This window comes from Desulfitibacter sp. BRH_c19, assembly GCA_001515945.1.
GTDB lineage: Bacteria > Bacillota > DSM-16504 > Desulfitibacterales > Desulfitibacteraceae > Desulfitibacter.
In genome coordinates this window covers 57,672-115,342 of the sequence record LOER01000004.1, presented here as the reverse complement: position 1 = coordinate 115,342, position 57,671 = coordinate 57,672, and the positions used below count along the sequence as shown (strand labels likewise).

58 protein-coding genes (2 of these 58 cut by a window edge) are annotated in these 57,671 nt (G+C 37.3%); 10 read left to right on the top strand and 48 right to left on the bottom strand.

The window, feature by feature from the left end; all coding sequences use genetic code 11:
- The 5 genes from APF76_09200 to APF76_09180 form a co-directional block, all read right to left on the bottom strand.
- Positions 1-1,798: the 5' portion of a glutamine--fructose-6-phosphate aminotransferase gene (locus APF76_09200; protein KUO53407.1), read on the bottom strand. Its footprint begins 38 nt before the window's first position; 1,798 of the gene's 1,836 nt are visible here — the first part of the coding sequence; its start codon is at positions 1,796-1,798; its stop codon lies beyond the left edge, outside the window.
- A 201-nt stretch (positions 1,799-1,999) separates the two neighbouring features.
- The gene (locus tag APF76_09195) at positions 2,000-3,349 is read right to left on the bottom strand and encodes a phosphoglucosamine mutase (GenBank protein KUO53406.1); all 1,350 of its coding nucleotides are present in this window, start codon (positions 3,347-3,349) and stop codon (positions 2,000-2,002) included.
- A gap of 2 nt (positions 3,350-3,351) precedes the next feature.
- A complete protein-coding gene (locus APF76_09190; GenBank protein ID KUO53405.1) occupies positions 3,352-5,004 on the bottom strand; it encodes a hypothetical protein in 1,653 nt (550 codons plus the stop codon).
- Positions 4,994-5,917, bottom strand: coding sequence for a hypothetical protein (locus APF76_09185; protein ID KUO53404.1), 924 nt, complete (start codon positions 5,915-5,917; stop codon positions 4,994-4,996). Before APF76_09185 ends, APF76_09190 begins: the two co-directional genes overlap by 11 nt.
- Before the next feature lie 19 nt (positions 5,918-5,936).
- Complete coding sequence (locus tag APF76_09180; protein ID KUO53403.1) at positions 5,937-6,767, bottom strand: hypothetical protein; 831 nt, start codon at positions 6,765-6,767, stop codon at positions 5,937-5,939.
- 150 nt (positions 6,768-6,917) lie between these two features.
- Between APF76_09180 and APF76_09175 the strand changes: the two genes are divergently transcribed.
- Positions 6,918-7,652, top strand: coding sequence for a hypothetical protein (locus tag APF76_09175; protein KUO53402.1), 735 nt, complete (start codon positions 6,918-6,920; stop codon positions 7,650-7,652).
- Positions 7,645-8,307 carry a hypothetical protein gene (locus tag APF76_09170; protein ID KUO53401.1) on the top strand — a complete coding sequence of 221 codons (663 nt, stop codon included), beginning with the start codon at positions 7,645-7,647 and terminating at the stop codon, positions 8,305-8,307. Before APF76_09175 ends, APF76_09170 begins: the two co-directional genes overlap by 8 nt.
- Here the strand turns inward: APF76_09170 and APF76_09165 are convergent.
- The 15 genes from APF76_09165 to APF76_09095 form a co-directional block, all read right to left on the bottom strand.
- Complete coding sequence (locus APF76_09165) at positions 8,279-9,502, bottom strand: hypothetical protein (GenBank protein ID KUO53400.1); 1,224 nt, start codon at positions 9,500-9,502, stop codon at positions 8,279-8,281. The genes APF76_09170 and APF76_09165 overlap by 29 nt on opposite strands.
- Before the next feature lie 3 nt (positions 9,503-9,505).
- Positions 9,506-11,086 (bottom strand): transferase, encoded by a 1,581-nt coding sequence (locus APF76_09160; protein KUO53399.1) that lies wholly within the window; start codon positions 11,084-11,086, stop codon positions 9,506-9,508.
- A gap of 5 nt (positions 11,087-11,091) precedes the next feature.
- On the bottom strand, positions 11,092-12,162 hold the full coding sequence (locus tag APF76_09155; protein KUO53398.1) for a 3-isopropylmalate dehydrogenase: 1,071 nt from the start codon (positions 12,160-12,162) through the stop codon (positions 11,092-11,094).
- Positions 12,159-12,656, bottom strand: a complete 498-nt coding sequence (gene leuD, locus APF76_09150) for a 3-isopropylmalate dehydratase (GenBank protein ID KUO53397.1) — start codon at positions 12,654-12,656, stop codon at positions 12,159-12,161. Before leuD ends, APF76_09155 begins: the two co-directional genes overlap by 4 nt.
- Positions 12,657-13,919: a 3-isopropylmalate dehydratase large subunit gene (locus APF76_09145; GenBank protein KUO53396.1), complete on the bottom strand. Its 1,263-nt coding sequence runs from the start codon at positions 13,917-13,919 to the stop codon at positions 12,657-12,659.
- A gap of 200 nt (positions 13,920-14,119) precedes the next feature.
- On the bottom strand, positions 14,120-15,643 hold the full coding sequence (locus APF76_09140; protein KUO53395.1) for a 2-isopropylmalate synthase: 1,524 nt from the start codon (positions 15,641-15,643) through the stop codon (positions 14,120-14,122).
- Between the two features lie 30 nt (positions 15,644-15,673).
- A complete protein-coding gene (locus APF76_09135; protein KUO53394.1) occupies positions 15,674-17,335 on the bottom strand; it encodes a hypothetical protein in 1,662 nt (553 codons plus the stop codon).
- A gap of 26 nt (positions 17,336-17,361) precedes the next feature.
- Positions 17,362-17,859: an acetolactate synthase small subunit gene (locus APF76_09130; GenBank protein ID KUO53393.1), complete on the bottom strand. Its 498-nt coding sequence runs from the start codon at positions 17,857-17,859 to the stop codon at positions 17,362-17,364.
- A gap of 7 nt (positions 17,860-17,866) precedes the next feature.
- Entirely contained in the window at positions 17,867-19,495 is a 1,629-nt protein-coding gene (locus tag APF76_09125) for an acetolactate synthase catalytic subunit (protein KUO53446.1), read from the bottom strand.
- A 249-nt stretch (positions 19,496-19,744) separates the two neighbouring features.
- Entirely contained in the window at positions 19,745-21,403 is a 1,659-nt protein-coding gene (locus APF76_09120; GenBank protein KUO53392.1) for a dihydroxy-acid dehydratase, read from the bottom strand.
- Positions 21,404-21,405: 2 nt separating this feature from the next.
- Positions 21,406-22,293 carry a branched-chain amino acid aminotransferase gene (locus tag APF76_09115; GenBank protein KUO53391.1) on the bottom strand — a complete coding sequence of 296 codons (888 nt, stop codon included), beginning with the start codon at positions 22,291-22,293 and terminating at the stop codon, positions 21,406-21,408.
- Positions 22,294-23,045: 752 nt separating this feature from the next.
- Positions 23,046-23,675: a hypothetical protein gene (locus APF76_09110; GenBank protein ID KUO53390.1), complete on the bottom strand. Its 630-nt coding sequence runs from the start codon at positions 23,673-23,675 to the stop codon at positions 23,046-23,048.
- Between the two features lie 75 nt (positions 23,676-23,750).
- On the bottom strand, positions 23,751-24,356 hold the full coding sequence (locus APF76_09105) for a hypothetical protein (protein ID KUO53389.1): 606 nt from the start codon (positions 24,354-24,356) through the stop codon (positions 23,751-23,753).
- Positions 24,350-24,565 carry an FmdB family transcriptional regulator gene (locus tag APF76_09100; protein ID KUO53388.1) on the bottom strand — a complete coding sequence of 72 codons (216 nt, stop codon included), beginning with the start codon at positions 24,563-24,565 and terminating at the stop codon, positions 24,350-24,352. The genes APF76_09105 and APF76_09100 overlap by 7 nt, the downstream gene beginning before the upstream one ends.
- 25 nt (positions 24,566-24,590) lie before the next feature.
- Complete coding sequence (locus APF76_09095) at positions 24,591-25,724, bottom strand: hypothetical protein (GenBank protein ID KUO53387.1); 1,134 nt, start codon at positions 25,722-25,724, stop codon at positions 24,591-24,593.
- Between the two features lie 348 nt (positions 25,725-26,072).
- On the opposite strand from APF76_09095, the gene APF76_09090 reads away from it, so the two are divergent.
- A complete protein-coding gene (locus APF76_09090) occupies positions 26,073-26,459 on the top strand; it encodes a chromosome condensation protein CrcB (GenBank protein ID KUO53386.1) in 387 nt (128 codons plus the stop codon).
- Between the two features lie 50 nt (positions 26,460-26,509).
- Positions 26,510-26,935: a chromosome condensation protein CrcB gene (locus tag APF76_09085; protein KUO53385.1), complete on the top strand. Its 426-nt coding sequence runs from the start codon at positions 26,510-26,512 to the stop codon at positions 26,933-26,935.
- 131 nt (positions 26,936-27,066) lie between these two features.
- On the opposite strand, the gene APF76_09080 is transcribed toward APF76_09085, so the two are convergent.
- From APF76_09080 to APF76_09050, 7 genes are all read right to left on the bottom strand, one after another.
- The gene (locus APF76_09080) at positions 27,067-27,288 is read right to left on the bottom strand and encodes a hypothetical protein (GenBank protein ID KUO53384.1); all 222 of its coding nucleotides are present in this window, start codon (positions 27,286-27,288) and stop codon (positions 27,067-27,069) included.
- Between the two features lie 120 nt (positions 27,289-27,408).
- A complete protein-coding gene (locus APF76_09075) occupies positions 27,409-27,996 on the bottom strand; it encodes a hypothetical protein (protein KUO53383.1) in 588 nt (195 codons plus the stop codon).
- A complete protein-coding gene (locus APF76_09070; protein ID KUO53382.1) occupies positions 27,993-29,375 on the bottom strand; it encodes a hypothetical protein in 1,383 nt (460 codons plus the stop codon). The genes APF76_09075 and APF76_09070 overlap by 4 nt, the downstream gene beginning before the upstream one ends.
- A gap of 14 nt (positions 29,376-29,389) precedes the next feature.
- Positions 29,390-30,289: a hypothetical protein gene (locus APF76_09065; protein ID KUO53381.1), complete on the bottom strand. Its 900-nt coding sequence runs from the start codon at positions 30,287-30,289 to the stop codon at positions 29,390-29,392.
- A 433-nt stretch (positions 30,290-30,722) separates the two neighbouring features.
- A complete protein-coding gene (locus APF76_09060) occupies positions 30,723-31,130 on the bottom strand; it encodes a hypothetical protein (GenBank protein ID KUO53380.1) in 408 nt (135 codons plus the stop codon).
- A 104-nt stretch (positions 31,131-31,234) separates the two neighbouring features.
- Entirely contained in the window at positions 31,235-31,663 is a 429-nt protein-coding gene (locus APF76_09055) for a hypothetical protein (protein KUO53379.1), read from the bottom strand.
- The gene (locus APF76_09050; protein KUO53378.1) at positions 31,648-32,025 is read right to left on the bottom strand and encodes a hypothetical protein; all 378 of its coding nucleotides are present in this window, start codon (positions 32,023-32,025) and stop codon (positions 31,648-31,650) included. The genes APF76_09055 and APF76_09050 overlap by 16 nt, the downstream gene beginning before the upstream one ends.
- A 193-nt stretch (positions 32,026-32,218) precedes the next feature.
- On the opposite strand from APF76_09050, the gene APF76_09045 reads away from it, so the two are divergent.
- From APF76_09045 to APF76_09035, 3 genes are all read left to right on the top strand, one after another.
- Positions 32,219-32,968, top strand: a complete 750-nt coding sequence (locus APF76_09045; protein ID KUO53377.1) for a hypothetical protein — start codon at positions 32,219-32,221, stop codon at positions 32,966-32,968.
- Positions 32,969-33,038: 70 nt separating this feature from the next.
- Positions 33,039-33,737 (top strand): hypothetical protein, encoded by a 699-nt coding sequence (locus APF76_09040; protein ID KUO53376.1) that lies wholly within the window; start codon positions 33,039-33,041, stop codon positions 33,735-33,737.
- A gap of 69 nt (positions 33,738-33,806) precedes the next feature.
- Positions 33,807-34,187, top strand: a complete 381-nt coding sequence (locus APF76_09035; protein KUO53375.1) for a hypothetical protein — start codon at positions 33,807-33,809, stop codon at positions 34,185-34,187.
- 92 nt (positions 34,188-34,279) lie between these two features.
- On the opposite strand, the gene APF76_09030 is transcribed toward APF76_09035, so the two are convergent.
- The 8 genes from APF76_09030 to APF76_08995 form a co-directional block, all read right to left on the bottom strand.
- Entirely contained in the window at positions 34,280-35,302 is a 1,023-nt protein-coding gene (locus APF76_09030; GenBank protein KUO53374.1) for a hypothetical protein, read from the bottom strand.
- A 30-nt stretch (positions 35,303-35,332) separates the two neighbouring features.
- Positions 35,333-35,863, bottom strand: a complete 531-nt coding sequence (locus tag APF76_09025) for an isochorismatase (GenBank protein ID KUO53373.1) — start codon at positions 35,861-35,863, stop codon at positions 35,333-35,335.
- Positions 35,864-35,989: 126 nt separating this feature from the next.
- Positions 35,990-36,427, bottom strand: a complete 438-nt coding sequence (locus APF76_09020; protein ID KUO53372.1) for a hypothetical protein — start codon at positions 36,425-36,427, stop codon at positions 35,990-35,992.
- Positions 36,417-37,955 carry a C4-dicarboxylate ABC transporter permease gene (locus APF76_09015; GenBank protein KUO53371.1) on the bottom strand — a complete coding sequence of 513 codons (1,539 nt, stop codon included), beginning with the start codon at positions 37,953-37,955 and terminating at the stop codon, positions 36,417-36,419. Before APF76_09015 ends, APF76_09020 begins: the two co-directional genes overlap by 11 nt.
- A gap of 73 nt (positions 37,956-38,028) precedes the next feature.
- A complete protein-coding gene (locus APF76_09010) occupies positions 38,029-39,066 on the bottom strand; it encodes a hypothetical protein (GenBank protein KUO53370.1) in 1,038 nt (345 codons plus the stop codon).
- 91 nt (positions 39,067-39,157) lie between these two features.
- The gene (locus tag APF76_09005; GenBank protein ID KUO53369.1) at positions 39,158-39,889 is read right to left on the bottom strand and encodes a hypothetical protein; all 732 of its coding nucleotides are present in this window, start codon (positions 39,887-39,889) and stop codon (positions 39,158-39,160) included.
- Between the two features lie 23 nt (positions 39,890-39,912).
- Positions 39,913-41,085, bottom strand: a complete 1,173-nt coding sequence (locus APF76_09000) for a hypothetical protein (protein ID KUO53368.1) — start codon at positions 41,083-41,085, stop codon at positions 39,913-39,915.
- The gene (locus APF76_08995) at positions 41,085-41,408 is read right to left on the bottom strand and encodes a hypothetical protein (GenBank protein KUO53367.1); all 324 of its coding nucleotides are present in this window, start codon (positions 41,406-41,408) and stop codon (positions 41,085-41,087) included. Before APF76_08995 ends, APF76_09000 begins: the two co-directional genes overlap by 1 nt.
- A gap of 481 nt (positions 41,409-41,889) precedes the next feature.
- On the opposite strand from APF76_08995, the gene APF76_08990 reads away from it, so the two are divergent.
- The 3 genes from APF76_08990 to APF76_08980 are packed head-to-tail and all read left to right on the top strand — an operon-like array spanning position 41,890 to position 45,600.
- A complete protein-coding gene (locus APF76_08990) occupies positions 41,890-43,392 on the top strand; it encodes a hypothetical protein (protein KUO53366.1) in 1,503 nt (500 codons plus the stop codon).
- Positions 43,389-44,495, top strand: coding sequence for a hypothetical protein (locus APF76_08985; GenBank protein KUO53365.1), 1,107 nt, complete (start codon positions 43,389-43,391; stop codon positions 44,493-44,495). Before APF76_08990 ends, APF76_08985 begins: the two co-directional genes overlap by 4 nt.
- Positions 44,485-45,600 (top strand): hypothetical protein, encoded by a 1,116-nt coding sequence (locus tag APF76_08980; protein KUO53364.1) that lies wholly within the window; start codon positions 44,485-44,487, stop codon positions 45,598-45,600. Before APF76_08985 ends, APF76_08980 begins: the two co-directional genes overlap by 11 nt.
- A gap of 6 nt (positions 45,601-45,606) precedes the next feature.
- On the opposite strand, the gene APF76_08975 is transcribed toward APF76_08980, so the two are convergent.
- The 13 genes from APF76_08975 to APF76_08915 form a co-directional block, all read right to left on the bottom strand.
- A complete protein-coding gene (locus APF76_08975; protein ID KUO53363.1) occupies positions 45,607-46,764 on the bottom strand; it encodes a carbohydrate hydrolase in 1,158 nt (385 codons plus the stop codon).
- Between the two features lie 13 nt (positions 46,765-46,777).
- A complete protein-coding gene (locus tag APF76_08970; protein KUO53362.1) occupies positions 46,778-47,959 on the bottom strand; it encodes a hypothetical protein in 1,182 nt (393 codons plus the stop codon).
- A gap of 17 nt (positions 47,960-47,976) precedes the next feature.
- On the bottom strand, positions 47,977-48,915 hold the full coding sequence (locus APF76_08965; GenBank protein ID KUO53361.1) for a hypothetical protein: 939 nt from the start codon (positions 48,913-48,915) through the stop codon (positions 47,977-47,979).
- Position 48,916: 1 nt separating this feature from the next.
- Positions 48,917-49,183 carry a hypothetical protein gene (locus tag APF76_08960; GenBank protein KUO53360.1) on the bottom strand — a complete coding sequence of 89 codons (267 nt, stop codon included), beginning with the start codon at positions 49,181-49,183 and terminating at the stop codon, positions 48,917-48,919.
- Positions 49,176-51,011 (bottom strand): hypothetical protein, encoded by a 1,836-nt coding sequence (locus tag APF76_08955; protein ID KUO53359.1) that lies wholly within the window; start codon positions 51,009-51,011, stop codon positions 49,176-49,178. The genes APF76_08960 and APF76_08955 overlap by 8 nt, the downstream gene beginning before the upstream one ends.
- A 9-nt stretch (positions 51,012-51,020) precedes the next feature.
- Positions 51,021-51,401: a hypothetical protein gene (locus APF76_08950; GenBank protein ID KUO53358.1), complete on the bottom strand. Its 381-nt coding sequence runs from the start codon at positions 51,399-51,401 to the stop codon at positions 51,021-51,023.
- Positions 51,402-51,449: 48 nt separating this feature from the next.
- On the bottom strand, positions 51,450-52,235 hold the full coding sequence (locus tag APF76_08945; protein KUO53357.1) for a hypothetical protein: 786 nt from the start codon (positions 52,233-52,235) through the stop codon (positions 51,450-51,452).
- A 78-nt stretch (positions 52,236-52,313) separates the two neighbouring features.
- Positions 52,314-53,381: a hypothetical protein gene (locus tag APF76_08940; protein KUO53356.1), complete on the bottom strand. Its 1,068-nt coding sequence runs from the start codon at positions 53,379-53,381 to the stop codon at positions 52,314-52,316.
- The gene (locus APF76_08935; protein KUO53355.1) at positions 53,371-54,153 is read right to left on the bottom strand and encodes an aldolase; all 783 of its coding nucleotides are present in this window, start codon (positions 54,151-54,153) and stop codon (positions 53,371-53,373) included. The genes APF76_08940 and APF76_08935 overlap by 11 nt, the downstream gene beginning before the upstream one ends.
- Positions 54,154-54,170: 17 nt before the next feature.
- Positions 54,171-55,844, bottom strand: a complete 1,674-nt coding sequence (locus APF76_08930; GenBank protein KUO53354.1) for a dihydroxy-acid dehydratase — start codon at positions 55,842-55,844, stop codon at positions 54,171-54,173.
- Positions 55,845-55,877: 33 nt separating this feature from the next.
- Positions 55,878-56,900 carry a 2-dehydro-3-deoxygluconokinase gene (locus APF76_08925; GenBank protein ID KUO53353.1) on the bottom strand — a complete coding sequence of 341 codons (1,023 nt, stop codon included), beginning with the start codon at positions 56,898-56,900 and terminating at the stop codon, positions 55,878-55,880.
- Between the two features lie 16 nt (positions 56,901-56,916).
- A complete protein-coding gene (locus tag APF76_08920) occupies positions 56,917-57,564 on the bottom strand; it encodes a ketohydroxyglutarate aldolase (GenBank protein KUO53352.1) in 648 nt (215 codons plus the stop codon).
- Between the two features lie 15 nt (positions 57,565-57,579).
- Positions 57,580-57,671, bottom strand: partial view of a hypothetical protein gene (locus APF76_08915; GenBank protein ID KUO53351.1) — the 3' end only. Its footprint extends 994 nt past the window's final position; only the last 92 of its 1,086 coding nucleotides appear in the window; the start codon falls outside the window, past its right edge; the stop codon is at positions 57,580-57,582.

Sequence of the window (57,671 nt, the reverse complement as noted above, 5' to 3'; positions counted from 1 at the left end):
TATCGACGTCGCTGCCTCTGGCTATTGCTGTGTAATATGCCAGTAGCTGAAGTGGTACTACTGTTAGTACTGGTGCTATGATGGGAAGTGTTTTTGGGATGTAGATTACCCTTTCTGCTGATTTTTCAATTTCAGTATTTCCTTCAAAGGTTAAAGCTGTGACCTTTGCACCTCGTGCCTGAACTTCCTGGATGTTGCTTAGCATTTTGTCAAATAGAGCATTCTGGGTTGCTAGAGCCACTACTGGAGTTCCGTCTTCAATTAAAGCTATGGTGCCGTGTTTCATTTCACCTGCAGCTAGTGCTTCAGCATGAATATATGAAATTTCTTTAAGCTTTAACTGACCTTCTTGGGCTACATTGTAGTCAATGCCTCTGCCTAGGAAGTATACATCATCCCAATTAGAAATTTCTTTTGCCCACTCCTTAATAGCATCTTCACACTTGAGTACTTCCTGGATTTGTTCAGAAAGCTTGGTAAGAGTATAAACTCCTTGAGCTATTTCAACGTCGGCCAATGTACCTACCTTATCAGCTATATCATAAGCTAATAAATACATAGCTATTAATTGAGTTACATAGGCTTTTGTAGATGCTACTGCAATTTCAGGTCCTGCCAATGTATATAAAACCTGATCGGCTTCTCTAGAAATGGAGCTTCCATTAACATTTGTAATTGCTAGAACTCTAGCACCTTTTTGTTTTCCTTCTCTTAAGGCTGCTAGTGTATCTGCAGTTTCACCTGATTGGCTAATTACTATCATTAATGTCTTTTCATCTACTAAGGGGTCCCTGTAGCGGAATTCACTAGCAATATCCCACATTACAGGTATCCTTGTTAATTTTTCAATAACATTTTTTCCTACTAAACCAGCATAGGATGCAGTTCCACAGGCCACAATTGCAATATTCTTAATGCCTTTTAGATATTCCTGTGAAAGTGAGATCTCACTTAGGTTTACTTTACCTGCACATGCATCTATTCTTCCTGATAATGTCTTACGTACTGCCTCTGGCTGCTCATGGATTTCCTTTAACATGAAGTGGCTATATCCACCCTTTTCAGCTGCTTCGGCATCCCAATCTATATATGTTTCAACTTTATCTGCCTTACTACCATTAGCGCTAAAAACCTCTACTTCAGTATGAGAAATCCTAGCAATTTCTCCATCATCTAAGATATATATCCTTCTTGTATGGTTTAATATTGCAGGAATATCAGAAGCAAAAAAGTTCTCTCCTTCTCCTAAGCCTACAATCAAAGGGCTATCTTTACGTGCTGCAAAAATCTCTCCCGGGTAATCCTTACATAGTACAACCATTGCATAAGAGCCTTCAATTTTTGCAGCTGCCATCTTAATTGCACTTAATAAATCCTTAGTTTCACTATAGAACTCTTCAATGATGTGAGGCAAAACTTCAGTATCAGTCTCAGAAACAAACCTATGACCTTTTTCCTGAAGCCATTCCTTTAGTGATTGATAATTTTCTATGATACCATTATGAACTACTGCTAGTTTACCACTACAGTCCTTATGAGGATGGGAGTTTGTATCAGAAGGTTTTCCGTGGGTAGCCCAACGTGTATGGCCAATTCCAATATTGCATCCATTAAGACTACCATTTATCTTTTCTTCTAAAACCTTCATTTTACCCTTTGTTTTTACAACCTCCAACACGCTATTCTCCAGAACTGCCAAACCAGCAGAGTCATATCCCCTGTACTCTAGCTTTTTTAGACCTTCCACTAGAATAGGAACTGCTTTCGCTTTACCAATATAACCAACTATTCCACACATTTATCCTAATCACTCCTTAGAAGTATTAGGAGCTATACCACCAGATATCTTTTGTCCCGCAAATTGCTTTGCGGTTTTGAAATACCTTGTCGGTTGTGGCAATACCGGAGGGAATCCGCCGAAAGCTCGATTAACCCTCTCCTCGTCAACCGATTAAATAATCGGTCCTGGCGCTTTGATCATAACCAACCCAATCATCTATTAAAGCTTTTCATCCAATTTTGTGGCTAAAGCCGCTAGTTCTTGTGCCATTTTGCTTATGGTATCTTTGTCAGGTCCTTCTACCATCACTCTAACTAAAGGTTCTGTACCTGAAGGTCTTACCAAAACCCTCCCTTCACCTTTAAGTTTTTGTTCAACTTCTTCAATACTCTTTAGGAATAATGGATTAGACATAACCTTATCCTTACTTTTTATCTTGGCATTTATAAGGACTTGTGGAAATACATCCATTTGAGCTGCTAGCTCTGATAAGGGTTTGCCCGTGTCTACCATAACCTGAAGCAATTGAAGTGCTGTGACGAGCCCATCACCTGTAGTGTTGTGATCTAAAAAGATAATATGTCCTGACTGTTCTCCACCAAGGTTGCAACCTGTATCTATCATCTTTTCAAGAACATAACGGTCGCCTACCTTAGTTTGATGAACTGTGATACCTGCCTTTTTTAAGGCTAGATGTAAGCCGATATTACTCATTACAGTTACCACTAAAGAATTATCTTTTAATAATCCCTTTTGCTTTAAGTATAGACCACAGGCAACCATAATCTGATCACCGTCAACTATATTACCTTTTTCATCAACTGCAATCATCCTATCGGCATCACCATCATGGGCTATTCCTATGTTTGCACAATGCTTTAAAACTACACTCTGTAATTGTTTTGGATGAGTTGAACCGCAATCTTGATTAATATTACTTCCATTGGGTTGATTGTTAATAGCAATCACCTCGGCCCCAAGCTCCTTTAAGGCCTGAGGTGCTGCCTGATAGGCTGCACCATTAGCACAGTCTACTACTACTTTAACACCATGCAAATTAGTGTCAATGGTATTTTTTGCAAAGCTAATATATTTTTCACATGAATCCTCTAAAGCCTTTACTGAACCAAGATTTGTTCCGGTTGGGAAGGGCATTTTATCCTCACCTAAAGCAAGCTTTTCAATTTCTTCTTCTATAGCATCTGAAAGCTTATATCCTGTGGATGAAAAGAACTTTATACCATTGTCTTCTACTGGATTATGGGAGGCGGATATCACAGCTCCAGCACTAGCATTTAGCTGCCTTATAAGGTAGGATACTCCAGGAGTAGGGATAATGCCAGCTTTTATTACATCTCCACCTACAGAGCAAATTCCTGCTACTAGGGCACCCTCAAGCATATGTCCAGATATTCTAGTATCCTGGCCTATTACAATCAGGGGCTTTTTATTAGCTGTTTCTTTTGAAAGAATATGAGCTCCTGCCCTACCTAATTTATATGCTAGCTCTGCAGTTAATTCTTTATTGGCTATTCCTCGTACTCCATCTGTTCCAAATAATTTAGCCATCTCTAGCCCTCCAGTACTTCAATCAAATTTGCTGGTACTGTATCTTTTGGTAATCCATATGTCTCAATAATTGACTGGGCAACTCTAACTCCGTCTACTGCCGCACTTATAATTCCTCCAGCATATCCTGCCCCTTCACCTGTTGGATATAATCCATCAATGTCAAGTGCTTGAAATTTATCATCTCTTGGTATTCTAAGTGGTGCAGATGTTCTTGTTTCTACACCTGTGAGAATCCCTTTATTAGTTCCAAAACCCCATATTTTCTTATTAAAATCCTGTAATGCCTCGCCAAGAACTTCACCAATTTCTTTAGGTAAACAATCTCTGAGGTTTGCCTCTTTAACTCCAGGCCTATATGTAGCTTGGTTTAACCTAGATGGAGTTTCTTTTATGGTGTCATTTATAAAATCATCTACTGTCTGGACAGGAGCTGTAAAGCTACCTCCACCTAACTGGAAAGCTTTTTTCTCCAACTTTCTCTGAAACTTCATGCCAGATAGGGGATCCGTATAATCATAGTCTTTTTCACCAACAGAAACAACTACAGCTGAGTTAGACGTACCAGATGATCTATCATGATAGCTCATGCCATTTACAGCAAGCGTACCTGGCTCTGAGCTTGCTCCAATAACATATCCACCTGGACACATACAAAAACTATAGGCTGCTCTATTTAGCTCAGTATTTCTATAAGTAAGATGGTAATCAGCAGCACCAAGTCTGGGGTTTCCTGCCCATTGCCCATATTGAGCACAGTCTATCATATGCTGAGGATGCTCGACTCGTAACCCTACTGCAAAAGGTTTTGCTTCTAGATTTACTCCTTGTGTTTTCCATAAAACCTCATAAGTATCTCTAGCGCTGTGGCCAGTTGCAATAATACATCTAGATACAGGAAATTCATGCTTTTGGTTTATTACAACAGCCTCTAGGACTCCATTTTTTATAATAAAGTCTGTAGCCTTGGCTTGAAAGAAAACCTTACCGCCTAAGCTAATTATTTCTTTTCTTATGTTTGCAACAATATTTCTAAGCTTGTCAGTTCCAAGGTGGGGTTTTGCCTGGTACATAACCTCCTCGGGGGCTCCAGCTTCTGCTAATACTTCTAAAATTAGCTTAACTCTTTTGTCCTTAACCCTTGTGGTCAATTTGCCATCACTAAAGGTACCTGCTCCTCCTTCACCAAACTGAACATTTGATTCAGTATCTAATTCTCCTTCATCCCAAAACCTTGCAACATCCTTCTGGCGGGCAAAGACACTTTTTCCTCTTTCTATAACAATGGGATTATATCCCCACTTTGCCAGGAGCCAAGCGGCAAAAAGACCGGAAGGGCCGGTCCCAATGACTAGGGGTGGGTACTTTAGATACCCGTCTCCTCTTTGAATATTTAAACTTTCATCTTCCTGGTCAATAATACTACTTTTAGGTGGAAGAACTGTTTTAATCTGATTTAGCACATCCTCTAAAACAAGTACAACAGTATATACGAAAGCAATTTCCTTTTTCCGTCTCGCGTCTAAGGATTGTCTTTCGATCCACCAACTTTTTACCATGTCATTTGATATCTTTAGTTTTTCACAGGCAAGTTTTTTTAGTATTTCTGTATCCTCATCAATTCCTATTCGTAACTCAGATATCCTAATTTTCATCTACAACCTCCACTATAACTTGAACCGTATTCTCATTTAGACCTTCTATTCCTTCAGGCAATTCTATTTCAATCTCAAAGCTAGTACTCTCTTCAAGCTCACTAATGTCTAATTCAAGTGTTAAATACCCCATATCATTTATTATATCCCTTTGTCCATAAATTCTTACAGTAGCTGGATTAACTAATACCTTGTCTACTTCTATTCCAGGTTGAAGTTCCCCAATAAGATCAATTATTATGGGAACTGTCCTGTTAGGTATGTCTTCTACAACTGGTATTAATACATCAACATTCCTAGGAACAACCTCAAGCCAATCCAAGATAAGATTACCAGATTTATCTTCAACTAAAACTGGCAGGGATTGAACATAGTTCATGGAAATATTATTAAAACTTGCATTAACATATACTCTCCCTATATTTTCTAGATGATTTTCTGGGCCTTTTACGATTACTTGGGAGGGAGTTAATTTAGGAGTTTCCAAGAGATATCCTGAAGCAGCTTCACCACTTATTGCCAACTCTACTGGTAGTTGTATAGTACTAACCTGATCAACTTGAACCTGTACCCATGAGGGTTGAACACTAACTATTCTTACCCCTGCTGGGAATTCTGTAGCTACTTGGACAGACCTAATACCTGCACCAATTTCTTCAAGAGAAATATGTGCTCTGAAATCCCTAGAGCTAATCTTATCTACAACATTTGATTTCCCTTGAAAACGAATGTTAACAGTATTAGGTTTTTCTGCAATTACTAAATCTTCTGCTAAACCAGAAGCCTCTAAGGGCACAGTTACTACATCTTCCGTAGTGGGATTTCTTTCCGAAAAGACAAAAAACCAGATTGTAATAGCAGCAAAAATTGAAATCAATCTATATATCATATTATTGCGAAAATGTCCAAGCATATTAATCCCTCACTACTCTTTAAGATGATCTTTTAAAGATATTGAAGATAGATGTATTACTCTGTTTGGTTAGTAAAACGTCTTCAAGCATTTCTTTAAGGTTCTTTTCTTCGAGATAACGTGTCAATTCCCCCTGATGGGCAAGCGAGATAGTACCTGTTTCTTCAGAAACTACTATCACAACACAATCTGAAGTTTCTGTGATACCTAATGCTGCTCGGTGCCTTGTTCCTAGTTGTTTACTTAAATAAGGACTATCTGTTAGCGGTAAAAAACAACCTGCAGCTGCAATTCTGTCACCTCTGATAATAACTGCTCCATCATGGAGAGGAGTATTATGCACAAATATATTTACCAGCAACTCTGCTGAAATTACACCATCGAGTTTTACACCTGTTTCTACAAAATCAGATAAACCAGTTTCATTTTCTATTACAATTAGAGCACCATACTTATTTTTACTAAGTGCCTGTACCGACCGTACTAGTTCATTAATTAGGCGAGAACGATCTTCTACTGCCAAATACGTCATTGAGCTGCTAAAAATCTTACCTCTACCCAATTGTTCTAAAGCCCTTCTCAACTCAGGCTGAAATACGATGGGTAAGGCTACCACAATTAACAATTGTATCTGTTGCAAAAACCAATTAACCGTGGTAAGCTGAAGCAAATCACTAATAAAAAAGGCAACGACCAGTACGAATAAGCCTTTAATTAGCTGTACTGCCCTTGTTCCTTTGATGAGCATAATGCCCTTATATATAACAAATGAAACTACTGTTATATCTAAAATTATTAAAAATATTTCCCATGGACTTAAATATATGAGAAAATTAAATTGAGAAAACATATTAAAGGAAACCACCTTTTAATAATGTGCATATAACTATCTATATAATACTATATTACTTTTATATATATCACCATAATTCTTTCGACATATATACGCCATTAACCTTTTTAAAGGTTAATAATAAGTAAAAATTCGAGGTGAATCTCTTTGAAAAAAACTTGGATGTTCAATATAACTATAGTATGCACAATTTTGGGTTTGCTTCTATCCTGGCAGTACAAATCTACTCGTGCAGAAGCAGACAGTTCCAGTTCCATACTGCATGAAAATATAATTGAAATGATTCAGCAATTGGAAACAGATATACATGATACTGAAGAAGAGATAGGTACCATTAGAAATCAATTATCCCAGTATCAAGAGGTTGAAGATCAGGATGCAGGTACTTTAAAGTTCTTACAAGACTATCTCCACCTTCAAAGGTCAATAAATTCTTTGACTACTGTAGTTGGTCCAGGAATTACAATAACTTTAGATGATAATGTTCAGGGTGCTGCTTCTGCTAGTACTGACTTTGCATCCTTTAGACCAGAGGATTATATAATTCACGATAAGACTGTTTTATATCTAGTTAATGAATTAAAGGCTGCTGGAGCGAAGGCTATCGCAATTAATAATCAAAGACTTGTTTCCAGTTCAGATATTAGATGTGTAGGTACTGTAATACTAGTTAACACTACACCTATGGCACCTCCATACCAAATCAAAGCTTTGGGTGATCCTGAAGAGATTAAGGAAAAACTATTATTAGGTGATGAAATCCCCTATCTAAAAGCTCGCAATTTTCCAGTAAAAATAGAAGTTGGAGAAGTAGAGATTCCTGAATACAAGGGTAACTTCAGACAATCCCATCTAGAAAGAGGGGAACAAATCCATGAATAAGTCAATTATCTCCTTCACCATTGTCTTGTTAGTCTTAGGTATATTTATAAGTATGCAATTTAAAACTCAGCAACAATTGATAAACTCCCTTGCCTACCAGGATGCTAGAGATTTAATTACTCTATATAATACTATGAAAGAAAAACAAGATGACTTGTCAATAACTGTTCAAGAATTAAGACAAAGAAAAAGCACTATTGAGTATGAAACAGCTAGGGGAATCGAGCGAATCGATAATACCGAACAGGAAATTGAGCAATTACAGATGCTTAATGGTGAATTGCCTGTTAATGGTCCTGGTATTACTGTAACCATAACAGGGGATGCTCCTTTATTACATTATGATTTAGTAGATCTTGTCAATGAGCTATGGGCTACAGGAGCTGAAGCCATAGCTATTAATGATCACAGAATAACTGTTAATACCTATATTCAACCTTATTCTTCAGATGAAATTTTTGTGAATGATGAGAAACTATTATTTCCGTGTATTATAAAGGCAATCGGTGACCCCCATACTCTAGAAAAAGGGTTAACCTTTACTGGTGGTCTAGTAGAAAACTGGAGCATATTATATGGGATTTACCCATCAATTACTCCCAGAGATAATATAGCCATTCCTGCAGTTAAAAACCGAGGAGTAGCCCTAGAATAAGTCCAGTAAATAATAATCCAAACAAGGGTACTGCCATTAATTGGTAGACCCTTTTTAGATTCCCCTTAAAATAATCCTGCGTCAATATTAAGCATAAATGTAGAGGAGAAACGAAATATCCGATCATTGTAAATAAATATAATAAACTAACAACAACCACTAAATTTGAATGGTTACTAAACAACGGCACAAATATACTTAACCCTATTCCCACTGCACCAAGGGTAGAACCAGTTAATAGTCCTGTAACAAATGAAACTACTAAAAGTAAAACATTAAGGTGTACACCTTGATTTGTAAGAATTCCAGCCATATAAGTTAAAGCTCCAGCTGCTTCAATATACTTTTGAAAAAAAAGTATTCCTAATACAGTTAATGCCAGCTTCCAGTCAAGCTCCTTTAATGAATCAATCAGATTCCTTTTAATTGAGCTCGTGGAAAATAACCTTTGAGATAACACCAAACTAGTTATAACAGCTACTACAGCAGCAAATAAAAAATTGTTGGAAATAATTGCTGATACCACAAGTAGTGTTATAGGGAAACTGGCTTTTAAGAACTCCTTCCAGTCATCCGCCGAGCTTCCTTCAATTTTATCAGTCACATTTAAACCCTGTGGAAGAATAACAAGAAATCCCAAAATGGCACAAACTAACATGGGTGCAAAACAAAAGCTTATAACCTTATATACACTAATACCAGTAAAAGACTGTAATAAGATTAAAGTAGGATATAAAGGAAATACAAAATAAACTATATGTCTAAAAATTATGTTTGCTGCAACAAGATTACTGCCTGTTAATTGTATTTTTCTTCCAGCTTTTTCAATTAACGGTGCAGACATATAAGCTCCACCCGGTATTGGTAATAAACCAAGTAATACAGGGATAACAGCTACAATAATCCTAGGATTTTTTATTGCTGATTGCAGGGAAGATACCATTTTATATATTAGTCCAGCCTTTTCCATTATGTTTCCCAAAGATTTAATTAATACCACAGTTACAATAAGAGATAACGTAGAGGGATTTTGCAGAACATTCAGGGCAATTTTGAAGGCAGCCTCAAAGGATAATCCAGTCCCCAAAGCTGCCACAAAAGAACCTACCATCATAGCTATCCACGTAGCTTTTGTTATGTTTACAATGAAAACGACAATTATAAATGCCAATAGTGTGGTAATAAGAGAAGTCATCTCTTATTCCCCCTTTTCCCCCAAGTCTTTAAGATGCTTCTTAAGTAAGATATAATCCATACTATCTAGCAAAGCCTCCCAGCTTGCTTCAATAATATTGGAGGAAACACCAACTGTACTCCAATGATCTTCCTTGTCCTTTGACTCAATAAGAACCCGAACCTTAGCAGCTGTTGCTTGGCTTCCTTCTAATACCCTTACTTTATAATCTAAGAGATGCATGTCAGTAATGCATGGATAAGTTTCGTCAAGAGCTTTTCTGAGAGCATTATCCAAGGCATTGACCGGTCCATTTCCTTCAGCAGCAGTATGAACTATTTCATCTCCAATTCTTAGCTTAATAATTGCTTCTGAATAGTAGTCCTCTTCCCCTCTTTTTTCAACATTTACTTTAATGTTTTCAAGATGAAAATGTTCCTTATATGATCCTGCTATTTTATAGAGTAACAACTCTAAGGAAGCTTCGGCCCCTTCAAATTGGAAGCCCTTATGCTCCAATTCTTTTACCTGCTCAATAGTTTTTTTGAGTATATCCTTGTCTTCTATATTAATTCCCATCTCTTCAAGCTTATGGGTTAAATTGCTTGTTCCAGCAAGCTCCGACATTAAAATTCTTCTGTCATTGCCTACTGTCTCAGGAGTGATATGCTCATATGTTCTAGGATGCTTTAATACTGCATTAGCATGCATTCCCCCTTTATGAGTAAAAGCGCTATGTCCCACAAAGGGTTGATGATTTGGTATGGCAATATTTGCAACCTCAGCTACATACCTTGCTGTTTCTGTGAGACAATCTAAATTATTTCTAGTTGAAGTTTCATATCCCATCTTTAATTCAAGATTAGGTATTACTGAACATAAATTAGCATTACCACATCTTTCTCCTATGCCGTTGAATGTTCCGTGGACCATTGTTGCCCCAGCCTGAACTGCTGCTATACTATTTGCCACAGCAAGCTCACAATCATTGTGGGCATGGATGCCAATAGGAATAGTAAATCTTTCTTTGCAAAGCTGCACTATTTCAAAAACCTCATGAGGAAGGGTTCCACCATTGGTATCACATAGAGCAAGCCAAGATGCCCCAGCTTGTTGTGCACTTTCGAGACACAACAAGGCATATTCAGGATTTGCTTTGTAGCCATCAAAGAAGTGTTCGGCATCAAAGATCACTTGAATTTCATTATTGACTAAAAAAGCAACACTATCGCGGATCATTCTTAGGTTCTCTTCTAAGCTTGTTCCTAATACTTTTGTAACCTGGTAATCCCAGGTTTTAGCAAAAATAGCAGTAGCAGGTGCTTCGCAGGTCACAAGAGCCTGCAGATTTAGATCATCCTCAGCTTTTACTCCTACTCTGCAAGTGCTTCCAAAGGAGCAAATCTTCCCTCTCCAGTTCTTTTTGGCAGCCTTTTGAAAAAATTCTGTATCCTTAGGGTTGGAGGAGGGCCAACCCCCCTCAATAAAATCCATCCCGAACCAATCTAACTTTTCCGCTATCTTTACCTTATCCTTGACAGAAACATTGACCCCTTCTCCTTGGGCTCCATCTCTTAAGGTAGTATCAAATAAAAATACTTTCATAGTATCTACTCTCCCAGTTTTTTGCATACCAGATTACCCATTTCCCTCGTCCCAACCAGTTTCTTTCCTGGCTCCATAATGTCTCCTGTCCTATATCCTTCTTCAAGTACTTTGGCGACTGCTGCTTCTATTTTTTCTGCTCCTTCTGAACAATCAAAGCTGTATTTTAACATCATAGCGCCTGAAAGAATGGTTGCCAGGGGATTAGCTTTGTCTTGACCTGCTATATCAGGTGCAGAACCATGGGCAGGTTCATACAAGGCCACATTACCTCCAAAGCTAGATGAAGCCAGCATGCCGATTGAACCACTTAAGATAGAAGCTTCATCAGTTAGAATATCACCAAACATATTCTCAGTAAGAATTACATCAAATTGAAGTGGATTCCTAATTAACTGCATGGCGCAATTATCTACATACATATGCTCAACGGTAATCTCAGGATAATCCTGTGCAAGTTTAGAAACTGTCTCTCTCCAAAGCCTAGAGCTTTCCAAAACGTTAGCTTTGTCTACACTAGTCACCTTTTTTCTTCTTTTGGATGCAATTTCAAAAGCAAGCTTGGCAATTCTTTCGATTTCTTCACTAGTATATTCAAGGATATCTACTGCTTTCTCTCCTGATACATGAGCCTCTCTATATTTGTCACCAAAGTATATTCCACCTGTAAGCTCTCTGATAACAATCATATCTGTACCCTTTACTATCTCTTCCTTCAAAGGAGAGGCACCCATTAAAGCTGTATTTAAAGCAATTGGTCTTACATTTGCATATAAGCCAAGATGTTTTCTAAGAGGAAGAAGTGCTGCAACCTCTGGTCTCTGGGGGGCAGGAAGGGTATCCCACTTTGGTCCTCCAATAGCACCCAATAAAACTGCCTGACTATCCTTACATAAATTAAGAGTTACTTCTGGAAGTGCAACACCTTCAGCATCAATGGCTGCCCCACCAATTAGGCCCTCTACAAATTCAAATTCCATACCGTATTTAGGAGCAATTATTTCAAGTACTTTAAGAGCCTCAGGAATGATTTCAGAACCTATCCCATCTCCAGGTAATACTGCTACTTTAATCATTTTTCCTCCACCCTCTCAGCTACATAATTCATTAATCCACCTGCAGAAATTATATCTCTCATAAATCCTGGAAAAGGAACTGCTTGATAAGTTTTACCTGTAGTTAAATCTTTTATCTCTCCATTTGCAACATCTACTTCCACCTCATTGCCCTCTTCAAGGGCAGTAGCTGCCTCTGGTGATTCTAAAATTGGAAGTCCTATATTGATAGAATTTCTGAAAAATATACGGGCAAAGGATTTTGCAATTACACATGATACTCCTGCAGCTTTAATAGCAATCGGAGCATGCTCTCTAGAGCTACCACAACCAAAGTTTTTACCTGCAACAATAATGTCACCTGCCCTAACTTTAGCTGGAAACTCTGGGTCAGCATCCTCCATGCAATGCTTTGCAAGCTCGGCAGGCTCAGATGTATTTAAATATCTTGCCGGAATTATAGCATCCGTATCAATGTCGTCCCCAAACTTCCATGTTTTTCCTTTTAATAACATCTATACCACCTCCTGAGGTGCAGTTAGTCTACCCTTAATTGCACTAGCAGCAGCTACGGCTGGACCCGATAAGTAAACTTCACTCTCCGGGTGACCCATACGTCCTACAAAGTTTCTATTAGTTGTAGATAAAGCCCTTTCCCCTTTGGCTAGGATACCCATATGCCCACCGAGGCAAGGTCCGCAGGTAGGTGTGCTTACAACTGCCCCTGCTTCAACAAATACTTCAAAAAGTCCTTCTCTCATAGCATCCAGGTAAATTTGCTGTGTCCCTGGAAAAATAATTAATCGGACTCCAGAATGTACTTTTTGATTTCTTAAAATGCTGGCGGCTACTCTTAAGTCCTCTATCCTTCCATTAGTACAGGAACCGATAACCACTTGGTCAATGGAAACATTGCCAACTTCACTAATTCCTTTTGTGTTTTCCGGTAAGTGAGGGAAAGCAACCTGTGGCTCAATAGTAGCTACATCAATATCAATAATTCTATTATATTTTGCATCTGCATCACTAAAGTAGAGTTTATACTCTCGTTTTACTCTTCCTTTAATATATTCCTCTGTGATTTTATCAGGTGCGATAATTCCGTTCTTTCCACCAGCTTCTATAGCCATATTTGACATTGTAAAGCGGCTATCCATTGATAGGTTTTCAATGGCTTCCCCTGTGAATTCCATTGCCTGATATCTAGCACCATCAACACCTATTTTACCAATAGTATATAGAATAAGATCTTTCCCAGAAACCCAATCTTGCCTCTTACCATGATAGATGAACTTAATACTCTCAGGGATCTTAAACCATGCTTCTCCCAAGGCCATCCCCGCTGCCATATCTGTACTTCCAACTCCAGTTGCAAATGCTCCAAGAGCTCCATAGGTACAGGTATGAGAATCAGCACCAATAATTACATCTCCTGGCCCCACAATACCCTGTTCAGGAAGCAAGCAGTGTTCTATACCCATCTTTCCAACTTCAAAGTAATTGGTAAGCTCTTGTTCCTTTGCAAACTCTCTAAGCATTTTTGCCTGTTCAGCTGACTGAATATCCTTATTCGGGGTAAAATGGTCAGGAACAAGAACTACTTTTTCCTTGTCATACACCTTTTCTTTTCCAGTTTTTCTAAACTCTTTTATGGCTACAGGTGATGTAATGTCATTGCCTAATACTATATCAAGCTTAGCATTTATCAACTGTCCTGGTTCCACATGATCAAGACCTGCATGGGCTGCCAGTATCTTTTCAGTTATTGTCATTCCCATAGTTCATTCCTCCTATTAATGTACGGGGACACACCCCTTTTTAGGCCATCCTCTGTTGTTGGGGAATGTCCCCAACTTGGTGTACGGGGACACACCCCTTTTTAGGCCATCCTCTGTTGTTGGGGAATGTCCCCAACTTGGTGTACGGGGGACACACCCCTTTTTAGGCCATCCTCTGTTGTTTGAAAATGTCCCCAATTCTATTTCCCCAATTGTTCGTAGCAAATTTTATTAATTGCATTTAGATAAGCTCTAGCACTTGCCTCAATAATATCGGTACTGTGGCCTCTACCAGTATAGACATTACTTTCATATTTGACCTTGACTGTAACTTCACCAATGGCATCTTTACCACCTGTAATTGCATTTAGGGCATAATATTTTAAATTCACCTTAACCCCAGTAATCTTTTCAATTACTTTAAATACTGCATCTACTGGTCCATCACCACATGCTGCTTCCTCGTGAAGTTGCTCATGGTCATCAATAATTCCTAATGTGGCTGTTGGAATAGTTCTATTGCCACTAGATATATGCAAATGCTCGAGCTGATACTTTTGAGGAATAACTTTAATTTCATCCTCAATAATTGCTTCAAGATCATTATCAGTAATTTCTTTTTTCTTATCAGCCAATTCTTTGAATCTAGTAAAGGCTTTATCAAGTTCTTCTTTGGTTAAATAAAAACCAAGCTCTTCAAGTCGTGTCTGAAAAGCGTGTCTTCCTGAATGCTTTCCAAGAACTATATTATTTTGAACTATACCTATCATTTCAGGATTCATAATTTCATAAGTGGTTCTTTCTTTTAGTACCCCATCCTGGTGAATTCCAGATTCATGAGCAAAAGCGTTCTTACCCACAATTGCTTTATTATGCTGAACTGGCATACCAGTAAGGTTTGAGACTAATTTACTTGTTCTATAGAGTTCTTGAAATTTGAGATCTGTATAGAATTTGTAAAAGTCCTGTCTTGTATATAGCGCCATTACAATTTCCTCTAAGGCACTATTGCCCGCTCTTTCCCCTATACCGTTGACAGCCACCTCAACCTGCTGAGCACCATTTATAATTGCTTCTAGCGAATTAGCTACTGCAAGACCAAGGTCATTGTGACAATGCACAGAGAGAATAGCTTTATTCATATTGGATACGTTTTCTTTGATGTTTTTGATAAATAATCCAAATTCCTGGGGTGTTGCATAACCTACTGTATCTGGAATATTCACTACAGTTGCCCCTGCCTCAATGGCGGTTTCTACAACTTTAATCATAAAATCAATATCTGTCCTAAAGCCATCTTCTGGAGAAAATTCAACATCATTAGTATATTTTTTAGCATATGCTACTCCAAAAGCAATCTTTTCTAAAACCTCATCCTTAGATATTCTCAATTTATACTTTAAATGAATATCTGATGTAGCTATGAATGTATGAATACGAGGTCTCTTGGCATACTGTAGAGCTTCCCATGCTCTATCAATATCTTTTGTAGCTACCCTTGCTAGACCTGCTACAATTGGTCCTTCTATCTGCTGAGCAACAGCTCGAACTGCTTCAAAATCCCCTTGAGAGGCTATTGGAAAACCTGCTTCAATAACATCCACATTTAATTTTGCAAGCTGCCTAGCTATTTTCAGCTTTTCTTGGATATTTAAACTGACTCCGGGCGACTGTTCTCCATCTCGCAAGGTAGTATCAAAAATATAAACTTTATTTGTATCCAAATAGACCACCTCCGGTCAAGGTACCTTCAATTAATATGTTTCCATTTCGTCCAAACCCTTTGTATTTAATACCATGGGATGGACTAAATTCTCTTTGGGTACCATACATTCAATAATCGTAAGCTTTTCATTGTTCAATGCTTCCTCTAGCATTGGTTTGACCTCTTCTTTTGTTGTAATCCTATAGCCAGCTGCTCCATAGCATTTTGCAAATTGCATAAAATCAGGATTGCAGCTGAAATCTATGGCACTATACCTTTTTTCACAATAGAAGTATTGAAGCTGACGTACAAGCCCAAGACAATTGTTATTAAATAAAAGTATTTTAATAGGCAGGTTTCTTTCCATAGCTGTTCCCATCTCTGCCATATGCATCTGGAAACTTCCATCTCCTGTTATAGCTATAACTCTCTTATCACGATTTCCATATTGAGCACCTATCGCTGCAGGAAAACCATAGCCCATAGTTCCTAGTCCACCTGATGCTACAAGTGTATTTGGCTTAATAAATTTATAATATAATGCAGTCCACATCTGATGCTGACCAACATCCGTAGATAAAATTGCATCAGGACCAGCAATATCACTTAATACACTTAACACATACTGAGGAGTGAGGACATCATCCGGAAACTTTAATGAATGATAATGTTTCCATTCACCTACTTGCTCAAGCCATGTAGGATTTGAATTCTCAGTAATTTTAGGTATTAGGTCATCTAGAATAAGCCGTACATCACCCACTATTGGTAAATTAGCCTGCACATTCTTACCTATTTCAGCTGGATCAATATCTATATGGATGATCTTAGCTTTGGGAGCAAATTTTTCAATTGCACCAGTTGCCCTATCATCAAATCTAACTCCTAGACCAATAATTAAATCGGAATTACTGACTGCATAATTGGCAACTGCTGTACCATGCATTCCCAGCATTCCTAAAAATACTTCATCATCTGCAGGAAAGGATCCAAGACCCATTAAAGTTACTGCAACAGGTGCCTGAATTCTTTTAGCCAAAATCTTAACTTGTTCAGATGCCTTAGCGTTGATAACCCCGCCACCTGATAAGATTACTGGTCTTGTGCTGTTATTAATTAATGATGCTGCATTTTTTATCTGTGAAGGATGCCCATAGTAAGTAGGCTTATATCCCCTTAATTCAATCTTATTATTCAAGGAGCATTTCACCATACTATCACTAACATTTTTCGGAATATCTATTAATACGGGACCTGGTCTTCCTGTAGTAGCTATATGAAATGCCTCTTTAATAGTTTTATAGAGATCTCTTATATCTTTCACTAAATAATTATGCTTTGTAATTGGCATTGTAATACCTGTTATATCAACCTCTTGAAAAGCATCAGTTCCAACCATCTGGGTAGATACCTGACCCGTAATAACTATCATAGGAATTGAGTCCATATATGCCGTAGCTATACCTGTCACAAGGTTAGTAGCCCCGGGCCCTGAGGTAGCCATACAGACGCCAACTTTTCCTGTAGTCCTGGCATAACCACTTGCTGCATGAACTGCTGCCTGTTCCTGCCTTACAAGGACATGCTCAATCGAGCTTTCCAACAAAGCATCATATAGGGGAAGAACTGCCCCTCCAGGATATCCAAAAACTACATTCACTTCCTGCTCTTCTAATACTTTCATTAAACATTGTGCCCCTGTAATCTCCATAATTAAAACACCTCCTAAGGTTAGGGCTATTTTTTCCCGTTTTTACCCTTGACACCTCTAACCATTGCTACTTTGCCAGTTCTGACTAACTCTCTTATTCCAAAGGGTTTTAAAGAGGTTTCAATTGCTTCTATTTTTCCTGAATCTCCTGTAGCCTCTATTATCAGAGATCCTCTTCCTATATCAACAATTCTTGCCCTAAAAATATCCACAATTTGCATTATTTCAGCCCTTACTGAGGCGTCTGCATTTACCTTGATAAGAATCAATTCTCTATCAACATTCTCTTCTTCAGTAATATCTGTCAGCTTTATTACGTCCACAAGTTTGTGTAGCTGTTTAGTTACCTGCTCTATTACTTTACCGTCGCCACCTACAACAATCGTCATTCTTGAAACAGTATGATCTTCCGTTTCTCCTACTGCTAGACTCTCAATATTGTATCCTCTTCGGGCAAATAACCCTGCAATTCTAGTTAGAACACCTGGTTTGTTTTCTACCAATACAGCTAAGGTATATTTCATATATTTGTTACCTCCCTAGCATTTCATTAATTGATCCACCAGCTGGCACCATGGGATAGACATTTTCCTCTTTTTCCACCACGAAATCAATGAGTACAGGTCCCTGATGTGCTTTAGCTTCCTGAAGTGCTGGTAGGACTTCTTCTGGTTTTGTAACCCTTATAGCCTTAACTCCAAATGCATCGGCTAATTTAACAAAGTCCGGCCCTTGGTTTATATCCGTATGAGAATATCTTTTTTCAAGGAATAGATCTTGCCATTGCCTAACCATTCCCAGGTATCCATTATTAATGATACAGATCTTTACAGGTAGATTATATATAGCAACTGTAGCAAGTTCCTGGCAGTTCATTTGAAATCCTCCATCGCCTACTATTGCTACAACTAAAGCTTCAGGATTTGCTACTTGGGCCCCCATAGCACCCGGAAATCCGTATCCCATTGTTCCCAAACCACCTGATGTAAAAAATCCCCTGCCTCTTCTGGTTTTTATATACTGGGCTGACCACATCTGATGCTGCCCTGTGTCAGCTACTACAAAGGAGTTATCTTCAAGAATTTCATTAACGGAGGAGATTACGTATTGAGGTTTTAAGGTTCCTTCCTCCTGAACAAACTTTAATGGATATTCTTCTTTCCAACCATTTATCCTTTTAATCCAATCTGGTCTTTTCTTACTGTCTAATTTATTAAAAAGCGTTTCCAGTATATCTTTTGTATCTCCTATAATTGCAACATCAACTACAACGTTTTTGTTAATCTCTGCCGGGTCAATTTCTATATGAACCTTTTTTGCATTAGGAGCAAAGGTTTTCACATTGCCTGTAACCCTATCATCAAACCTTACTCCTACTGCTAATAGTAAATCTGATTCAGTAATTGAATAGTTTGCATATACTGTACCGTGCATTCCTGGCATGCCGAGTGCTAAAAGATGAGTATCAGGAATAGCACCCTTTGCCATAAGTGTACAGGTTACGGGTATATCCAACTTTTCAGCAAATTCCACCAAGATTTTTTCTGCTCCGGAGGCTATAACGCCACCTCCTACATATAAAACCGGTCTTTTTGCTTCAGAAATTAGTTTTACTGTTTCTTCTATTTGCTTTGCTATACCATTTGGCTTTAATTTGTAGCCTGGTAAGTTATGCTTTGGAGGATAGAAAAATTCTGTAGTTTGTACAGTTATATCCTTTGGAATATCAACAATTACCGGCCCCGGTCTTCCCGTAGTAGCTATATGAAAGGCCTCATGGATGCAGCGTCCCAAATCCTTAATATCCTTTACCAAAAATCCATACTTAGTAATTGGCAAGGTTATTCCCGTAATATCCGCTTCCTGAAAGGAATCCTTTCCAATGTAAGGAGTTGCCACCTGTCCTGTAACAACTACCATTGGGATACTATCCATATAGGCCGTAGCTATTCCTGTTACCAGATTTGCTGCTCCTGGTCCCGAAGTAGCCAATACTACTCCCGGTCTTCCTGTGGAGCGAGCATATCCGTCAGCAGCATGGACCCCACCTTGTTCATGCCTAGGCAAAATATGCTTAATTGCTGTGCAACTGTATAAAGCATCATATATATGAAGTACTGTACCACCTGGATAACCAAAAATGGTATCAACACCTTCCATTTCTAATGCCCTTAACAAAATCTCAGCGCCCGATAAAACTTCACCTTTACCAAAGTTCTCTAAGCAATCCCCAACTTCATTCACCTCCGTATTTTTTAGAACACTCATTTTATCATTACCTCCTACGTATATGCTTGTTAGTTTAACCACTAATTGTCCATTGGTGCATGTGGGATGCAGAATACAGGAGCCAGTAGCCAGAATAAAGTCTCAATCTATAATAGGTTGTATTCTGAATTCTATAGTTTATTATTTAATAATCGCTCCTGAGCTTGCTGAGCTAACTAGTTTCTGGTATTTAGCCAAGTAACCTTTAGTGACTTTTGGTTCTGGCTTTTGCCAATTCTTTTTTCTTACCTCTAGTTCTTCTTCACTTAAAACAACATCTAAGCTTCTATTTGGAATATCAATTGATATGATATCTCCTTCTTCAATTAATCCGATTGGTCCGCCTTCAGCAGCCTCGGGAGATACGTGTCCTATAGATGCTCCCCTAGTTGCTCCTGAAAATCTTCCATCCGTGACGAGTGCAACTGTTTCACCTAATCCCATACCTGCAACTGCACTAGTTGGAGTCAGCATTTCCCTCATGCCTGGACCACCTTTTGGACCTTCATAACGTATTATTATTACATCACCTGAATTAATATTTCCACCAAAGATTGCTTCAACTGTTTCTTCTTCACTATTAAATACCCTGGCTGGTCCCTTATGAACAAGCATTTCCTTTGCAACTGCACCTTTCTTAACAACTGCTCCTTCAGGTGCCAAGCTTCCCCAAAGGATGGCAATGCCACCATCTTTGCTATATGGATTATCTACAGGCCTAATTATTGTGTCATCCAGGACTGTAACATTTTTAATATTTTCACCTAATGTTTTACCTGTAGTAGTCATAACATCTAAGTTTAGCAATCCCAGTTTATTCAACTCAGTCATTACAGCTTGGATTCCACCAGCGGCTCCAAGATCCTCCATAAAGTGATTACCTGCGGGAGCTAGTTTACATAGCTGGGGAGTTTTATTGCTGATTTCATCGAAAATGTTAAAGTCCAATGTTATCCCAGCTTCATGGGAAATAGCAGGCAAATGCAATGCAGTATTTGTTGAGCAACCTAGAGCCATATCTGCTACGAGAGCATTTGAAAAGCCTTCCTTGGTCATTATCTGAGATGGTCTAATATCCTTTTCTAGAAGCTCCATGATTTTTCTTCCAGCTTCTTTGGCAAGCCTGATTCTTGCTGCTTCAACAGCCAAAACAGTACCATTTCCAGGTAATGCCATTCCTAAGGCTTCAGTCAAGCAGTTCATTGAATTTGCAGTAAACATTCCTGAGCAGGAACCACATCCTGGACAAGCAACATCTTCGACCTCTGCAAGTTCTTCCTCAGTCATTTTATTTGCCTTAACTGATCCTACCATTTCAAACATATTTGTAAGGCTTACTTTCTTCCCTTTATATTTTCCAGCCATCATTGGACCACCACTTATAAATATGGATGGAATATCTAAGCGTGCAGCTGCCATAAGCATACCCGGTACTATCTTGTCACAGTTTGGTATGAAAACCAATGCATCAAATGGATGAGCCTTTGCCATAATTTCTATAGAGTCAGCAATTAATTCTCTACTTGCAAGAGAATATTTCATTCCTTCATGGTTCATGGCTATACCGTCGCAAACTCCTATTGCTGGAAATTCTAGGGGAACTCCTCCTGCGAGCTGTACCCCAGTTTTAACTGCGCTAGCAATTTGATCTAAATGCATATGTCCAGGTATTATCTCATTGTGACTATTTACAATACCTATTATAGGTTTTTCCAATTCCCAATCAGTTAACCCTAATGCCTTAAATAAAGACCTATGAGGTGCCTTTTCTAAACCTTGCTTCATTGCTTTGCTTCTCATTTTTATTCCCCCTCTGCAAAAATTCTGGGTCCGTCCACTTTAGTTAATTCTCTAAATCTCTTAATCAAGTTTAATGTCATTTGTCCAGGTTTTCCTGAGCCAATAGCTCTGCCGTCCATTCGTATCGTTGGAATTACTTCAGCTGCTGTCCCTGTTAGGAAGCATTCATCAGCATTATACATGTCATGTCTCGTAAACACCTCTTGTGCAACTTCAATACCGTCTTCTTTTGCAAGATCCATGACTGTATTTCTTGTTATTCCTTCGAGGATACCAACATGTACTGGGGGTGTTATTAATCTTCCATTTTTTACAATAAATATATTGTCACCAGTAGCTTCTGCTACAAATCCATCTTGATTCAGCATGACAGCCTCTGGTACTCCTGCTAAATTTGCCTCTATCCTTGCTAAAATATTATTGAGATAGTTTAGGGATTTAATTCTTGGATTTAATGCCTCTGCTACATTTCTTCTAGTTGCGACGGTAATAACCTCCAGACCTGTTTCGTATAGTGCTTCTGGGTATAATTGAATAGCTGCTGCCACTATAAACGTCAAGGTCTTTGGACACTTTCGAGGATCTAATCCAAGGTCTCCTTTTCCCCTTGTAACTACAAGGCGTATATATCCATCCCTCAAATTATTTTTCCTGCAAGTTTCTAAAACTGCCTCTTCCATTTCCTCTATTGTGAGTTCAATGTCAAGATTAAGTGTTTTTGCCGATTCGTATAATCGAATAAGGTGTTCTTTTAACTTAAATACTCTATTATGATACATTCTAATACCTTCAAATATCCCATCTCCATATAATAATCCATGGTCAAAAATTGATAGTTTAGCCTCTTCTTCTGGTACGAACTTTCCATCTAAGTAAATTTGCAATCCCACCTTAACTTCCTCCCTTTTTTTAATGTAATAATGTACGGGGACACACCTCTTCTCGAGCTAGGCTTTGTCCTTGAGGAATGTCCCCAATTTATTCTTCTAAATCTAATTTCATGTTCTTTAGAATTCCTGAAAAGAATAAAAAAACTCCTCGCCCCACTTACAGGGACGAGAAGACTACTCCCGCGGTACCACCCTAATTGCTGCATTATGCAGCCACTTATTCTTTGGACACCTGCCTTTTTAACGGTTGGCCCTCCGTCTTCGCCTACTAAGAATACTTTTCGACAAAGAACTAAAAAGTGACACTAAATACTGTATAGGTGCCGGCTTTCACCTTACCCGGTTCTCTGTTAACCCATTGACAAATAGTTAGCTTGTCTTTTGTCATCGCTTTCATTATTATTTTTTTGTATCCACAATTATTAAAAATAAGTATATCTAAAATTATAACACCCTGTCAATAGAAAAAAGCCTTGTGAAATAAATTATTTGTTTTAGAGATAGAATAAGTTTAAATCTCAAGTTAAATACTAATAATAGATAGCAGAAATTTTTCCTAAGATTATTTAAATCTGGAGGTGATAAATTGACAAGTCAAAAGGACTTCAATTTTGCAAATTTGAACCAACAGCAACTAAAGGAACTATTAAGTGCAGAAGACAATATTAACCAAGAAACTACTGATCCAGTATTTGTAATCGCTTTTAGAAAACCGGACTAACCTTCAGGAGGCAGGATGCAGGATAGATATCTTAATTCTTGCCTCTTGAATATACCAATTTAAGAGAGGTATTTATACCTAACATATATAAAGAAGCTGTATCTAGATAAGCTGACGAAATTTGGTCAAAGAGAATATTTGCCTTGGGTGGAAATTCATCGTCCCCTTCCCAAAAAACAAAGCCCAATGGAAGTTTCGGAAAGACAGGTATAATGAAACCAACACTCCCCATGGATGTTCTGATGGCTCCATGGTTCTTAGCAATTTCCCATGCCTCTTCAGGATTTTTGCCAAAGGTATCAATAAGCGGATTTACAGCTTCTTTTAGAAAAGGCACATAATGATGAGGCCCGCCTGGTAACTCGAGAAAAGTCAGCCAATGATTCCGCAAGGGCAACCCACTACTTTCTGCTAAATACAATAAAATTAAGTATCTATCACTTACATCAATAACTCTTTCTTTTCTTGATAACCAGTAAGCATAACCTGACGGATAGAGAACTTCAATGGGCATATTGCAATATTTTAGATAAAAACTTGATTTCTCCTTATCGAATCTAGCTCCACTTCCTATGATCATATCTTCAGGTTTTGCGTTCTTAAAAATTTCTAGTGCCCTTGTGATGGCCCCACGATAATTTCCTGGTAAATAATCATTCATGATTACCCCCTCCATTAATCTAAGGGGACACACCTCTTTTCGAGTCATGCTTCGTCCTCGAGGAATGTCCCCAAATTAATTATCTTCAAGTAGCTTTTCGTAGTCTTCTGGTGTATCTATATCTAATACTACACCTTTATCTTCAACTTGCAATTTTATAATGTTATCCTGATCTAAAAATAAATTCCTTGCTCCCTTATCTCCCTGTAGATTATTTAGTTTTGAAAATAGTCTTCTAGGTATAACTACTGGATTTCCCCTCTTACCATTATAATAGGGCGCTACGAGACAATTTGGGTTTTTTAAAAATTTGCCCATTAAATCCTTTATTGTATCTTCCTTTACTAGTGGTTGATCCCCTAAAACAAAAAAAGCCCCTAGCGTTTTATCCGAAATGGTATCTAAGGCTTTCTTCAAGGAAGTTGACTGCCCCTCCAAGTATTTAGGATTATATATTACTTTTACTGGGTATTCCATTAAAACCTTTTCCAATTCTTGAGACTGCCATCCGGACACAACTATTATTTCAAAAAAATCCTGTTTTATAATTTTTTCTAAGATATGCTTAATGAGTTCTTTTCCTTTGAATTGTAACAACAGCTTATTATTACTACCCATCCTTCTTGATTTGCCTGCAGCAAGGACTATACATGAAAGTTTGCTACCATCTAATCTTAGCATCCTTTACACCCTGAACAGGAGTTTTTAGAACAACTAGAAGACTGTGTGCTATTATCTCCACCACCAGTTTTTTTATATAAAAACCCTGTAAACAACTGCTGAGTATCTCCATCACACTTAGGGCATTTTACCTGATCCTTTTCTTTTAAAGATACAAATTTTGAAAATTTTTCTGAGCATTTTAAACATCTATAGTCATACGTGGGCATAAATGAACCTCCTTTTACCCAATAATTAACCTTCTTTATATTGCTTCATTTTTAAAGATAGTTTATCCACTTCACTAAAATCTAACACTTTAGTAATTGTTATATTCAATTGTGTTGATAGGTCCAGTTCATAAGGTTTACCTAATGGAACATTCTTTTCCTGGAAAAATATTCTTACTATTGGGCGATGTGTTAATCCTTTAATTGTTTTTATTACAACACCTACCTCACCAGTATTTATTTCTACAAGGCTCCCAATTGGATACATTGCTATCTTAGAAAGAAAGGCTTTCACAACTTCAAAGTCATAGTGAACATCCCCAGAACCAGCAATCATTTCATAAGCTTGATGAGGCATAAATGCCTTTCTATATATTCTATCTGCAGTTAATGCATCATAGACGTCAACTAAACCAACAATTTTACTATATAAGTGTATTTTATTGCCCTTTAGGCCGCTTGGGTAACCGCTGCCATCTATTCTTTCATGGTGTTGAAGAATAACAGAAGTAGCCAAGTTCCCTATTGTACTTTTTTCTCGAATCAGGTTATAGCCATCTTCAGAATGCATTTTTATTATATTAAACTCCTCATCTGTTAATGCTCCTGGTTTGTTAAGTATTTCTTTTGGAGTAAGTATTTTACCCAAATCATGTAGTATTGCACCAGTCCCTAATTGTACCAATGAACTATGAGGTAGTTTTAATGCATTACCCGTAAGCAACGCAAGGGTACAAACGTTAACAGAGTGTCCAAAGGTATAGTCATCAAAACTACGAATATCAGATAAGGACACTAAAATATCAGGTTTCTGAAGAAGGTTTTCAAGAAGTTTTTCAACAACACCAACTATTTTAGACTCATTTAAAATAAAGGATACTCTTCCACACTTCTGCTTATTCTCCACATTATTAAATATATTTTTTACTTTTTTAATAGCATCGTTTCTTGTTTCATCTGAAATAACATTTTCAATTTCTATATCTTTAATAAACCCGTCATCTATGTAGATGCTGGGTATATCCATAAGCTTTAAACGGTTAATTGCATTTTTTGTGAGAATCATTCCAGACCGTAGAAGCATAATACCTTCATTTGTATAAACAGAACTGCCTAACTTCATACCTTGGCGTAAATAATCAGCGGGCACTTTACGCATACAGAATTCCTCCAGTTTCCCTTAATGGAATACATTTTCCTTTTTCGACATAATCTTCTAAAATCCTTTTTTATATTAACGAATTGCCTGAGACAAACAATCTTAGATTACTGTCTTCCAGGTACAGGCAGGTAAAGTTCAGGCCATATTAGCAGAATTTTAGAAATTAAGAAGTATAAAGTAGGTCATTCAATGAAAAGACTTAAATTATATAAATAATTAACAAACTGTGATATATTAAAAAATAGAATTATCTTGAGGCTCACCACTAAACGCTGACAAAACAGCTAATAGCTCTAACGACCAGGTAAGGCATTTGGTCAAAAATTGAGATAGGAGGTTTTGCCATTGAACTTTGCATTGTACGGCTTCATCGCCTTGGGTGGTGCAATAGGGGCTTTAGGTAGATATTTACTTTCCAGCTGGGTCTATAACAAAGGTGATTTCATTTTCCCATGGGGCACCTTCGTAGTCAACGTATTAGGCTGCTTTTTTCTTGGAATGTTTTATGTATGGGGGGCAGAAAAGCTGATTATCAGTCCCAATATAAGGGCATTCCTAGCTGTGGGTCTCCTTGGAGCCTTTACAACATTCTCCACTTTTAGTTTGGAAACATTAAATATAATTAAAGAGGGTGAAATAAAAATTGCTCTTTTGAACATCATAAGCAGCTTAGTGGTATGCTTATTTGCAGTTTGGCTAGGCATGATGATTGCAGAACTAATGTCAAGATGAAGAGCTAAATTAAAGGTAGGAGTCTTTGTGCATTATGGGAGGGGTCGAATTTGAACTACGCATTATATGCCTTCATCGCCATGGGCGGTGCGCTAGGTGCTATAGCCAGACATGTCATTTCTACTTGGATTTATAATACAGGTGATTTTGTTTTCGCATGGGGGACTTTTGCTGTCAATGTCCTGGGATGTTTTTTTCTGGGACTGGTTTATGTATTGGGCACCGAGAAATTGGTTATCAGTCCGAACGTCAGGGCATTTTTGGCCGTTGGGTTTATGGGTGCTTTTACCACTTTTTCTACATTTAGTCTAGAAACTTTGAATATTATAAAAGCCGGGAACATAAAAATTGCCTTGTTGAATACTGTCGGAAGCATTGTTCTAGGATTGTTTGCAGTTTGGATTGGTACTGTATGTGCTGAGATCTTAATTAATATAAGGAGGAAGCAAAAAAATGGTGAAAATTTCAGGTTATAGATATTATTGAGAGCGTGGAATATATCGATAGCTATTAACAAATACACCCATAAAAAGTAATAGCTAGTAACAACTGTAGAAAGTAAAAATCCTACACAATGGAGTGTAGGATCATATCTAAACACATGTACTTATACTGAAACAACCTCTTTAACTTCTTTAACTTCTTCTTTTAATACTTTTTCAATTCCATTTTTTAAAGTCTGGTTGGCCATTGGGCATCCACCACATGCTCCCTTTAGTCTAACTTTTACAGTACCATCATCTTCAACACTAACTAATTCAACATCCCCACCATCTCTTTGAAGAAATGGGCGAACTTTATCTAAAGCTGCTATCACTTTTTCTTTCATATGTCTATCACTCCTTAGAAAAATTTACTAACATTATACCACACTATCTAATTTATATGTGAAGCAAATCCTAGAAATTATTAGTTCACAAGTCAATTATCTATCAACAGAAGCTTCCACTTAATTCTCATGATATTTCCTAAATGTTTTCAGATCTTCTGGGGTATTTATATTAAAAAAATTTTTAGTAGCTTTTTCTTCACTTAAAAGGTTACTCCATTTTGGATATAGTATCTTGGCATAAGGATAGAAAGCAATTATTTTATACTGTTCATCATTTAAACATTTTTCTATATAAGGAATACAATTTTTTGAGTAAACCGCAAAAAGAGGTTGAAGAAATTCTCCATTTTTTGGTACAACTCCATCGTAATCGGAAGTCATGTCACATAGATTCCGAGCAACTGTTCCATCAATGAAAGGCATATCACATGCAGTTACAAATGAGTACTTATTTCTGGCATGGGTGAGTCCTGAATGTATTCCACTTAAGGGCCCTTTATTTTTGACAATATCCGGATACTTTTCAAAGGGTAGAAATTCATATTGTTCAGGAGTATTTGTAATCACAATAATTTCGTCGAAGGAATCTTTTAATTGTTCAGCAATTTCTTCAATAAAAGTTTTATCTTTTATTGGGAGCAAAGCCTTATTAATTTTCATCCTGGAACTTTTGCCCCCAGCTAAAATAATTGCAGAAAACTTCATTTTTCAGATCCTCCAACAAGTATATGTTTACCATCAATTACTGTATTTCCTTCTATTTTTTCAAGAGCCTGGTCTAATGTCCAGAATAATTCAGTTACATTTCCTGGCCAAGAGTGATTTTTTAGTTTCGTCCACGCCTCATCAGTTACCTCTAGCATAGTGGATTTTTTTGTCCCTATCAATGTCTCTAATCTATAGTTCACCAGACATTCAAGATCTCCAATTCTCTCCTGCAGGGGTGGTATTAAAATATGATGCCCTGATAGCCTATAGTATAAATCCTGATCAAAGAGCCTTTCATTGACCATTTTTTCCATGTTTACTATGGAAGAAGCAAAAAACCTAAATTTTCTTTCTTTTGTTTTCCCGTATACATCAACAAATGTTTTTTGTTTAGAGGCTTTTAAAAGAGTTGATTGCTCCTTTTTCGTTAAGTAATTCACATTCTTTAGGTAGAGAGCACCTTTTTGGGACATTTCTAATGCCTTAATAAGTAATAGGTTATCGTTATTATGTTTTTCACAATCATATGTGATAAAAGGGCTGTTTGAATTCTGGAAATGAATTGCACGTGCTAAGGATTCCTTACCCGTTCCCTTAGCTCCTGTAATATAAAGATTCCCCTCACCTTCAGAAGCTCTTTTTGCTAGCTTAATTATATCCTTCCACTTTCTGTCTTCCCCTCTTAAATCAGAAAACGCAACTTTTTTTGTTACCCCAAAAACTGATTTTTCCAAGTCTGTCATTTTCTTATATTCCCATATTTCAAGCTGATCTTCTATACTAAGAGCACTTAAATAAACTATATTATTAAAGCTTGTTTGCTTATCTGCTATATTACCTATTAAAGCAATAATACCTTTTAAGTCACCTTCTTTTGTGATTATAGGAGCAGCTTCACCAAAAAGCCTATGCCACAGACTGTTATAGTGCTCAGCACCCCAAACAGAAACTTGATCTTTGTCTAATGCAGATAAACCTATGCAGTTAGTACCAGCTAGGTTCTCTGCTAGGGTTAAACCTGGTCTAAATCCTTTTAAAGCGTCAGAACCATCTCTAGTATGAAAAACATCAAGAATATTTCCTTCAGGATCTGATAGCAAAACAGCCAAGTCATGATTATATAAAGATTCTTTTAACCTTGTTACAGTAATTCCTGCAGCTTCTCGTAAATCTTTATAAGCTCTTTGAAGATCTTCTAATTTATCATTATTTAGATAATATAGGTTTTCTACACTTTGACAACGGCTTACCTGGTTATTCTTTGAACGAATCCATGACCGTAGTATTAAAGGAGAGATACCCCCAAACAATTCTCCATTATCAACAAACCTTTGCCATGCGCGTGAAATAATTTCGAAATCCCTATGCACATTCAAATTCTTCCCACTCCTTATTTAGACCAATATAAAACATTACTCTTCATAATGGGTTGTATTCTCTGCTTATCTAACAAAGAGGATAAATAAGCATTTATTGTAACAATTATTAACTGGTAGACAAAGTATGTATTACAGTCTGCATTAAAGTAATCTAAAGCGATTTTGGCTAACTCCTGTGATGTTTTTGGGCTACTAGCTATAGTGTTCTCAAGAAGTACATAAATCTCCTCTAAACGCCTTATATTAGCCTCTATGACCTGTCCAGTTTCTCCTCGGGTAGAATATATGCCCTGATGTGAATTAACATGAAAATTGCAATCAGGGTCATCTCGCAGCATAAACAAGGTCTCTATTGAAGCATCCACATCCATCAAAAATGGAACAGGATGCTTAGCTAGTGGACCTTCACTTAAATATGCATCTCCAACAAATAAGATACCATCTTTTTTTATGCCTATCATTCCTAAACTATGACCTGGCAAAGATATAATATCAAGTCCCCAGTAATCTATAAAATCCTTGTTGCACGAGATATCTTCTCCTGGGCTTTTAGGTCCCATATAAAATTTATTCTGCAGAATACGTGGAGGATTTGCCCCACAGAAAAGACTAAAAGGCTCCAGTTTAGGTGTTTTCAAAAAGTTTATTTCCCAAGCAGATGAATAAACAGGTACATTTGTGAGTTTCACCAGTCTTTGATTACCACCAAAATGATCGGCATGTCCATGGGTATTGATTATTGCTTGCAATTCAAAATTATGCTCTAAGATAAGATTGGATATTTTTTGTCCAGATGTTTTATCAAGACCAGTATCTATGATTATACATTCTTTACCTTGAATAATTAAACCCAAATTAATTGTTCTGCTCTCAATAACATATACCTTTTCTGTCATTTGTTTTAGTTGCATTTTTTGACCTCCGGCTTTACATGCTTAAAAAAAGGCTTCTGGTTAACCAAAGCCTTTCCTTTACTTATGTTCAATTTTATTATTTTAATTCCTTTTTCTTTAAAAATTTCTTTTTGGCTTTTTTGTAAACTCTTAACTCAATCGGTTGATACTACATGACATTATGTCTAAACCACAAGGAAACAATAACATTAGAAAGCGAGGTGATAAATTATATGCCTGAAAACTGCCCATTAACAAACTGTAAACATTTTGACAATGGAACCTGTGCAAACGAACAAATGAAAAACATTAAAAATAGTGTTTCCGGTTTAAAAGAAGGCGCTTCGGACTGTGTTGATTGTTTTGAAGCAAAATGCTAATTTTAGGTTTTAAATAACACAAAAATTAAACACCCGAATTTTAGGTTCGTTTCCCCCGAGCGAACCTTTTTTTACACTTCATCAATATCGATATCATCTATATCCTTCTTTATTTTCTCCACCTCTAACTCATACTCAGCCACTAAAACTATAACAGCACTTAAAGCTACAAAATATGGGAAAAACAAGGCTAATATAATACCACCATTAACTGGAATGCCAATAACTTTTTGGCCTTCCTTTTTCACTATTATTTTTGCCACATTTCCCTGTTTAATTAAATCTTTAATTCTGTTTAGTAAGTCTTGCCCTTTAACTTTCATTGTATTAAATTCACTATCAAATGTAGTCTTTTCTTTTTCAATAGCTACAATTGCTTCTACCACATCCCAATGATGACTTTCTAAGTAATCCCTAGCTTCCTCGTATGTTGCACCTGTTCTGTCTCTAACTAATTCAACTTTATCAAGTTTTTCCATAGCATTACCTCCCTAACAATTATTTCATGTATTCCTTTACTAAGAGTTTACCCTGTAAGTTCCATTTAATGCAACATATAATACAAAAAATAACCACCATTCTTTTAGGTGGTTATGATAGCTTCTTCTTTTTCAGTTTCACCTACTTCATTATAAAGAAGACCTTTAATTTCGTTAACTATTGTAAATGCAGTTTCTAAGGCAAACTTAGAATTATCTATATCTGCTATAGATAGGCATTCATACTCTGTCTGGAATCTCAAGTCAAAAATCTGAAAGATTGACTTGTGATAACATGGCTCCATTTTTCCACTAGTTACATAATATTTGCCAAGTGCAGCTAACATGGTTGTAGGCTTGTAGGCATTAATCTTATCTTGAGAAAATAGTGCTCTCATACTGTAGAAAACTGCATAATATGATCTGGATATTGAATCACCATAATGTCCAATTCTAAATAGTACTGATGCTGCTTGTAATGAAGATTGAGATTTGTCTAACCAAATGGTGCTCTGGTTTACATTGCTTTCCATACGTCTGCCTCCTGACATTCAATATCAGACAACAGCTTGCCTCTAATAATTTTATGACCTCTATGGAGGCCTTCTTCATATGAAGCGACTCTTAATGAGATTAGGTAATTAAAGCCATTTTTTAACATAATCTTGTAAGCGACATCATAAATACTATTAGTAATATCCGGATTTAATCTCCTTACAACTACTCGCACCTCCATGATTGTATGAGAGGAAACCCACTGGTTAGAAACATCCCCACAGGATATTGCAGCTATTCTGTTTCCAAACTCTTCCTCTATGCATTTTTTCACTTCATCAAGAATTCTTAAACATGTTTTGCTCCTGGAAGACAACTTGCTCACTCCTTTAATAAACATTTTTTCCTCCTACTTTATGGAAATTCTGGACAAGCCTCATAATACCTTTAGCGTAATACTGCGAATTGTGAGAAGGTTTAACTACAAATGACGATTCATGGAATATTCTAACAGAGTAATTCAAATAATAACAATTTACAATAATAAGAGGTATACTACATATATACACTAAATGGGACTGGGGGAATTTGTTTTGAATCGTATAACTTTTTTAGGAAGCGGCGGCGCTAGAATAATGTTATCTACACAAATTTTAGCTACTGGAGGAATGGTTGTTAAACTTGATGATACTCTTTTTTCTCTTGACCCAGGTCCAGGTGCCCTCATCAACATCTTTAGGCATAAGATTAGACCAACTACTTTAAATGGAATAATAGTCTCCCACAGACACCTAGATCATTCAGCAGATATTAATGTGATGATAGAAGCAATGACTAAAGGGGGCTTAGAGAAAAAAGGACAGGTTTTTGCCCCCTCAGATGCACTGGACATTGACCCAGTTGTCCTTAAATACCTTAGATCTTATGTTAAACAAGTATCACCTATAAAACCCCTGTCGAATTATCATATAAACAATCTAGCTTTTACCACTTCAATGCCACACCACCATGGTAAGCAAGAAACATATGGTTTTATATTTCACGGCAGTAATACTACCTTAGGTTATATCCCTGATACAGCATTTTTCCCTGAACTTCTAGATTTTTATAAAACTGATGTTTTGATTATATCCATGCTGCGACTGGAAAAAAGTCCAGTTTTACACCTTTGTGTTAATGATGTAGAAAAAATTATTAATTCTATTAGACCAAGGAAAACTATCTTAACTCATTTTGGGATTCAAGTTTTCCAAAAGGGACCTGAATGTATAGCTAAATATCTTGCAGAAAAAACAAATCTAAGTGTAACTGCAGCAACTGATGGACTCACCCTTGAGTTTTAGTTCGAATAAAGAAAATCGGAATCGGTTAAAATTATTAGGAGAAGCTTAGTTTTGAAGGGAAGAATTTATCGTGCTGATTGTTTTTGCCAGGACTATTATTCTCTTTCTCCTTGTAATGATTGTTATCCGGGTAATGGGTAAGAGGCAAATAGGAGAACTGCAGCCTTTTGAATTAGTTCTGGCTATTATGATTGCAGAACTAGCGACAGTTCCAATGGAGGACAAAGAAATACCTTTAATAAATGGAATTATTCCAATCATTACATTGTTGCTCCTCCAGGTTGTAATAACCTTCATTTCTTTAAGAAGTGACCGCTTACGAGGAGTTATAAGTGGAACACCTAGCATTCTAATTGAAAATGGTAAAATAATAGAAGATGAATTAAGGAAACTCCGCTATAACCTTACTGACTTACTTGAACAGCTACGTCTAAAAGATTTCCCAAATATTGCAGATGTTGAATATGCGATCTTAGAAACTAGTGGCGAGTTAAGTATCATACCTAAATCCCAGAAAAGGCCGCTTACACCAGAAGATTTAAAGGTTGACACTCCATATGAAGGTCTTGCACTTCCTTTAATAATGGATGGGCATATAAAACACAACAATCTAAAAAAATTTAACCTTGATACAAAATGGTTAAATTACGAATTAAATAAATTTGGTATTCATAGCTCTACGGAAGTTTTATTGGCATCTCTTGATACTAAGGGTGATTTGTATATACAAAAAAAAGGTACAAAAAGCAATAAAGATGGCACCCTGTAGTAAACTCGTTCAGCCAAAGCTGAACATCGGGAAATGTGATGGAGAATCTTTGACAAGGAATGATTTATTATGCGCCTAGTATTTACTATGGCTGTTGCCTTAATTGTTTTTCTTGGAATAGGTCTATATAGTGAAATATGGATTTCAAATACTGCCCAAGAAATTTCAATAGAAGTCTCCAAGCTTGAAGAAATGATTAATAATAGAGATTGGGATGAGGCATCCCAATTAATAGATAATATACAGAAAGATTGGTCCAGTATAGAGGAAAGCTGGGATATTATAGTAGACCACAGAGAAATGGATGAAATTGATTTGGCCTTAACTCGTTCAATTAAGTTTATAGAGGCTGAAAGTTTTGATTTAGCCCTTGCGGAAATAGCAGTTTTAAAGCATATGGTTTTACATATTGCTAAAAAAGAATCCCTGAAAATCCTTAATATATTCTAAAAGTGAATACAGTTTTAGAATATAGAATACAGGAGTTAGTGGTCAGAATGAGGTCATGGAAGAACTCCTGTATTCTGTCTTCTGAATTCAAATCATGTTTTAGATATTTGTACATCTGGTCTTACTACTTGTATCCAGGTCTTTCCCTTCACAAAGCTAACTTGTTCCCCGTTGTCATTATAGTAAATTGTGGGTCCTGTCATGTTTTTCTTCTCCCATGTTCCTTGATAATACTGCCCACCTAAAAAATATTCAGCTTTACCCTCACCAACAACATCTACCCAGATGTGCAGCAATTTAGTTTGTAAACTACGGTGATTAGCATATTGAATAACTATGTTATTTGTAAAAATTTGTTGACCTGTTTCTCTATCATCATGCACTTTGTCATTTATAAATCTCAGGTAAACCTTATTATCATTGTCCCATTCATATCTAACCCTGTTAGATCCGGTGTAGCGAACGCTAATCTCTGTATATGTAGGTTCTATCTCTGGTATATCTACGAAGACCCAGTCCTTGAACTTCCCATTTTCCTCTTTACCCTTTAAAGCCTCTGCAAAGTTTAGATATGTACTATGCGGTCTCTGTCTTTGCTTATCTAAGAAAAATCCTCTGTGCCCCCTGGTGTCATCTATGTCTCTAATTTTCCACTCTACAGCTTTTGCAAATGCATCATCAGATCCCCCTACATGTGCATAATAGGCGTCCCATTCCTTAGCTAGCTGCATATAGTATGGTCTAGCACTCCTTATAGGGCCAACAAACTCAGGAGGATTACCATAAAATAGTGCCATAAGCCTAGTTATTAAGCCCTCCGCCTCAATTTCATAGACTATGTCTGCTTTTATCAGCCCTGATTGTGGTCTCGCAGGAGAAAGATTGTCCACCATAACTGCTATAAGGTTTCCTGTTGTTTCTACCTGCATCCCTGTCAATGGATTATATATTCCTGAGGGTTCTTCAGGTATATCTATCACAGCTTCTTCTGAAATCTCATTATCCACATCTGTTTTATCTGAGTCATTATCATTATCATTGTCAGTCCCACAGCCCCCAATGACATTTATGGTCAATAGAATTATTAACATCAAGGTCAATAGCCATTTTTTCATAGATTATGATCATCCCTTCATTCCATCTGTCTATATAATTTCTGCACCCAATACATTTTCCATTTGCTGAAGTGCAAACCTATGGGCCTCGGTATCAAAACTTGCTACCCCATCCTTATATACGATTACTCTATAATCTCTGTTGCAAAGCTCTTCAACAGTATAAAGTACACAAATATTAGTGCAAACGCCTGTTATATATATCTCATCAGGATTTTCCCTTTTTAGTATTTCTTCCAGATTTGTGTTGTGAAATGCACTATGACGTTTCTTTTCTATGCTATTCACCTTGGGATACATTTCTAAAAAAGTTAATTCTTCAATGACTGTTGCGCCCCAGGTCTCCTTAATACAATGAGCTGGAAAACGTTCAAATTCCAAATCATTTATGATGTGCGCATCCTTTACCAAAACAATAGGCTCGTTAGCTTTAATAAATTCATTAACTTTCTGGATCACAAAGGGGGTAATACTTTCAGCATCTTCACCACAATTCAATTTTCCATCAGGATGCATAAAATCATTTAGCATATCAATTACTAGCAACATTTTTTTTGGCATTTTTAGTTCCTTCCCTTAATTTAATATATTCTAATTCTATGCAGCAAGGAAATTATCCTGCCCCAAAATCAAAAGAAAAAGAGACCTTTTTTGGGCAAGGTCTCTTTTAGTTTAGATTCCTATTTACTAGAAAAATATTCCTTTAGGCAATGGTACTAGAAATACATTAGCAAATAATGTATAAAACCCGGTAGAGACGACAACTGCCAGAAGTGTGGTCTTTAAGGCACTTTTAGGTGAACGATCCTCTGCCAAGAACCAGAAGAATACCGCCATAAAGAGCATGCTAGTCAGAAGGAACCCTAAAATTGGCATTAATGCAACATAAGCTATCATACCAAGGAGCATAGCAAACATATAAATCTGTCTGTCACCATCGAAAGTCTTGATATGCTTTGGTTTTTTAATACCTATTACCAACTGTATTATTGTAAAAAATGCCAACACAACTATAATGACCTTGGGGAAGAAAGAACCAAGATAACTTACATTTGCTAAAGAATTCCAAGCTACAGCACAAACAGCAAGTAGAAATACAGAAAAGATATTTTCATTAGTTAACATGGGTTTCTCCCTCCTGTCTTTTTTTCATTGCTTCTATCTTCTTTTGACGTTTATCTGAAATAAAAGGCCAAAGGGCGGAAATAATGCACATTACTATTAGCACTAGGGAAATAGGCCTTGTAAAGAACATTGCTAATGTGTTACCTGAGGCTTTTCCCATTAGCATTGCTTGAACCAGTCCATTTTCCGCAATACTACCTAAAATTAAACCTAGTACTATGGGCCCTGGGGGATACCCAAGTTTTCGAGTTATATATCCTATTAAGCCAAACAGTACCATAATATATACATCAAGCATATTATTACGAATACTATAAGAGCCTATCACACACATGAATACAACTAACGGTGCTAGATATGAAGGTGATATATTAATGACTCTAGCCACATATCTCGAACCGTAAAAACCTAGAAAGAATAAGGCAATATTTGCGAAGATTAAAGAAATGAGAAACGTATAAGTTATCTCACCAAATACGGTATAAAGTTCAGGTCCAGGCCTTAAACCTTGAAGCATTAGGGCACCTAGGAGGACTGCAGCTGGTGCTGCTCCTGGTATACCAAGAGTTAACAACGGCACAAGAGAACCCGCGACTTCTGAGTTATTTGATGCTTCTGCAGCAGCAACGCCTTCAATTATTCCAGTACCAAACTCCTCAGGTTTTTTTGAAAACCTTATGGCTTCATTATAAGATACCAGAGCTGCGATATTACCACCTGCACCAGGAACAATTCCTACAAAAGCTCCAATTATTGCTGACCTAAATAATAGCATTGGTTTACTACTTAGCTCTTTAATAACAGACCATGCTACACCCTTTTGGGATTTATAAATATTAATCTTAGCCTTGTCAGCAGTTCGCTCTACCATATTAAATATCTCAGGGATACAGAACAAACCTATCAAGGCTACTATTAGCTGTAAGCCGGCCTGTAATTGATGAAATCCAAAGGTAAAACGCATGTCCCCTCCTATTGGGGAGATACCTATGGTTCCCAGCAGAAGGCCTAGTGCACCACCAATCAAACCTTTAATGATTGATTTAGATGCGAGTGTTGCAATGATGGTTAAACCAAATATAGCTAGCCAAAAGTATTCAGGAGGTCCGAATTTTAGGGCTACATTTGCTAATAGTGGTGAGAATAATAATAGTATAACTGCTCCTATGAGGCCACCTACACTCGAACTATAGGCTGCTGCAACTAGGGCATGTTCTGCCTTCCCCTTTTTTGTTAGAGGATAACCATCAAAGGTTGTTGCAATTGATGAAGGTGTCCCTGGAGTATTTATTAGAATTGCCGCAATACATCCACCATAGATTGCACCCACATATACTCCACCCAAAACCATCAAAGCTGTAGTAGGTGGCATAGTAAAGGTGAATGGGACAAGTATTGCTAAAGCCATGGTAGCAGTAAGACCTGGCAGCGCGCCTACTATAATCCCAGCCGATAGTCCTACAATCATTAGAAAGAAGCTTAATGGATCAAAAACATTTCCTAGTGCCACGATGAAATTCTCCAACATATCTATACGTCATCTCCTTTCATAAATAGTGATTTTCCCGGGTCACTTAAGACCCGGGAAAAAATCCACCATATTACTGTAAGCTTTCTAATAACTCAGTATATGTTTTTGTCATGGCATCTAGATAAGCTTCTGCTTCATCTATACCCATTGCTACAGGCACAAAACCTTGTTCTGTCATTTGCTCTCTAAGACTCTCATTATTTGCAATCTCCATAAATGCATCAGAAAGAACTTGTTTGTACTCATCAGGGGTTCCAGGAGGAACTCCTACACCTCTATCAATACTTGGAATCATGTCGTATCCTTTTTCAATAAAGGTTGGAACATCTGGAAGAGCTTCAAATCTTTCAGTACCGCCAAAGGCTAGTATTTTCATACTATCTTCATACTTTACTAAGGCGTCAGAGTTAGCCATTACTGCAGCGACGTGACCACCTAAAAACGCTTGCATTTGTGGAGCAGCTCCAGTAAATGGAACATACGTCATAGTAACACCAGTTAATGCTTCAAATTCGATAGCTGCAATGTGATGTCCTGAGAATGTTCCTGAACCACCTACTGTAACAGCTCCAGGATTTTCAGTAGCATATTCAATAAACTCTTCTAAAGTATCAAATGGGCTATCTTTTTGAACAGCAAGACCAACTGGAGTTCTCTGGAAGAAAGCTACAGGCTCTATCTGATCAGTTGTGTAACCTGCATTATCCCTGGATAATGGTTGTAATATAATGTGAGGAATGTTAATTCCAGTCATTGTGTATCCATCTGGTTTAGCATTCACCATTTCTGACCAACCAACTGCTCCACCACCACCAGCTTTATACGTTACAACAACACTAGTTCCAAGAATCTCTTCTAACAATGGTTGCTGCCTTCTAGCCTCAACATCCGACTGTCCACCTGGATCAAATGGAATTACATAAGTGATGGCTTCATCTGGATAATTTGGATCAACAGTTGCTTGTTCTTGACCCTCATCAGGTTCTTGCTCTTCTACGTTACCACCATTACCTCCGTCATTACCGTTGTTTCCGCCACAACCAACTACTAAAGCCATGGACAACAATAAAATCAACAAACACAAACCTAATAATTTAACCCTACGCATTTAATGAACCTCCTCCTAATATCTCTTTTTTATTTTTAAAGGAATTATCCCTTTAAAACAAAGTTGTTCTTACCAGATAAAGGTTTCTAGTCTATTCTATTAAAACATCTTTCTCAACATTTTTAAGATGTTCTAGCATAGCTTCTCTTGCTTTTTCTCCATCTCTAGCCATAAGGGCATCTGCTATTTTGAGGTGCTCCTTTAATGATCGCAATGGCCTACCCTCAACAATAGAGGCTCTTGCCCTGGAGTCAGAGAGCAAGTCCAACAAATTATCCATAATATTCTCAAGAACACTATTGTTAGCAGCTTCTGCAAGTAAATGATGAAACACCCCATCCTGTTTGGCTAGAACAGTTAAAAAGTCACTATGGGTACCCTTTTCTAATATATATATAGTCTCGTTCACCAAATTATATATCTCTTTTAACTGGTCATCTGTTCCATTCTGACAAGCCCATACTGCTGCCTCGGTTTCTATTAGCTTTCTTATTTGGAAGAGCTCCTCAATTTTTCTCTGGTCTACAAAAATCTGAGAGATAAATTTCTTCATATACTCATCAGGGTCATTATTTGTTATGAAAACTCCTTGTCCGTGCCTAATACTCACTACTCCTGATACTTCAAGGAGCCGCAATGCTTCTCTAAGGGAAGTTCTGCTAACGCCTAGCATGGTTGCCAATTCTCGTTCTGAAGGTAGTTTGTCACCTGGTTTTAAGTCCCCATGCAAAATACCCTTCTTTAATTCTGCTATTACCTTCTCATAGACGTTGGCAGAGTTTTCATTGACTGATTTAAATAATGTTTTTTCTTCGACCCACATAATCTACACCTTCTCCTAAGATACTAAATGCTTAAGCCAACTCTATGAATTGCAAAGCCTGTTGTTTCTTTTAAAATCTCACATTTAGTAAGTTTTCCTGAGAGGGTTTCAACTACTTCATTGTAAATCATATCCCCAGCTTCTTCTAAAGAGATTTCTCCAGCAAGAATACCACTTACATCCAAATCTACAGTATCATTCATTTGTCTCCAAGAATTAAAATTACCTGTTATTTTAATTGTTGGCATTAATGGATTTGATATAGTGTGGCCTCCACCTGTTGAAAACACCAACACCTGTGCTCCAGATGCTGCAATGCCGGTAATGGATTCTGCTCCATGTCCAGGAGTAGCCATAAGATAAACACCTGGTTCTTTGTTTGTGATTATGTCAGCATGCTTAACAACATCAATGATTGGGGCTGAACCACTCTTTTTAGCACCACCAAGTGATTTTTCTTCTATCGTACTAATGCCACCTGCTATATTGTCACCAGTAGGCTGAGAACCTCTGATATCTTCGCCTGTAGCAAAAATTCTAGCTTCGAAGGCACCTATTTCATCCATTATCTTCTTGGCAACTTCTGAATTTTTGGCTTTTGCTGTTAACCACTCCTCAGCACCCATTAATTCTGGAAATTCAGCTAAGATGGATCTTCCACCTTCTCTTATAAATCTGTCTGAACAAAAACCTAAGGCTTGGTTAGATGAAATTCCAGAGGTTGTATCGGAAGTGCCACAGTTAAGTCCAAACAGGAATTGACTAACATCGGCTTCCTCTCTTTTCATGGTAGAAAGCATTCTTCTTAGATTCATAGCCTTTCTAGTAGCAACTGCAGTAGCTTCAATGGCTCCTCCTACTTCTCTAATGTTAACTGATTCTACAGGTTTTCCTGACTTAGCTATTTCTTCAGTCATTTCATCAATATTGCAATAAGCTTCTTTAAAATGGTCTACTATAAGTACTGCACCAACGTTTGGGTTTTTTGCAAGATTACAAAGTGTTTTGAATGTCATTTTAAGATCGGACATTGTCTGGCATCTTCCAAGGTGGTGTGTGATTGGAACAGCCCCTTCAATAGTATTGGCTACTCTTTCCACAACACTATTTGCATAAATAGTAGCTGATAATACTAATAAATAGTTTCTTGAACCTACTTGTCCATCTGGTCTGTAATATCCATACCATTTACCCATTAACATGCACATCCTTTCTCTTTTGCTGCTAAGTCTCCTCTACCTCTTAAAGGTTCGATGTTTTGTATATGAGTATGTTCACCAACAGCTATGTCTGCTGTTGCTCTGCCTATACTTAACCCATATTTATAGACTATATCTCCTACCTTAATTGGTTTTATTGCCACCTTATGTCCATAAGGTATATCAGAAGAAACCTCAATTTGCAGGTCTTCTCCTAGTACAGTTACAGGTATTGTCATACCCTTTTTTACATCATTACTTAAAATTGTAGCTACATTGTCCTTTACTTCATCAACTACCCAAGAAATCTTTGTGGCCATTAATATTCCTCCTTTTTTAAATTGTTTTGCTGAGGTATCTCCCCTAGTTAAGTACTACTACCATATATCTTATTAGTACTTTCCTTGAACTGGTAAGAAGTCTGTGGTCGGTGGTCCAACCTCTATCTAAGATTATTCTACATTGCTTTTTGTTTTCCTGCTGCTATAAATAATTATTATGGATAAATTTAATATATTTAGTTTTTATATGTTCCCAATGTTTTCATGCTTGTAATTTAAATCTGTATTCATGCTTTATATAGTTATACCTTTTTCTTATGCTTGGCAATTGAAATATCCCTTGTTTATCCTGGTTACCCAAGAACGCATAAAACCCCTCCAAAAAACAAAGATTATATGGTGAAGCTTATACTTAGAAATCAATGAAAAGTTGCAGCAATGAAGTAAGTAACTGATGCATTAGAAGTAAAGTTTAGATGTGCAACTTATGGTTAAAGAGGGTTAGGGGAGGTATTACAAAATGGACCTAAATGAGCTAAAGGAATATAAAGATAAGATCCATTACATTGATAAAAAAGTAGAAAACAATTTATCAGTACTTGAGTACTTTTTTGTTAATAGTGAAATAATATGCAAAAGAATAACCAATACCTCCAACAAAAAAGCACTCTATGGAATAGCATATCTTGATAACTCAATTGACATAAACCTCCTTAACAGAGATGTATTAAAACCCATCAGAAATCATGTGTCAAAGGGCTCTGCTCAAGCAATTGTAATCTCAGAATTAGAAGATTCCATTGGTAATATAAGTGAAGTATGTAATCTGGATGAAGCAATGGATTTTTTAGTGCAGGGGTTTGTATTATTCTTCGCAGAAAGTTATGAAAAAGCTTGGATGATAGAACTTAAAGGCTTTCCAAAGCGCCCTGCAAAGGATCCTGAAAATGAGGGCCAGGCACGGGGACCCAGAATAGGGTTTACCGAGATCCTAGGGGAAAATACTGCACTTATTAGAAGGTTAATAAAATCTAGTGAGCTCAAATTTAAAACATTTGTTATTGGTACAAAATCCAAAACAATGATTCAACTTGTATACATAGAAACGCTAATAGAGCAAAACGTTTTAAAGGAAATAGAAAAACGTCTAAAATCCATTAAAACAGATGTAATTGTAGGTACAGGTCAGTTTAACGAGTTTATAACTGACCACCCTAGTTCTCCTTTTCCTCAAACGTTAAGGACAGAAAGACCTGACTCGGCTGCAGCAAACCTGTCGGAGGGCAGGGCAGTAATCCTGGTGGATGGTCAGCCTGATGCCATAATAATACCTGCTCCAATGACAGTCTTTTTTCAAACACTAGACGAATATAATACACCTTGGATATTTGGTTCTTTGCTTAGACTTATTAGGTGGGTCAGTTTCATAATAGCTTCAAGTCTCCCAGGTTTTTATATTGCAATAATATCTCTAAATCACGAGATCCTGCCTATTGGGTTTCTAGTGATTATAGCAGAATCTAGATCTAGAGTTCCCTTTCCGCCCTTAATTGAAGCTTTTTTAATGGAGATTACCATCGAAATTTTGCGAGAAGCCGGTATTAGACTCCCTGGACCACTTGGTCAAACTATAGGTATAGTAGGAGCCATAGTTATAGGGGATGCAGCTGTTCAAGCAGGGCTAGCAAGTAATATTATGGTTATTGTTGTTGCCGTTACTACCATTGCTACCTTTGTACTTCCTACCTTTGAATTTGGTTTAACTCTTAGATTTATCCGTTTTCCACTTATGATACTGGGATATTTCTTTGGTTTTGTGGGATTATTATTGGGTCTTGCATTTATGATAGCACACTTATGCATTATAGAAACCGTTGGCATACCATATCTAACCTCAATATCACCCTTTAGAACAAGAGATATGCAGGACACATTCTTACGCTTGCCCCCTTTTTTAATGACCAAGCGACCTGCTAGTGCAAGGGATTCAAAGAGAATTGTCAATAATCGGAGGAAAAAATGAAGCAGTTAGGTGGGAAAAATACAATCACAAGCTTTCAACTAATTTTTTTGATACCAGGCATTCAAGTTGGTGTAGGTATTTTGTCCCTATATAGAACAGTTTTCGAAGCAGGTGCTGGTCCTGATGCTTGGATTTCTATAATCATTGTGGGATTTCTGGCTCAAACAGCTATTTTCTTAATGATCCATTTGGCAAGCTGTTTTCCAGAAGACAGCCTTATAGATTATGTAAACAAGCTCTTGGGAAAATTTCTTGGCAAGCTCTTTTCTGCTGGAATTATGCTGTATTTCATAATCACTTCGGCTTCTATCGCCAACGTCTTTGCGTTCGTTCTTAGGATATGGGCCTTACGTGAAACACCATTTTTTATTCTTGTCTTATTCAGTTTAGTGCCAGCTTCCTACATAATTGCTAATGGAGTAAAGGTATTGGCCAGATTTTCTTTTATTGTATTTGCTTTAACTTGGTGGATTATATTGATACTTATTGTACCAATTACCCAAGGAGATATTCTAAATATCTTACCAGTGGGTCAATCTGGACTCTACGGCATAATTAAAGGAACACTTGGAGCTTCCTTCGCATTGGTAGGTCTTGAGTTTTTACTTCTCTTATATCCCTTTGTGGATAGAAAGAAGGATGTACTTATCGCTGCTTCCGTTGGAAATTGGCTTACAATAGCAGCTTATGCACTGACTGTCATAGCTTCAACTATTTTCTTTTCTCCAATGGATATTGTCAAACAGATTTGGCCTTCACTCCAAATGTTGAAGATTCTGCAATTCACCTTTTTCCAAAGGTTCGAGGTGCTAGTCTTAAGCTTTTGGCTACTTCTTGTTATTGTTACAGTAGCCGCCTATCAGTGGGGGGCTGCATATACATTGCATAAGCTTCTCAATCTAAAAAGTTTTCAAATTAGTGTGCTTTCTATTGGTGGAATTATATATATTGTTTCTACAATATTAATTAAAGACCTAAATCAGGTACTAAGTATACTAGATTCACTTGGGTTCGTTGGCATTGCCTTAATCTCCATAATCCCTTTTATGCTTTTGATAATCTATTACCTCAAAAAATGGAGGTCAAAAAAACATGACAAGTAAACTCAAACTTATATCAATAATTATTTTGATTATTATTGTATCTTTTACACTCACTGGCTGTTGGGATACAACTCCCGTAGAGACGGTGGGCTTTGTAATATCCCTTGGAATTGATTTGGATGAGGATGATCCAGAACTATACATTTTTACTTTTAGTAGCCCTGTTTTTAGTGAAGATGCAGAGGAAAACATTGAGGTATTAAGTACTAAAGCAAGGTCTATCCTGGATGCTGTAGAGTTCATCCATAAGGTAGGAGGAAGGGTGTATGTACCTGATCATTTGCAGGTACTCTTGGTTCATGAAAATGTCGCAAAAAAAGGCGGCTTACTTGCCTTATTTGATACCTTATACAGGGATCCCGAGGTATCTAGTTTAGCCGATTTGGTCATATGTAAAGATCCTGCAAAAGAAATAATTGCCACCAATTTCATGGATAAGCCAAGAGTTGGCATATATATTAAAACTTTATTAGATACCCTAGTTTTAGCCGATGAAATAATGCCATCAACACTACTTCTCCACTTTCGACAACAGGCAATGGACTACGAAGTTGGTAGAGATCCTACCGCACCTGCAATAATAGTTCTAGAAAATGGAGTATATATAAAAAATATAGCACTATTTAAGAAGGATAAGCTTGTTGGTTATCTAGAAGGTCAGCAAAATATTTGGTTCACTATTCTAGCGAAAGGGGCACAACCAACTTTTTTCTACCCAAGGGTAGATAATGAATATGGTTTTATCACAAAAAAAACCACCAGGAAGATTACACCAGAATTAGTTGATGGAAACATTTCCTTCACTATGGATGTGGATATGGAACTAAGGCTAGACCAATCCACCAGCAGTCTATCCATGGATTTAAGTAATGACGATTTCAAGAAAAAGCTTGAAGCTGAGGTAGCAGAATATCTAAAAGCAGAATTCAAAAAGACTGTCCAAAAGATGCAGGAGGTTAACTCTGATCCCCTGGGTTTAGGTAAAAGATTTCGCGCAAAATACTTTGACGTCTTCAATGAAATAAACTGGAGGGAGCATTATCCCTACGTAGATATCAATGTTAATGTATCTGTAGACATTACTCAGTATGGTATTGTTAAATAATTACTGTTATAAGCTAGGCCCTAAACGGCTGAGACCAAATTCAAAATGACCCAGCTTTTCAGCCTTTGTTAATTTCCCATTAGCAGTTTTAAGAATCTCCTCAAAAATATTGGCTCCAACTTGATCTATTTTCCCTTCACCAGAAATAATTGTGCCAGCGTTTATATCAATATTCTCTTCCATAAGTTCATATGTTTTGTTATTGGTAGATACCTTTATTACTGGGACTATTGGGCAACCTACAGGAGTACCCCTTCCAGTAGTAAACACCACTAGTTGCGCACCGCCTGCAGCCATACCTGTTATAGATTCAACATCGTTTCCCGGAGTATCCATTATTACTAAACCCTGTTGTGTAGATTCATCACCATAACCTACTACTTGAACAATGGGCCTTGAGCCACCTTTGTAAATACACCCTAGCGACTTTTCTTCAATTGTTGTTAGACCTCCTGCAATATTGCCAGGTGAAGGTTGTGCACCACGAATATCTACCTTCAGCTTTAAACAGTCCATTTCCCTGTCTGCAACTATTCTTTTAATCTGACTGGCTACTTGACTGTTAACAGCTCTTTTGCAAAGGATATGTTCAGCACCAATAAATTCAGTAGTTTCACTTAAAATAACACGTGAACCAAGATCAACCAGCATGTCTGAAGCAGCTCCTAGTGCCGGATTGGCTGAAAGTCCTGAGTATGCATCAGAGCCACCACATTCAGTACCAAGAGTTAGCCTTTCTATTGAAATACTCTCCCTTTTCTGCTCGGCTAGAGCTAACATCAGTTTCCTACCAATCATGATACCCTTTTCAGTAGTTGCTAAAGTTCCCCCTACTTCTTGTATTACTAGTGTTTCAACAGGTTTGCCTGTTTTTGCTATCTCTTGTGCAATTAACCCGGCATGGATAGTTTCACATCCCAAACCCACAACCAATACTGCACCCACATTGGGGTTTTTGCCCATTCCTGATAATATTTTTAGAGTGGTCTCCTTGTCAACACCAATTTGGGAACATCCATGCTGGTGGGTAATAAGACGTGCCTCTGGTATTCCGGAGGCAATGTTTGCAGCAACTGTATTGGCACATACTACTGAGGAAAGTATAAGTAAATGATTTCGAATTCCTACATCACCATTTTCTCTAACAAAACCATTAAAATGCATATTATTTGGCTCCTTATTTAACTGTTTCCTGGGCTCTTTTTATCCAAGCTTTGATTATGTCAAAGTCATTGTTGATGTCACTATTATACTGCTGTAAACTACCTGTATTTATATAGAATGATTGAACATCATTTCTCTTGCAAATATTCCTTACTTCATTGATTTTATGAAAAATATGATCTTCAGATGCAGTATATACATCAGAGGTAGGCTTTAAGCAAAACTCTAAAGGTATATTAGGACAGCTACTAGCTGCAGTTTCATAGTTGGTCCATGCACTAACATTTAAAAGATCTATATTTGCTATCTGTTTTATATACGGAAGCATTAAATTAATGTTTCCACAGCTGTGCCAGTAGGATATCCCGCCATGAAATTCAGATAACTCCTGCTCATAGGGGAGCGCATATTCCTTATATAGATTTGGTCCTATAACATTACAGTCTACTTCATCATTATACAGCAACCCTTTACCAATTGGACTGCCTAGAACTTTTTTGCGTTGTACATACCAGTCCTTATGGGCATCTGTTAAATATCTTATTAATTTATGAACAAAGCCAGGATCAGTCATACAGTCTATAGCAAAATTTTCAAAGCCCCTGACATGAAATGCTAATGCAAATGGTCCTCTGAGAAGCTCTGGAGGCGCAACGGTAAAGCCACTATCCTTTAGAATTTCTGATAGCTCATTATAAAAATATACTCCTAATGCACCCAGACCATCTTTTTCAAATACTGGTATTTCAAGACTATCGAGCATATCCTTCTTCTTCATTGGTGTTCTATGTCCCATCCATGGGTAATCATCGTCATGGTAGATAGTATCTATTCCAAAAAATGAAGCATCAAAACTAGTACCAAAGTAGATGGGAATGGTTCTAGTTAAAAAAGTATCTTCGCCCATGTGAAATAAATCAATAGCATTTTGCAGATAATGTTCTAGATACACCATTGGTTTAGTGTAATAATCCTTCACACTAAAACCATAAATTTTTGCAAACATCGTAGGACCTGGATCAGCAACAATTGGTATTTTATTGTTAATCGCATTTTGATTTCTACTAGGATGTCTAAACTTATCTCTACTATAGGTAGGTGCCTCTTTCCATAATTGAATCCTTCTGTTGTTTTCGCCGTTTTCAATAAGCTCATCAACCCTATCTAAAAGAGCCTTTATTCTATCATTTATCATTGCTAATCCCCCTTTCTCTATTCTACTGCCTGGATCTTATCCCCTAACCTCTGATCCAAAATCTTATGAATTCTGCTTTTTACCATAGAATAATTATACTGATCAGCAGGTGAAAGAGGCTGTTTCGGTTTTCCAAAGTTAAAGCCTCTAACATCAAGAGCTGCCTTAAAACCTATGGGGAATGGTAACGAAAACATTGCCCTAACTAAGTTAAGAATAGACATTTGGAGTTTTTGGGCTTTTTCATAATCTTTCTTCTGCCAAGCTTCATAAATTCCAACCATGATTTCTGGGACAACACCTACTGTGGCTGACATTGTTCCCTTCGCTCCTGCCATAAGTCCTGTTAAAAACATTTCTTCTCTACCAATTAGGATATTAAGGTCTTCTCCCGCAATGCTTATTTTGTCCATGAAATGCATCAAATCAACCATACTACCACTACTATCCTTCATGCCAATAATATTATCCAATCTGCTTAATCTTTTGATTACATCATAGCTAATGGGCTGCGCAAATAAAGGTATATTGTATAAATTTATTGGAAAATCCGGTAGCGCCTTTGCAAGTTGTGTATAATGCTCTTCAATAATCTCCTGTGTCGCAGGATAATAATATGGTGGTGCTACTACTACAGATTTACAACCAATTTCCTTAGCTGCTTTAGTTAGCTTTATACACTTAGCCGCACAGCTATCAGCTGTCCCAGGCACTACTGGGACTCTACCGGCAGCTTCGTCAACTACAATTTCCATTACTCTAACTTTTTCATCAAAACTCATATGAACAAATTCTCCCACACTACCTAGTGGGAATAATCCAGTTACACCTTTTTTTATCAGCCAGCTCACATACTTTCTTAATTGCTCTTCATTTACTATCCCTTCATTGTCAAAGGGAGTAATCATCGCTGGATAAACACCCTCAGGTTTAAAAAAGTTCTCTTTTGTATTCATATTATCCGCCCCCCATTATAGGAATCAAAGCCATTACATCTCCATCAACCAAAGCCCTTTTTTCAATAGGCATTTTTACTGCCCTACCATTTAACATAAGGCAAATCCTGTTTTTCTCTAAATTAGATTTTAATGGCCAATTAATAATTTTCTCAATCTCTTTTAATGCTTCATTTAAATCTTTACTAACAGTTAAGATTTTTTCCTTAGCACCTACTTCAATTGCTGTAACGGCAAAGAACTTTATTTTAATTCTAGCCTTAGACATTATCACTTAATCCCAATTGATTAAGCTTTTTTGAAGTGGGTTTTCCGTCCTTAGTCCATCCCCGAACGAGATAATAGTCTTGAAGCATTTCTTCAAGAGGAACAATCTGCCCCTTGCCAGGACCTTCTGAAAGTCTTTCTTTTAATAGTCGTGCAGGAAGTGTATCATCCTTGGATGTAATACCTTCACTTAAATTGAAAAGACGTGTCAGGTTATTAACTCTTTCACCTATCTTCATTAGCTCTTCAGTTGATGAAAAAATCTTCTGTCCAGTAAGTGAATATAGTAAATCAGTAATTTGATTTGGCCCCAAGGCAAATATTGCAAACAAACAAATGCCTAAACTATCTACAATAGTAAACCAATCCTGCTCATTCTTTACCAATTCAGCCTTAAACTCAGTAGATAAAGGATCCATCCTGTGGTTATTGCTTAGTACCTCTGCCTTTACTGGAAAAGCACTTAAATGACATCCACCCCTATCACTAGTAGCATAAGCGAGTCCCATTCCAAAGGATGCTCTTGGGTCATATGCAGGAAGTTCTAACCCTTTTACATGCATAGCAAAACTTTCACTATCATGCCCCAAAACCTTGGCAGCACGCCTAACTCCCTCTCCTAAGGTCTCACCAAAGCCTTCCCTTTTTCCCATTAGATGTACTAGGTTAATTATTGCGTCATCATTTCCAAAGGAACACTCAAAACCTAATTGTTCCTTGCTAACTAAGCCCTTCTCATAACATTCCATTATGAAGCCAATTGCATTACCAGCAGAAATTGAATCAATTCCATAATAATCACAAAGGTATTCAGCATAGACAACCGCACCCATATCACTATTTCCACAATGAGCGCCAAACGCCCAGACATTCTCATATTCAGGACCTTCTACATATTTATCAACATATTTTCCTTTTTTCACTTTTGAATATTTGGAACAGGCAATTGGGCATCCGAAGCAGGATCTATCCTGTTCATATAGCTCTTTTACAAGTTCATGCTCATCCACTTCTTCGGCACCTGAATAGGTTCCTCCCTGGAAATTCTTGACAGGCAGCACTCCGGCTTCTCGAATAAACGAATAAATACTGTTAGTTCCAAACTTGGGTCTAGATCCTCCTGTGTCTGGACTAATTGCTATCTCGTTTTTAGCTTCCCTGTTAGCGATCATAAACTCTTGGTAATTATCAATATTTATTCCATTGTTTCCTTTAACTACAACAGCTTTTAGATTCTTTGAACCAAAAACTGCTCCTGCTCCGCCTCTTCCGTAGGCTCGTCCTTCTGCTATTACACCTGCCATCAGAACCTGTTTTTCTCCTGCTTCCCCAATGCAGGCAACCTTGTAATCCTCACCGTGCTTTTTCTTTAGTAATTCGTGGGTTGTTAAGGTATCTATTCCCCATAAATCTTCGGCGGCTTCTATCGTTATTTCACTATTATTGATTAGAACCACTACAGGATTTTCTGCCTTACCCTTTATCTTAATAATATCAAAGCCTGCTGCTTTCATCTCTGGGCCAAAGCTTCCGCCACAGTTACTGTCAAGCCAGATGCCAGTTAATGGACTCTTTGTCACAATTACGGATCTACCACTAGCAGGGGTTAGTGTTCCTGTTAGTGGTCCTGTTGCAAAGATAAGCATATTTTCAGGCGACAAAGGGTCACAGTTTTTTGGCAATTCATCATGTAGTATTTTAGCTCCAAAACCCTTTGCTCCCAGATAATTTTCTACTAATTCTTGGGGTAAATCTTCTATATTGAAGGATCCTTCAGTCAAATCTATAGTTAAAATCTTACCTGCATAACCTGGAAGTTTATCATTCATAATATACACCTACCTAACTAAAGCCTTAGTTGGACACCAATTTACACACTGATACATTCCATTACAGCTATCACAAAACAATGGATACTTGCCATCTGTAGGAAGTGTTCCAAATGGACAAACCTCACTACAATCAAGACACCCTGTACAAAGATCAATATTAAACTGTAAATTCTTCTCGCTATCCATTGACAACGCTTGTTCTTTACATGCTTTTACACATGGTTTAGCGGCACAATTCCTACAAAAATCAACTCTGCCTATCTGTGGCCAATTATCTCTATAACGCAGTCTCGCTTTTTTAGTATTGACACAGCCTTCATGTTCCATAGAACATATAATCTCACAAATGCTGCAGCCAACACATTTATCCTTTTTAAACTTTAACAAAACATCACCTCCAACTCTTACTCCAACAAAGTGAAACTTCGGTTTTGATCAATAGGAAGACCTGTAACCTAGTAATCTGGAAATTGTTTCGGCAGACACTATGGCTTTATTAGCTAAAGAATTTTCTATTCTTTCTATACTTATTCTATCACATGGGCCAGCAATACTAACTGCTGCAACAACTTGGCCAAGATGATTTCGAACTGGGGCTGCAACACATCTAACGCCGTCTTCATTTTCTATATCATCAATAGCATAACCTTGTTTTCTAACCACTTCCAAATGTTCCATTAAGGTTTCATAGTCCACTATTGTTTTAGGGGTTTTCTTGGGTAATTCTGTCTCTAGAATCAGATTTTTAATCTTTCTCTCTGGCAAAAATGCTAATAAAACTTTACCTGCTGAAGTGGAATGGGCAAAGCCATGCATGCCAATACGGGAATATAGCCTTATTGTATTACAGCCTTCAACCTTATCAATATAGATAATATTGTTACTTTCCATAACAACCAAATGAACAGTTTCATTGCAGTCTTCTACTAATTTTTCTAGTATTGGCCTGGCAATTTTACGGATATCAATATTATCCAACAATTCACCTGCGAGCCGAAGTATTTTTAGCCCCAATGTATATTTCCCAGTAGAGGTTTCTTTAGATATGAAACCTCTACTCTCCAAAGTTGAAAGGAGTCGAAAAGCAGTACTCTTATGCATATCAAGGTTCTTTGCTATCTCTGTTAGTGTGAGTTCTTTTTCAGATATACCTACAATCTCCAATACTGATAATGCTTTAGCTACAGAATTAATCTGATTCTTTTGCTCCATTTGCTCCATTGTTACTTCTCCCCTTTGATAGATCCTCATAGAATAATACTGACAATTTTGTTGCTATTTATAGAATATTTTACCATACTATTCTCTAGATCGAATAAATTCACTAATATCAATAGCCATATTTTTATCTTCTGCTACGATATGCAAACAAACTCCCCTGATTGGTACTTGTGTACATATTTCGTGAACTTCTTCTAAAGATAAGTCCCCCCACACTACCAACTTTTTTCCCCTATCAACAACTTTCTTAAAATAAGGTATCAGTTCTGTTATTGTAGGGCCACCTACATCTTTATTTATCTGAATCACCTTAAGTAATTCAATCGATAGTATTTCATCTAGAGCAAATAGTGATGCTGGATGTAAATGAATTAAACTATTTGGATATATAGCTGATATTTCTTTATTTGCTTTCTTTAGATATTGGGAATATAACTTGGGAGAAAGTAGCGCACAGGCATCTTCCTGAAACCAAATCGCTTTACCTGGACTCCACAAGCTGTAAAAACCAAAACCTGTACCTCCAGCAAAACACTCAATCCTTTTTTGCTGAAGTCTTATAAACTCAACAAAGAGTTTTGTTACTTTATCCTGTAGTTCCAGGGCTTCTTCAGGATACAAAATATAGTCAATAGCAAACTGCTGATGTCCCCTTAAACAGGACATCATATCTGAAGGGCCTCTTAATATGGGCTGTCCTATTGGAAATCTCCCCTGAGATAAGTTAATCAGTTTTTCTATAAACTCCATATATTTCAGAACCCATGGGTTAGCTGAATTAAAAGCAATTTCCCCAATATCAGCCCAATCTAAATCCCTGGCCTCAGCTATAAAAGAACTGTTTCCGCCAAAGATTTCACATCCTAGCATTGCCTCCATCCATGGAATGCCAGTAAATGGACTTGCAACCAAGGTCAGATCCTGCTGAACTTCCATAGTTTCTTGATACATTCTTTCATAGTCATTGAAAAAATCTTCAACTACTATCATTTCCGGAGTAATACGTAAACCATCAACCAAAAGATTTTCAGCACCTGAATATCTTTTTGCAGGAAAATAAGGTCCTAGGCTAAATCCAAATAGGGGTCTACTCATTTCTTCTCCTGCCCAGAAAGCGTTGTGCATTTGGCGTTGATTAGTTTTCATGGGAATCTCCTTTTAAGTTCTGCATTATATTTTTACATTGCTCGTAAAAGATACCAATATCTACTGAATAAGAAATGTACTTTACCCCTGCATTTTCCCACTTCTTTGCATTTTCTAGGGTATCAACAAATGTCCCCACATAGATGCCCTTTTCCTTACATTTTTGAATTATCTGCTTCATTTTCTCTTCAACTATTGGATGATCAATTTGCCCTGGCACACCTAGAGATTGTGACAAATCATATGGTCCAATAAACAAAACATCGATACCACTTACATCCATTATCTCATCCAAGTTGTTTATGGATTCTTGACCTTCCAAGTGCATAATAATTAATGCATCATTGGATTTTTTGAAGTATTCATATCTGTCCATCGAAGAGTAGTTTGCCGCTCTAACAAATCTGCACACACCCCTCATTCCTTGGGGCGCAAATTTTGCCAGTCTAATGATTCTACTGGCATCTTCTGCATTTGAGATTTGTGGTACTTGAATTCCTGCTGCTCCAACATCAAGCACTTCACCAATAAGTGAATCACAGTTCTCCTTTACCCTAACTATTGGTAAAATATTAGAATTTTGTGCAGCCCTAATGAGATTCTGTAGAGTTTGCACATTATTTGGACCATGTTCCAAATCTAATATTATAAAATCAAAACCTCCATAACCAGCAGCCTCAATAATACCGGGATCACTAGTTTTAGAAAAAGGTCCATATACTGCTTCATTTGTTAATTTTTCTTTGAATTTTTTAATCTCTTCAAAAAGCATTTTATCACCACTTTGGTTTAGTCTTCTAATTCCAAAATCGCACCCTTGTTTGCTGCTTTAACCATTTTTGCGTATAAAGCCATATATCCTTTTTTAATCTTAGGTTCTTTTGGATGCCATTGTTTTTTGCGAGTTTCAAATTCTACTGAAGAAATCTCTAAGTTCAATTTCCGCTCATTAATATTTACTGATATGGTATCTCCATTTTTCACTAAAGCTATGGGACCTCCATCTGCTGCTTCTGGACAAATATGTCCAATAAATCCGCCTTTGTTAGATCCACTAAATCTACCATCAGTAATTAAATATACGCTTTCAGCTAGCCCGTATCCATCTAGTAATTTTAATGGTGTATACATTTCTCTCATCCCTGGACCGCCCTTTGGTCCTTCATAGCGAACCACTATCATATCTCCCTCTTGAATTGCATTATCATATATAGCAGCAATTAATTCCTCTTCTGCGTCAAAAACCTTTGCTGGTCCTGAGCATACCAGTCTGTCTTCTGGAATAGCTGCAGGTTTTGCTATAGCCGTTTCAGGAGCCAGATTGCCCTTTAATACTGCTAATCCACCAGTAGGTTTAAATGGATCTTTTAGTCCTTTTATAACTTCCCCATCAGCATCTGGAGGAGTAAGTTTATCTAAATTGTCTTTTACTGAGTCACCAGTAACTGTCAAGCAATCTCCGTTTAAGATAGGCAATAGCTCCTTAATTACCGTGGGTATTCCACCCACCCTATAAAAATCAACCATGTCGTATTTACTGGCAGTAACCAAGGATGCAATATATGGAGTAACCATACTGAGTCTGTCAAATTCCTCTATCGCAAGTTCAATCTCGGCTTCATGGGCTAGTGCCAGTATATGAAGTACAAGATTTGTTGAACCACCAATGGCAAGCCCTACTCTTATTGCATTCTCAATGGATTCTGGCGTAATAATTTTTCCTGCTGTAATAGCTTTGTTTACTAAATCTATTATTTGTCTGCCTGATTCCCTTGCTATTACCATGCGTTTAGCAGATACTGCAGGTATTGCTGCACTACCAGGAAGAGATAATCCTAATGCTTCTGTTAAACAACACATAGTATTTGCTGTACCAATCATTTGACAGGAACCTGGACCAGGACAGACACTATTTTCAATTTCTTTGAATTCTTGATCACTAATTTTACCAGCCTTGAATGCCCCTGTTGCTACTTCTATAGTATTTACATCCACATTTTCGCCTTTATATCTACCTGTTTCCATTGGCCCACCGGTAACAACAATGGTTGGTAGATTTAGTCTTGCAGCCACCATTAACATACCCGGAACTATTTTGTCACATGAACCTAAAAGAACCATGCCATCAATTTGGTGTGCTTCAATCATTAATTCTACACTATTTGCAATTACATCTCTACACGGTAAAATATATTTCATACCCTTATGCCCCTGAGCTATTCCGTCACAAGGACCTATAGTTCCAAATTCAACAGGCATACCACCCGCTTCTTGAATACCCTCTTTTACCGCAGCAGCTACTTGATTTAAGTTAAATTGTCCAGGACAAACTGTATTCCAAGAATTTACAACTGCTATAATTGGCTTTCGCAGATCATTATCTGAATAGCCCATTCCTTTATATAGTGCTCTTGTAAGTGCACCAGCTGAGCTGTTTCTAAATTCTTTACTTCTCCATTCCATAGTATAATCCCCCATTTGCTCTTGGTCTCTAGATTAGCGTTGCACCCTTCCGGATCCATCTCCATTGACTAATGTTTTAACCTCTTCCAAAGAAACATGATTAAAATCTCCATGAATTGTATGCTTCAGACATGAAGCGGCTGTAGCAAACTCGATTGCATACTGTGGGGAGTATTCTTCTAACAATGAATATAAAAGTCCACCTGCAAACGCATCTCCGCCACCCACTCTATCTACTATATGGACATCGTATTTTTTAGAAAAGAAATAATCTTCACCATTATAAAGCATGGCTCTCCAGCCATTATCAGAGGCTGAATAGCTTTCCCTTAAAGTTATGGCTACATGTTTCAGATTAAATCTTTTTGCTAATTCACTCGCTACATGCTTGTAGCCATCATCACTCAAATGACCGGCAGATATTTCACTTCCTGCTGCCTTAATTCCAAATACCTTTTCTGCATCTTCCTCATTGCCAATTACAATATCAACATACTGCAATAATTCTCCCATAACTTCTCCTGCTTTTTCAGGAGTCCATAGCTTCTTACGGTAGTTTAAATCAACAGAAACTGTAACACCCATCTTTTTTGCTGTTTTCAAAGCCTCTAGAGTTGCTGCAGCAGCACCCTCGCCTAGAGCCGGTGTGATTCCTGTAAAGTGGAATAAATCAACATCCTTTAATACCTCTTGCCAAATAATATCACCAGGTTTGATGTTACTAATAGCTGTATTGTCTCTGTCATAAATAACCTTGGATGCTCTCTGGGAAGCACCATATTCCAGGAAGTAGATACCTAATCTCTCTTTAGCAAGTTTAATATAACTAGTATTAACACCATAACGCCTTAATTGGTTTATGGCACTCTGGCCCAAGTCGTTATCGGGTACCTTTGTTACAAAATAAGAATCTAGTCCATAATTTGATAAGCTTACTGCTACATTCGCTTCTCCACCACCATAGATTGCTTGGTAGGAATCGGTCTGTATAAACCTTTGAAAGTTAGGTGGAGCTAAACGAAGCATTATTTCTCCAAATGTGACTACCCTTTTCATCTTTCTCCTCCTTAAGCTAAGCTCTCGCCTTTTGAACTTTCTTGACAAACTCTTTTGCCAAGGCAGTAATGGTTTCATAATCCCCTATTTCAGCACTCTTTGTTAAAGCGCCTCCAACTCCTACGGCTAAAGCTCCTGCACTTATCCATTTATCTACATTATCAATTGATACTCCCCCAGTAGGAATCAAAGGGGCATATGGTATTGGTCCTCTTATTGCCTTAATAATCCCAGGCCCTAATATCTCTCCAGGAAAAATTTTAATTACATCTGCCCCAGCTTCTAAACCTTCAACCACATCTCTTACAGTCATAGCTCCTGGCATTACAACTTTTTGGTATCTGTTAGCTGTACGTATCACGTTTAAGTTTAGACATGGACTAACTATAAACTGGGCTCCTGCAAGTATCGTCAATCTAGCTGTTTCCCCATCTAAAACAGTACCTGCTCCAATCAGTAGTTCATCCTTAGAATAGTGATTGGTCAATTCTTTAATTACATCAATTGCACCAGGAACTGTCATGGTTATTTCAATGGTATTTATGCCGCCTTTTTTCACAGCATCTGCAATTAATAACGCTTTTTGGCTATTTTCTGCTCTTACTACTGCAATCACACCATTTGAAATAATTCTTTGTAGAACTGTTATTTTTTCTGGCATCATTGTGGACACCCCCCATTATTGACCTAGATGTTTTGCTTTTTCATTTATTGCATAGATAGCTTTGCTAGCTTGTGCCACATCTACCTTCACAGGCATATAACCCATTT

Excerpts from the sequence above, each read along its gene's own strand:
- APF76_09195 (KUO53406.1), bottom strand. The coding sequence starts at position 3,349 with ATGGCTAAATTATTTGGAACAGATGGAGTACGAGGAATAGCCAATAAA.
- APF76_09190 (KUO53405.1), bottom strand. The coding sequence starts at position 5,004 with ATGAAAATTAGGATATCTGAGTTACGAATAGGAATTGATGAGGATACA.
- APF76_09185 (KUO53404.1), bottom strand. The coding sequence starts at position 5,917 with ATGCTTGGACATTTTCGCAATAATATGATATATAGATTGATTTCAATT.
- APF76_09180 (KUO53403.1), bottom strand. The coding sequence starts at position 6,767 with ATGTTTTCTCAATTTAATTTTCTCATATATTTAAGTCCATGGGAAATA.
- APF76_09170 (KUO53401.1), top strand. The coding sequence starts at position 7,645 with ATGAATAAGTCAATTATCTCCTTCACCATTGTCTTGTTAGTCTTAGGT.
- APF76_09165 (KUO53400.1), bottom strand. The coding sequence starts at position 9,502 with ATGACTTCTCTTATTACCACACTATTGGCATTTATAATTGTCGTTTTC.
- APF76_09160 (KUO53399.1), bottom strand. The coding sequence starts at position 11,086 with ATGAAAGTATTTTTATTTGATACTACCTTAAGAGATGGAGCCCAAGGA.
- APF76_09155 (KUO53398.1), bottom strand. The coding sequence starts at position 12,162 with ATGATTAAAGTAGCAGTATTACCTGGAGATGGGATAGGTTCTGAAATC.
- leuD (KUO53397.1), bottom strand. The coding sequence starts at position 12,656 with ATGTTATTAAAAGGAAAAACATGGAAGTTTGGGGACGACATTGATACG.
- APF76_09145 (KUO53396.1), bottom strand. The coding sequence starts at position 13,919 with ATGGGAATGACAATAACTGAAAAGATACTGGCAGCCCATGCAGGTCTT.
- APF76_09135 (KUO53394.1), bottom strand. The coding sequence starts at position 17,335 with ATGGAGATTACAGGGGCACAATGTTTAATGAAAGTATTAGAAGAGCAG.
- APF76_09130 (KUO53393.1), bottom strand. The coding sequence starts at position 17,859 with ATGAAATATACCTTAGCTGTATTGGTAGAAAACAAACCAGGTGTTCTA.
- APF76_09125 (KUO53446.1), bottom strand. The coding sequence starts at position 19,495 with ATGGAAGGTGTTGATACCATTTTTGGTTATCCAGGTGGTACAGTACTT.
- APF76_09120 (KUO53392.1), bottom strand. The coding sequence starts at position 21,403 with ATGAGAAGCAAAGCAATGAAGCAAGGTTTAGAAAAGGCACCTCATAGG.
- APF76_09110 (KUO53390.1), bottom strand. The coding sequence starts at position 23,675 with ATGAATGATTATTTACCAGGAAATTATCGTGGGGCCATCACAAGGGCA.
- APF76_09105 (KUO53389.1), bottom strand. The coding sequence starts at position 24,356 with ATGCTAAGATTAGATGGTAGCAAACTTTCATGTATAGTCCTTGCTGCA.
- APF76_09100 (KUO53388.1), bottom strand. The coding sequence starts at position 24,565 with ATGCCCACGTATGACTATAGATGTTTAAAATGCTCAGAAAAATTTTCA.
- APF76_09095 (KUO53387.1), bottom strand. The coding sequence starts at position 25,724 with ATGCGTAAAGTGCCCGCTGATTATTTACGCCAAGGTATGAAGTTAGGC.
- APF76_09080 (KUO53384.1), bottom strand. The coding sequence starts at position 27,288 with ATGAAAGAAAAAGTGATAGCAGCTTTAGATAAAGTTCGCCCATTTCTT.
- APF76_09075 (KUO53383.1), bottom strand. The coding sequence starts at position 27,996 with ATGAAGTTTTCTGCAATTATTTTAGCTGGGGGCAAAAGTTCCAGGATG.
- APF76_09065 (KUO53381.1), bottom strand. The coding sequence starts at position 30,289 with ATGCAACTAAAACAAATGACAGAAAAGGTATATGTTATTGAGAGCAGA.
- APF76_09060 (KUO53380.1), bottom strand. The coding sequence starts at position 31,130 with ATGGAAAAACTTGATAAAGTTGAATTAGTTAGAGACAGAACAGGTGCA.
- APF76_09055 (KUO53379.1), bottom strand. The coding sequence starts at position 31,663 with ATGGAAAGCAATGTAAACCAGAGCACCATTTGGTTAGACAAATCTCAA.
- APF76_09050 (KUO53378.1), bottom strand. The coding sequence starts at position 32,025 with ATGTTTATTAAAGGAGTGAGCAAGTTGTCTTCCAGGAGCAAAACATGT.
- APF76_09035 (KUO53375.1), top strand. The coding sequence starts at position 33,807 with ATGCGCCTAGTATTTACTATGGCTGTTGCCTTAATTGTTTTTCTTGGA.
- APF76_09030 (KUO53374.1), bottom strand. The coding sequence starts at position 35,302 with ATGAAAAAATGGCTATTGACCTTGATGTTAATAATTCTATTGACCATA.
- APF76_09025 (KUO53373.1), bottom strand. The coding sequence starts at position 35,863 with ATGCCAAAAAAAATGTTGCTAGTAATTGATATGCTAAATGATTTTATG.
- APF76_09020 (KUO53372.1), bottom strand. The coding sequence starts at position 36,427 with ATGTTAACTAATGAAAATATCTTTTCTGTATTTCTACTTGCTGTTTGT.
- APF76_09015 (KUO53371.1), bottom strand. The coding sequence starts at position 37,955 with ATGTTGGAGAATTTCATCGTGGCACTAGGAAATGTTTTTGATCCATTA.
- APF76_09010 (KUO53370.1), bottom strand. The coding sequence starts at position 39,066 with ATGCGTAGGGTTAAATTATTAGGTTTGTGTTTGTTGATTTTATTGTTG.
- APF76_09005 (KUO53369.1), bottom strand. The coding sequence starts at position 39,889 with ATGTGGGTCGAAGAAAAAACATTATTTAAATCAGTCAATGAAAACTCT.
- APF76_09000 (KUO53368.1), bottom strand. The coding sequence starts at position 41,085 with ATGGGTAAATGGTATGGATATTACAGACCAGATGGACAAGTAGGTTCA.
- APF76_08995 (KUO53367.1), bottom strand. The coding sequence starts at position 41,408 with ATGGCCACAAAGATTTCTTGGGTAGTTGATGAAGTAAAGGACAATGTA.
- APF76_08990 (KUO53366.1), top strand. The coding sequence starts at position 41,890 with ATGGACCTAAATGAGCTAAAGGAATATAAAGATAAGATCCATTACATT.
- APF76_08985 (KUO53365.1), top strand. The coding sequence starts at position 43,389 with ATGAAGCAGTTAGGTGGGAAAAATACAATCACAAGCTTTCAACTAATT.
- APF76_08980 (KUO53364.1), top strand. The coding sequence starts at position 44,485 with ATGACAAGTAAACTCAAACTTATATCAATAATTATTTTGATTATTATT.
- APF76_08975 (KUO53363.1), bottom strand. The coding sequence starts at position 46,764 with ATGCATTTTAATGGTTTTGTTAGAGAAAATGGTGATGTAGGAATTCGA.
- APF76_08970 (KUO53362.1), bottom strand. The coding sequence starts at position 47,959 with ATGATAAATGATAGAATAAAGGCTCTTTTAGATAGGGTTGATGAGCTT.
- APF76_08965 (KUO53361.1), bottom strand. The coding sequence starts at position 48,915 with ATGAATACAAAAGAGAACTTTTTTAAACCTGAGGGTGTTTATCCAGCG.
- APF76_08960 (KUO53360.1), bottom strand. The coding sequence starts at position 49,183 with ATGTCTAAGGCTAGAATTAAAATAAAGTTCTTTGCCGTTACAGCAATT.
- APF76_08955 (KUO53359.1), bottom strand. The coding sequence starts at position 51,011 with ATGAATGATAAACTTCCAGGTTATGCAGGTAAGATTTTAACTATAGAT.
- APF76_08945 (KUO53357.1), bottom strand. The coding sequence starts at position 52,235 with ATGGAGCAAATGGAGCAAAAGAATCAGATTAATTCTGTAGCTAAAGCA.
- APF76_08940 (KUO53356.1), bottom strand. The coding sequence starts at position 53,381 with ATGAAAACTAATCAACGCCAAATGCACAACGCTTTCTGGGCAGGAGAA.
- APF76_08935 (KUO53355.1), bottom strand. The coding sequence starts at position 54,153 with ATGCTTTTTGAAGAGATTAAAAAATTCAAAGAAAAATTAACAAATGAA.
- APF76_08930 (KUO53354.1), bottom strand. The coding sequence starts at position 55,844 with ATGGAATGGAGAAGTAAAGAATTTAGAAACAGCTCAGCTGGTGCACTT.
- APF76_08925 (KUO53353.1), bottom strand. The coding sequence starts at position 56,900 with ATGAAAAGGGTAGTCACATTTGGAGAAATAATGCTTCGTTTAGCTCCA.
- APF76_08920 (KUO53352.1), bottom strand. The coding sequence starts at position 57,564 with ATGATGCCAGAAAAAATAACAGTTCTACAAAGAATTATTTCAAATGGT.